The organism is Candidatus Rickettsiella viridis (genome assembly GCF_003966755.1).
Taxonomy (GTDB): domain Bacteria; phylum Pseudomonadota; class Gammaproteobacteria; order Diplorickettsiales; family Diplorickettsiaceae; genus Rickettsiella_B; species Rickettsiella_B viridis.
In genome coordinates, this window is record NZ_AP018005.1 from 1,211,104 (window position 1) to 1,268,774 (window position 57,671).

The following is a 57,671-nucleotide window of genomic DNA, read 5'->3' on the forward strand; positions in this document are numbered from 1 at the left end:
GACCTCCTGTTGTTGTGGGTGCTACTTCGGTAGTACTACAGCCTTGGCAGGAAACTATTCAAGCCGTTGGTAGCTTATCGGCTAGCCAAGGGATAGTGATTAAGCCCGAAACCAGTGGCCGTATTACCGCTATTTATTTCCAATCCGGAGAAAATGTTAAAGCAGGTGATCCACTGCTGCAACTTAACCCGGCAATGCTACAAGCAAAACTTGATGCCGCCAAAGCTCAAACTGACTTGAGTGCCGCTGACTATGCCCGAGCCTCTACCCTTTACAAACAAAAAGTATTCGCAAAAGCCGACATGGATAAAGTCTTAGCCAGCTATCGTGCCAATCAAGCCCAGCAGGCCCAAGCCCAAGCAGCACTTGATCAAACACTTATTCGAGCGCCTTTTAGTGGTCGAATCGGTCTGCGTTTAGTGAATCAAGGTGATTACATCGATCCCAGTAAAGCGATTGCTAATTTAGATGCCATCGATCCATTACGTGTTGATTTTAAAATTCCGGGAACGGATGCCAGTAAAGTAACCGTAGGAACAACAGTGATCATCCATAGTGATGCTTATCCTAAGCAAACTTTTCTAGCATCCGTCTATGCGGTTGATTCGCAAATAGATGCAGATACTCGAAGCTTGGGTGTACGTGCAAGTCTTAGTAATAGCAAACAACAATTATTACCCGGCGCTTTTGTGAATGTCTCTCTGCAAGTCGCTCAGCCACAATCATTAACCACCGTCCCTGAAACAGCTGTTAATAACGATGAAACGGGTAGTTATGTCTACCGCATCATTGATCATAAAGCCGTTAAAACACCGGTCACAGTTGCTTTTCAGCGTGATGGAAAAATTGCGTTAAGCACCGGATTAAAAGAAGGCGAACAGATTATTAGCGTAGGTGGTTTTAAGGTGCTCGATAAAGCACCGGTCATTGTGGGGGGGTAATTGTCGTGAAATTCACTGAACTTTTCATTCGCAAACCGGTACTTAGTCTTGTTGTCAGTTTACTGATCCTCTTAGTCGGTATTAAATCCTTTTTCTTATTACCAGTTAGCCAATACCCTTTAATTTCTCCCTCGGTTATTACCGTAAGCACCAGCTATCCGGGTGCGCCTTCTGAATTGATGGAAGGCTTTGTCAGCACACCTCTAGAAAATGCCCTGGGCGGCATTCAAGGTATTGATGTTATACATTCAAAAAGCAAACAAGGCAGCAGCCAAGTCACCTTACAATTTAAGCTAGGGTATGATCTGACTAAAGCCATGTCCGATGTCAGTAATGCTGTCGCCTCAGTGCGTAAACAATTGCCTAAAGCGGTACTGGATCCAGTTATTGACACCAAAGATCCCAACGCCGATCCCACACTTTTTATCTCCTTTTCCAGTAAAACAATGGTACCGGCTGCCATTTCTGATTATTTAAGTCGCGTTATACAGCCACAACTGCAAAACATACCGGGCGTCAGCCAAGCACAGATATTTAGTAGTAATACGTATGCGATGCGATTGTGGCTAGATCCACAAAAAATGGCCGCACATCATGTTACTGCTACGGATATTACCAACGCTTTAGCGCAAAATAATGTTCAAGCAGCACCCGGTAATTTACACACACCTTGGGAAACCATTAAGATTGATGCCAACACCGATATGACCTCGGCTGAACAATTTAATAATCTCGTTATTCAAAATAAAAATAATTATCTCGTCCGTCTCTCTGATGTAGGGCATGCTGTATTAGGCGTACAATCCGATCAAATGGATGCCGCTGTTAAAGGTAATCACCAAGCCATCATCATGGGGATTATTCCACTTTCTACCGCCAATCCACTCACCGTTGCAAACGCGGTAAAAGCCTTATTACCACAATTACAAGACAATATACCTAACGATATCAAAATTCATATTGTATGGGACTCTTCAAAATTTATTGCTGAATCCGTACACGACGTTAAACGCACCTTTTTTGAAGCCTGTCTTTTTGTATTCATTGTTATTTTCCTATTCTTAGGTACTTTACGCGCCACACTAATCCCTTTAATTACAATTCCTTTATCTATTTTTGGCGTGTGCACAGCCATGTTAATTTTAGGTTATACACTCAACACATTAACCTTATTAGCCTGGATTTTAGCGATTGGTTTAGTCGTCGATGACGCGATTGTGGTATTAGAAAATATTCATCGACATATTGAGCAAGGGCTTTCTCCTTTTAAAGCCTCAATTGTTGGTGCAAAAGAAATCGGCTTTGCTATCATCGCTATGACCCTAACCTTAGCGGCCGTCTATGCACCTATTGGCTTTATCAATGATATGACCGGTATATTGTTTAGAGAATTTGCCTTTACCTTAGCTGCCTCCGTTATTATCTCCGGCTTTGTCGCTTTAACATTATCACCCATGATGTGCTCCAAACTACTGAGTCATTCAGCAAAACCATGGGCATTTATGGTGAAAATTGAAGCGCTGTTAAATCGCTTAACGCATGCGTATAAAAAAGCCTTAACTGTGATGTTAATGCGCCGCAAACTAATATTAAGCTTAGCCGCTATCATCTATGTCGCTTGTTTTGCTTTATTTAAAAACTTACCCTCCGAATTAGCGCCGGCCGAAGATCAGGGTGTTATCATTACCTCCGCAACCGGTCCCACTTCAGCTAACTTACCGTATATGAAAAAATATATGGCGCAGGTTGAAGCTATTTACAAAACCATACCCGAAGTTGCGACCTACATCACCATAACGGGAATGCCTACACTTAACGGTGGGTTATCTTTTTTAATCCTTAAACCTTGGAATGAACGTAATACATCTAGCCAAACGATTATACAATCATTATTTAAACGCTTTTGGGCCATTCCCGGCATACAAGCGTTTCCTTTCAATCCACCGGCGTTACCAGGTTCAACAGGACATGCGCCATTAAACATTGTTCTTAAAAGCACTGACAGTTATCTTTCGCTCAATCAACTGGCTAAAAAATTACAAGTGGCTGTCGCACAAGATAATCCGCGTATTTTAGGACTGCAATCCAATTTAAATATGGATATGAAACAAGTCGATATCCATATTAATAAAGATAAAGCGATTGCATCGGGCATTTCGATGAGTGACATTGCCAATAGTTTAAATATTCTTATTGGTGAACCACAAAGCAGTGTTTTTAATTGGAATGGACGTAGCTATCAAGTTATTCCTCAGCTTTACCGTAACTACATGAGCGCGAGTGAACAACTTAAAGAGCTCTATGTACGTAGCCAAAATCAAAAATTAATTCCTTTAGCTAACTTTGTTAGTTTACAGTCCTCCGTATCCGCACAGAGCCTCAATCATTTTCAACAACTGCGTGCCGTCACACTCAGTGGAAATTTAGCGCCAGGTTATACCGTGGGTGAAGCAGTTAATTACTTAGAACATTTAAGTAAAAAAGTTTTACCTAAAACCGTACAAATCGATTTTGATGGTGAAACACGCCAGTTTATGCAAGCTGGAAATAGTATGGAACAAACCTTCTTGTTTGCACTGGTCTTTATCTTTTTAGTGCTTGCGGCACAATTTGAAAGCTTTAGGGCGCCGTTTATTATTTTACTCACGGTTCCTCTCTCATTAACCGGTGCTTTACTGGCGCTTCACCTTACTGGAGGCACCTTAAATATCTACACCCAAATTGGACTAGTGACACTCATTGGTTTAATTACCAAACACGGTATTTTAATTGTTGAATTCGCCAACCAATTAAAAAAGAAATCAACGCTTTTGCTGAATGACGCTGTAATAGAAGCCGCCTCCTTACGTTTACGCCCTATCCTCATGACCACTGCGGCAATGTTATTAGCGGCGGTTCCTCTGGCCTTAGCGAAAGGCGTGGGCGCTCATGCGAGAAACCAGCTAGGCTGGGTTATCTTGGGCGGTATGTCTATAGGAACTTTCTTTACCTTATTTATTCTTCCTGTCATGTATACTTTAGTGTATGCGAAGAAATCGTCGGTTGTTTCAACAACTGATAGCATAGCTGAAGAAAAACAAGAATCGCTTGATCATACGCAATAACTCCGCCAATATTAAAGTTAATCGCTAGGCATTACGTGTAACGTGCCCACCCGTCATTGCGAGCGCGAAGCGCGCGGCAATCTAGCGAAAAGGCTAGTTTTTCCTGGATGGCCACGGCTGTCACTTCGTTCCAGCCTCGCCATGACGGTTAAAAAGTTATACAGGAACAACTATATACTTTTATCTTATTCAGGCCTTAACCCTCATGAACACATTACAACTGCTCATTGAAGATGCTTATAAAAAAATAAACCAAATTAATTCTGAAAATATAGATCCAGTCATAAAAAAGGGCATTTTAGAAGCAATAGAATTATTGGATAAAGGAACACTACGTGTTGCTGAAAAAAAAGACGGTCATTGGGTAGTGCACCAATGGTTAAAACAAGCTATTTTATTATCCTTTCGGATTTTTTCTAATCAAATATTTGATGCAGGCTATACGCAGTATTTTGATAAAATACCCTTAAAATACGCCAATAAAGATTATCAATACTTGCAGAATCAGCAAGTGCGAATCGTACCCAATAGTTGTGTGCGCCAAGGGGCTTTTATAGGTAAAAACACCATTCTCATGCCCTCCTTTGTCAACATCGGTGCTTATGTGGATGAAGGCAGCATGGTGGATACCTGGGCAACCGTCGGCTCCTGTGCACAAATTGGCAAAAATGTACATCTTTCGGGTGGCGTGGGTATTGGCGGTGTCTTAGAACCACTGCAAGCAAATCCAACTATTATCGAAGATAATTGTTTTATTGGTGCACGCTCAGAAATTGTCGAAGGCGTTATCGTCGAAGAAAACAGTGTTATTGGGATGGGCGTTTTCATAGGCCAAAGTACACCGATTTATAACCGGGCAAACAATGAAATAAGTTATGGTCGTGTTCCCAGTGGATCCGTCATCGTCGCAGGCAGTTTAGCGTCTAAAACAGGACATTGTCATCTTAATTGTGCAGTCATTGTGAAACAAATTGATAAAAAAACACGAGAAAAAACCGCCATTAATGAATTATTAAGGGACTCATGATAAATAAGCAGATATCTCAACTGGACATACCGCTCAAACGATACTTTTGGTTGATTATGTTTTTACAACTCTTGCTATGGAGTTTATTGCCGGTTTTTATTCGACATTCTACGACACATGACATCATAGAGGCACTTACCTGGGGACGTCAGTTTGAATGGGGATACGAGAAAAATCCCTTTTTAGTCGGTATTCTAGCGCATCTAGGTGGGTTATTCGGCAACAATGGTTTTGGTATTTATCTTATTCAACAATTATTTATTCTTTTAGGTGTATGGTCCACTAAGCAATTAACATTTGAACTTAGCCATAACAGAAATTATGCCTTTATTAGCGCCACGGCATTGCTGCTCTATTTTTTTTATAATTTCGAAGTTCAGCTTAATAACGATAATTATATTTTACAAGGATTATTGCCATTTTCTGCATTATGTTTTTATCGAGGCATAAAAAATAATGATCTGAAACAGTGGTTTTTTTCTGCAGCTAGTTTAGCTTTAGCCACCTTAGCAAAATACAGTGCTGTTCTTTTTCTTCCGTTGTATGTTTTATATCTATTGTTTTCTAAACAAGGCAAAAAATATTTATTTTCTAGCAAACCTTACCTTGCTTTCTTACTATACGGCTTGATGCTTTTACCTCATCTTATCTGGCTTAATCATCAAAGCTTTCACCCCCTGCATTATGCATTCTTAGAAAGAGGTAAATTACAGCAATTAACTCACTTAGAATATCTATTTTATAATTCATCTTCCTTATTATCTATTTTCTTAGAAATGCTTCCCGGATTATTGGCCATATTATTCGCTATCGAATATAAAACCGGTTCTACTGCTAAATTACTTGATTCGGATGGCCGGTTCTTTAGCTGTTTAATCGGCTTAGGACCCATCATCCTGCTATTCATCCTAGCCAGTGTATTAGGTTTTTTGATACGCACAGAATGGTTCATGCCATTTTTAAGTTTTTTAGGAACTGTTTTTTTTGTTATTTTTCAACCGTCAATTTCAAAACGTTCCATCACTCGATATATCGTATTTCTGATTACACTGATGTTAACAACGGGTTTTATTTACATTATTATTTCAAAAAAAAGAACAGCAATTTATTACCCCGGGCCAGAAATAGCCAATGTTGCTACGCAATTATGGCATGCCCAGTATAAAACAAAACTAGCTTATGTTGCAGGTAGCCGCTACACAGCGGGTTATATTGCTTTTTACTCACCGGATAAACCACAGGTGTGGGTTGACTGGGATAACAAAAAATCACCTTGGGTCGATCTAAATACACTACATTGCAAAGGTGGATTATTTGTTCTTGAAAGCTCTAATGATAAAGCGCATAAAAAAAATGATTTCTCACCTATAATACGTCAGCAATTTCCAATGCTTCTCGATGTTCCTGTACAATATTTTCAATGGCACCGAAACCCTACTAATAAACCACCTCTAGAAGTACGCTTTGCGCTTCTTGCACCTAATAAAGCTTACTGTCATTCAATAAATTACTAATAGACCCATGAAAAATAAACAGATACCTTCCCGGAAAGTGCAGCTCGACCGATATTTTTGGTTAATTATGTTTTTGCAACTTTTTCTATGGAGCTTTTTGCCGGTCTTTATTCGACATGCAGTTGGTAACGACTTAATTGAGGCACTCACCTGGGGCCATCAATTCCAATGGGGTTATGATAAAAATCCATTTCTACCTGGTATACTCGCACACCTAGGTGGAATATTTGGCTTCAATGGTTTTGGAATTTACTTCATTCAACAATTATTTATTCTGTTGGGTGTTTGGTCAGTAAGAGCACTGACGTTTGAGCTTACTAATAATTCTGCTTATGCCTTTATTGCTGCCGTTGCCTTATTACTTTGTAGCGCTTACAACATTGATGTACAGATATATAATGATAACTACATTTTACAAGGATTATTGCCACTCTGCGCATTATTTTCCTATCGCGGTGTAAAAAATAATGACTTGAAATACTGGCTTTTTTCCGCGGCTATCTTAGGTTTAGCCACCTTAGCAAAATACAGTGCTATTCTTCTTTTACCACTTTATGCGCTTTATCTTTTACTTTGCTCTGAACGTAAAAAACATTATTTTTCCGCAAAACCCTACTTAACATTACTGCTCTACGCTTTAATACTATTACCCAACCTTATTTGGCTTTATCAGCAAGATTTTAATGCCATCAGTTATGCATTTTTAGCCAGAGGGTTACTCAATCAATTAAGCTATTTACAGTACTTAAATAATAATTTAGATTTTTTATTAAACTTTTTAATCATTATTCTTCCTAGCTTGTTTGCTTTATTAGTGGTTATAGAATATAAAAAAAACGCAAATAACATTTATCCACCATCATCTATTACATTTGATGCTTATTTATATAGCTTTTTAATGGGCTTAGGGCCGATTATTTTAATTTTCATACTGGCTAGTTTACTGAGTTTTTCTCTGCATAGAGAATGGGGCAGCACCTTCATCAGTTTTTTAGGCAGCGCTTTCTTTGTCTTTTTCAAACCAAGGATCTCGCAACGCTCTATTAATCGATTTACGATATTTATAGTCACGGTGATGTTAAGTTTTGGACTTGGTTATCTTATTGTTTCTTTAAAGAATGATACCGGCGCTTACCCCGGCCCAGAAATAGCCAAAGCCGCTACTCAAGTATGGCATGAGCATTATGCCAAAAAACTCCCTTATGTTGCCGGCGATCGCTATACTGCAGGCTATATCGGTTATTATTCAGCCGATAAACCGCAAGTTTGGATGGAATGGAATTCCAGTACCTCGCCGTGGATTGATAAGAAAAAATTACGTTGCGAAGGCGCTCTATTTATTATAGAAAGCGGACACACTGTGCAGCATTTTTTTAAGGGAACACAATTTCCAACCTTTGTACGCAATCAATTTCCAAACTTGGTTCAACTCCCTGAAAGATCATTTGCTTGGTACCGTAATCACACACAACAAAACCCTATTAAGGTCCATTTTGCATTGCTTCCGCTAGATAAAAATTATTGTCAGTAATATTAAGAAAACGACCAAGGCCAGCAAAGGAAATAAGGCTTTAATTTAATGGTGTCGAAGGCGGGACTCGAACCCGCACAGCTTGCGCCACCACCCCCTCAAGATGGCGTGTCTACCAGTTCCACCACTTCGACAATCAAATAATATACTCTTCGCACTAGAATTTTCGGCTGTTTTCCCGCTCAATTCGCAATCCTCATGTATTCTCTTATACACTACGGTTGCTCATCCTCGCGGCGCCTTGCCAAAAATCCCATTGCTGTGAGTATATAAACTTCATGAACTAGAATTTCCTGCTGTTGTTTGAGTTTGAATAGGCTCTTCCTGACTAGGAAGTGTGCCAGTATTAGCCTGCGCAGGTAATTGCTGTGCTAAACTTGCTAATTTTTGTATAGGATCCTGTTTAACTCGATGTCCAGCTACATAACCTAATGAAAGGCTGCTGACAAAAAATAGTAATGCACATAATCCGGTTAATTTAAATAAAAAAGAACTGGAGCCTTGACTACCAAACACGGTAGACGAAGCACCACTTCCGAAATTAGCACCCATTTCTGCGCCTTTACCTTGCTGCAATAAGACCAAAGTAACCAGTGCAATGGAAACGAGTACATGAAATAAAACTAAGAGTTGCTGTAACATAATGTTAGATTATAAACAGATAACCAAGTAAAAAATCAGTTGGTTATAGAAACACAATCCCCGTAAATCTGCAAAAAATCATGCGCATGCAAAGATGCGCCGCCAATCAAACCACCATCAATATCAGGCATCTGAAACAATGCCTTCGCATTGTCTGGTTTAACGCTGCCACCATACAGGATAGGTAATTTTTGTGCAAGATCAGAATAATGTAGGGCAATATGCTGACGCAAAAACTGGTGTACCTTCTGAGCCTGCTCAGCGCTTGCAGAAACCCCCGTTCCTATCGCCCATACTGGCTCATAAGCCAGTATCCCTTGCTGAAATACACTCTCGCCTAATGCCATGGCCTTGTCTAGTTGGCGCTGTAATACCGCCTCGGTCTGTTCAGACTGGCGCTGCTTAAGCGTTTCGCCAATACAAAGAATCGGTGTCAACCCCGATTCAGTGGCTAACTTAAACTTTTTGGCAATGAGATCATCTGTTTCCCCATAGTAGGTGCGACGTTCTGAATGGCCAAGTAGCACATATCGACAACCAAACTCTCGCAACATGGCGGCTGATATTTCACCTGTATAAGCGCCTTCTCGCTCGGCTGCCATATTCTGCGCTGCCCATGCAATTTGGCTCCCTTCTAATAAAGTCTGTGTCTCAGCCAAAAAAACATAAGGTGGGCAAACAATCCTATTTACATTAACAGAAGGGGGTACCGAGGAAGACTTTAATGTCGTTAATAGCGCCTTTACAGAAGCCTTACTACCATACATCTTCCAATTGCCTATAATAAATTTTTTGCGCATAGGAAGGTCACATGCTCCATTTTGATGAGTGTACTAAAATAATATTAACTTTTTAGCGAGTATACCGATCGTTGCTGAAAATACGAAGCACGAATAAAAAATTTATTATTCTCTCTTTTAAATGGATTAACTCCCTAATTTTACACAACGTTCAAGCGCAACATTTTCTCTGCAATAGCTACAGTTTTTAGCGGATCTTTTATAAAAGCAGATACGCTGCTCCTTAGCCCGCTGTTAAAAAAACTAATAGACATTGCAGTTTGTTTTTTTAAGGCTTGTGCTCTATTTTTGAGTACCTGTAATTCTGAACATTGCTGCGGTACGGAAGCAGAATTCCGTCGCATCGTTGGTGTTTCCTCTGCTTGACAAGCACTAACTTTATTCATGCTATTCGTTACACCATTAGGCTGGATGATTTTAAATTCAGCCTTTCCAAACTCCATTGTTTTAACATTATCTTTTGATGCTTTATAAAAAGAAAAAAAACTCAATGCAATAAAACTGCTTATTGCAATAGGCGCTGTAATAAATACCGGAAGAAAAATTGAACCAACAACTCCAGTACCTATTGCAGTAATCATTGCAAAAATAGTTCCTATAATCCAATCTATTAAGAAAGAATCAAAGTGGCTATTTTCAATTTTATTATTATGAACTTGAATTGGTTGAGCTCGCTGTTGCTCAGCTTCTGTTTTTAGATACAAAGTAAGATTATCGTTGTTGGCATCGCTATGAAAAGTATGGCGATATACCTTTTCTATTCCATTTTCCCTATCAATAAAATAACTCATTCCTGCCTTTATGTCTAAATCTACTCCTATACTAGAAAGATCTTGTATAACTTTAGCCGGATCAAGTCGCGGCTTATCATTTTCCTGCGCTTCTTTAATTTGTTTTCTTAGCATTTGTGTTTGACTACGAAAAAGTTTTGCGAACTCCTCTCCTACAGACGTGGCCGCCTTTTCATAAATAATAATAAATCGCTCTTTTTCAATTTTTATAGTATCTCCCTCTAAATCGCTTATATGTGGTACAAAAGCTCGTGTAAATCTGCTTTTATGCCGGCCGGAGTTAGCAGATCCCATGATTCTTAAGCGTTCACCGGTTGGTTTTAAAAATTCAATACGATCATATTTTGCATTTTTAAAAGGAATTAAAAGAGGTGTACCACTTGTATTAAGTCTATTGCGCTCTAACCAATTTCTAGCTGATTCTTTAGATTCAAAAGGGACAAGCAACACAACTTTGCTACAAAAAGAGGGCGGAAAATATTTATTTCTACGGCTAGACATAAATAACCTATTTAATTTTTATTATTATTTTTCAATAAATAATATTAATAAAAAACAAATTTTTTAGCAAATAAAAATAAAAATAAAATTTACTTAATATGATTATTTTTATTCCAATGTAATTTAGTACGTAGCGTTTCAAAATAATTATAATCGCGCGGATGAATCAAGCGTAATGCTTTTGAATTTTTTTGAATATGAATATCAGCTCCAATCGGTACAGAAATCCGTGCTCGACCATCACAACTTAATGAAGGCGGGGATAAACTATGCGTGTGAATATGAATATCAATCTGACTATCTGCACTGACCACGATCGGTCTGGCACTTAAGGTGTGCGGAAACATAGGCACTAAAACAATCGCATTCAATTGTGGATGTAAAATCGCCCCGCCTCCTGATAAGGAATAGGCGGTCGAACCGGTAGGCGTAGAAACAATCAAACCATCGGCCTGTTGTACACAGACAAATTGATCGTCAATCGTAATAGAAAACTCGATCATGCGCGCCACATTGCCAGGCATCAATACCACTTCATTTAATGCAATACCAGCCCGTGTTTTATTGTCGTCTAATGCAATGGTTGCATTTAATAAAAAGCGTTTTTCTTCGTGATAATCTCCCGCCAATACCTCGCCAATTTTATTTTCTAGATCTTGCGGGTGAACATCCGTAAGAAAACCTAAACGACCTCGATTAATACCTAAGACAGGAATACCATGCTGTACGGCACTATGCGCAGCATTAATTAAACTACCATCACCACCCACTACAATCAGCAAATCGACCTTCTTTTTATCCAGATCTGACTTAGAAAAGCAAATACACTTACGCCCCGACAAGGATTTTGCTGTTTCTTCCTCCACCAGCACCTGAAGTTTCTTTGCTTGCAAATAATCGAGCACTGCGTTTAGAGTATCGCTGACATCCCGCATGCCTTGCCTGCCGATTAAGCCGATGGTAGAAAATTTTTTGGACATAGTATGAGTTACCTATAATAAGTACGCGCTATCCTGGGCAAATAATGCCATCTAGTCAAACAAATTGGCAAAACATGACACTATAAGCCGATGTTTAGCTGCGACTTGAGCTTGAATCTTGTAACCACAGCCTCCATAATTTACATCTAATTATAGGATATTGTATCTGCGATTGAATTTAGGCATTCATAATTTAATCGTTGTCCTTCTTAAAATAATGGGAGACTTATTATAATGAGTAAAAACGAGAGCTCTAAAAAAACAACCTGGGAAAAATTAAATACTGAGGCCGCTCAAGAAACGACCGAGCAAGAATCAGCCACTAAAGAGGAAAACAATACTCAAAAAGCAGACGCCTCTACCCAGAAATTAACCCATCCTGCCTATGAAGCACTGGAAGAGCAGCTTGCCAAAACCGAAGCCCAGCTAGAACAGCATAAAAGCACCTTAATCTATCAGCGTGCTGAAATGGAAAATATAAAGCGCCGCTCCCAACAGGATATAGAAAAGGCCCATAAATTTTCCTTAGAAAAATTCATTAGAGATCTACTCCCCGTTAAAGACAACCTCGAAAGAGCCCTTGAGCTCACCCAGGGAACCAATAATGATACCTTAAAGGGTATAGAATTAACCCTACAGGCGTTTCAAAAGGTATTAGAAAGCAATGGTGTAAAAACTATTGCGCCCGCTGCTGGCGATGCATTTGATCCCGATTACCACCAAGCCATGTCCATACAAGAAACCAGCGAGCAAAAGCCTGATACTATTCTTTTAAACCTACAAAAAGGCTATTTGCTTCAAGAAAGGCTAATACGCCCTGCTGCAGTCATCGTGGCAAAGGCACCCACTGAGAAAAATTCATAACAAGCTTTAGCGACACCTTGAAAAGACAATCATTAAACCCAATTTTAGAGGTGTTGTTAGTCTATAAGCTAACAGACCGTTTTTTTTAAAATTTATAAAAGAGCTATTTTACGCGGAGAACACTATGGCAAGTGCAAAAATAATCGGCATCGACCTCGGTACCACCAATTCGTGTGTTGCCATTATGGAAGGTGGGAAACCCAAGGTAATAGAAAACAAAGAAGGGCGACGAACAACGCCTTCCGTAGTCAGCTATGACAGCAATGAAATCAAAGTCGGTGATGTAGCAAAACGACAATCTGTCACTAAGCCAACCGATACCATCTATGCGGTAAAACGTTTGATCGGCCGTCGCTTTGAAGATGAGGCTGTTCAAAAAGACATTAAGATGGTTCCCTACAAAATTATTAAGGCCGAAAACGGCGATGCTTGGGTAGAAGCAGGCAGCAAGAAATTATCCGCTCAACAAGTCTCCGCTCAGATCTTAATGAAACTAAAAAGTGATGCGGAAGCCTACTTAGGCCATGAGGTCACTGAAGCAGTGATCACTGTACCGGCTTATTTCAATGATTCGCAACGTCAAGCAACCAAAGATGCCGGACGTATTGCAGGACTTGAAGTTAAACGTATTATCAATGAACCGACTGCTGCTGCCTTAGCCTATGGTTTAGACAAAAAGCGTGGTGATTCCACCGTTGCTGTCTACGATCTAGGGGGCGGTACGTTTGATATTTCTATCATTGAAATCGCTGAAGTCGATGGCGAACATCAGTTTGAAGTATTAGCTACCAATGGTGATACCTTCCTGGGCGGTGAAGACTTTGATCTACGTGTTATTAATTATCTCGCGGATGAATTCAAAAAAGATCAAGGCATTGATTTACATAATGATCCATTAGCGTTACAACGACTCAAAGAAGCGGCTGAAAAAGCTAAAATTGAACTTTCTTCTGCTCAAGAAACCGAAATTAATCTGCCCTATATCACAGCGGATAGTAGTGGTCCAAAACATCTGCACATTAAACTAACGCGTGCAAAATTAGAGTCATTAGTAGAAGACTTAATTGAGCGTACGGTAAAACCTTGTGAAATAGCACTTAAGGATGCAAAAATTTCTAAGGATAAAATCACCCAAGTCATCTTAGTGGGTGGACAGACACGTATGCCTAAAGTACAAGAAGTGGTTAAAAACTTCTTTGGCAAAGAGGCGCGCCATGATGTGAATCCCGATGAAGCCGTTGCTATTGGTGCCGCTATTCAAGGTGGTGTATTAGCCGGTGATGTTAAGGACGTTTTATTATTGGATGTCACCCCTCTCTCTTTAGGAATAGAAACCCTAGGCGGTGTGATGACAAAACTCATCGAAAAAAATACCACCATTCCAACCAAAGCGAGTCAAACCTTTTCTACAGCAGATGACAACCAAACAGCTGTTACTATTCACGTATTACAAGGTGAACGGGAAATGGCTTCTGCCAATAAATCATTAGGACGTTTTGACTTAGCCGAAATTCCAGCTGCACCACGCGGTACACCGCAAATCGAAGTAACTTTTGATATTGATGCAAACGGTATTCTTAATGTATCTGCGAAAAACAAAACCACTGGCAAAGAGCAAAAAATTGTCATTAAAGCCGCCAGCGGTTTATCTGAAGCAGAAATTCAGCAAATGGTAAAAGATGCTGAAACACATGCAGATGAAGATCGTAAGTTTCATGAGCTCATACAAGTTCGTAATCAAGCCGACAGCTTAATCCATGGCACCAGCAAAGCACTTAAAGAAGCGGGTGACAAAATTACTGTTGATGAAAAAACACAATTAGAAACAGCCATTGAAGAACTCAAACAATCGCTTAAAGGCAGTGATAAGGAAGCAATGGAAACAAAGCTTAAAGCCTTAACCGATGTATCGGGAAAAATGGCCGATCGTCTCTATGCCCAACCTGGTGCTGATGCAGGAAACACAGCCCAATCAACAGACTCTACTCAAGCAACCGATAATAAGGGAGCCGACGATATTCAGGATGCGGTATTTGAGGAAGTAAAGGGTAAAGACCAAGATAAAAAGGACAAAGATAAAGAATAATTTGTTATTCATGGCTAATGAACAATCATTCGTTAGCCATTTAAAACACTCTATTCCACTAACATTTTTTAAAATCCATTTTTATACTCACAGCAATGGGATTTTCGGCAAGGCGCCGCGAAAGTGAAGCAACCTTCGTTCCTACAACATACATGAGGATTGCGAACTGAGCGGCAACACAGCCGAAAATTCTAGTGCGGAGATTATACACAGGGATTTTTCTTTACTTGGCTCACTGATTATGGCGAAACAGGATTATTATAAAGTATTAGACGTTCCTCGAAATGCGAGTGATAGCGAATTAAAAAAGGCTTATCGCAAACTTGCGATGAAATATCATCCCGATCGGAATAAATCGGACAAAACAGCCGAGGAAAAGTTTAAAGAAGCAAAAGAAGCTTATGAAGTCTTATCCGACTCACGTAAACGTGCTGCCTATGATCAATTTGGCCATGCCGGTCTCGAAGGAGGCATGGGTGGTGGCTCCGCAGGTGGCTCACGCGGTTTTAATTTCAGTGACGTCTTTGGCGACATGGGTGATGTCTTTGGTGATATTTTTGGCGGCCGTGGACAACAAGGACCCCAGCGTGCGCAACGTGGCGCGGATCTGCGTTATACCTTAGAACTCGATTTAGAATCTGCCATTCATGGTACGACCGTAGAAATTCGTATTCCTCGTGTCGTTGCTTGCCGAAGCTGTGCCGGCACCGGTGCACGTAAAGGAACCCAACCGATTACCTGTAAAACCTGTGCGGGTGAAGGACAAGTACGCATTCAACAGGGCTTTTTCACGATTCAACAAACCTGCCCTGAGTGTCATGGTCATGGCCAAATCATAAAAGACCCCTGCCCGGATTGTCGTGGCCAAGGCCAAGTACAAGAATCTAAAACCTTATCCGTCAAAATCCCTGCGGGTATTGATGAAGGCAATCGAATCCGTTTAAGCGGAGAAGGTGAAGGTGGGTTGCATGGTGCGCCCGCGGGTGATCTGTATGTACAAATTCACCTAAAACCGCATCCACTCTTTAAACGCGAAGGTAACCATTTATATTGTGACGTTCCTATCAGCTTTACCTTAGCCATATTAGGCGGTGAAATTGAAGTACCTACATTAACCGGTATTGTGAAACTACATATTCCCGCCGAAACCCAGAGTGGAAAAATTTTACGTTTACGTGGCAAAGGTGTTCCGGGACGGCCTGCAGTAACGGGTGATTTACTATGTCGTGTTTTTGTAGAAACACCGGTTAATTTAAGCAAGCAACAAAAAGAACTACTCACAAACCTTGAGAAAGAATTACAAACGGGAAATCACTACCCTAAAGCACGCCAATGGTTTGAAAGTGTTAAAAAATTCTTTACCCAGAAAAGCTAAGCTCGAAAAAATCATTTAAAACGGGTATGATCATCTTATGATGTTTATACACATAAAAATACGGATTTGAAAACTCAGAGAAAAAAATCATGAAGAAAGTTCCAATGACAACCGCCGGCGCTAAAAGTTTAGAGCACGAACTACAAGAGTTAAAAACCATCAAACGTCCACAAGTCATTGATGCTATTGCAGAAGCACGTGCTCACGGTGATCTCAAAGAAAATGCGGAATATCACGCGGCAAAAGAATCACAAAGTTTTATTGAAGGAAGAATTGCTGAAATCGAAAGTAAATTAGCTACTGCAGAAATCATTGATGTCACTACAAAGCCGAACCATGGCAAAGTTATCTTTGGCGCAACCGTTCAGCTTATTAATACTAAAACAGATGAAACAGTTTCTTACCAGATCGTTGGTGAAGACGAAGCGAATATCAAACTCGGTAAAATTTCAGTGGCCTCACCTATCGCAAGGGCTTTAATAGGCAAAGAAGAAGGTGATACCGTTGATGTACAAACACCAGCCGGTCTACTGAATTTAGAGATTGATAAAGTAGAATATATCTAAACTCTATAATTTAAAGATGATCTCAAAGATTCGCTTTGAGTACTTAAGTAATTATCCAATTCAATCCACAGATTATGACTCGTCACACGGCGCTCTAGAACTAACGGGCTAACCGCGCCAACTAAATTAAAAAAGCAATTAAACACAGACCAATGTCTATGTTGCTTGATGATTTCTTTTTCATCTCTAATAATGCGTTTAATTTCAACAATCTGCGCTGTAGACAAAGATCCTTTACCCATCCCTCTAGAACGACATGCACTAGCAATCGCTTCAAGAGCAGTGGACTTATTTTTAGCTATTTGAGAATGCTTTTTATCTAATACTTTGCTGTATTCTTCAATTTTAGAGAGCAGTAATTCTTCTGTAGATACTAACCCACTCACATCATTGAAGTACTCCCCTATCTTCTCAACCCCCATCCCTGTCTTCGCAGAACAAACAATATACGGAACATTAATAGCATTAAATTCCGGGATATACGCTTGAGAAAGCTTAGAATTTTCATCATCGCTTTTATTGAAAACAATCAGCTGTAAACAATTGGAAATAGAAACTTCGGCGTTAATTTCTCTATTAAATTCCTGAAATATTCTTTTATTTTCTTCCACGTCTTTAGTGGAATCTAATACGTAAATAACAATTGATGCTTGTTCGCGCAAGAGTTGTTTGTAAAAGGATTTTCTTAAATGCTCAAAGCGAACCGCTCCTGATAAATCCCACATATGGAATTTTATTGGCTTTTTCCTAAGAAGAAAAAAATCTACACCCGTAGTAGGCGCATAATTAAAGGGGAATTCTTTGCCGACTAAACGATTCATTAAAGCCGTTTTACCAGCCTCTACATTACCTACAATAATAACGCTTATAATTTTATTATCTACACTAAGCATATTCAGTTGCATTCTAAGGGAAATACAAAAATATCATAACCAAATTAGCTTAAAGTTTTATTAAAAATACTAGATTTGGTTAAACTGTACAGCCGCTTTAGAAGAAGGCAATGCTATCGATGTACAAACGCCTACCGATCTACTTAACTTAGAAATTGATAAAGTAGAATATATATAATAGAGTAAAGCATTCCCCAATAAAAATAGTTCGTTTTGTTTATAAATTAAACAAAAATACCCCCTAAATGGACCATTGATCTAATTTCTGCTTCCCCATGAATTTATTCTAAAGGAGTTAGCTGAATGAATATAAAACCTTATGTTTTATTATCTGCTTTTGCATGCACCACTTTTGCCTCCATGCTACACGCAGAAGGAACTACCAGCTTTCACTCAATGAAACCTCGCTTCTATTTTGATGTTGGTTTGGGCCATGCTTTCGATTCTCAATTGAACCCAAATAGCCATGTAGAAAACGCTGAGTTAGATAATACTGAGTCTGAGGTTTTGTCCATGTTCCCAAGAAGTCGTCCCTTACCCAGCAATTTCACACTAGAAGCCGGTTTTTTATGGTCTCAACTTTATCAAGCGGATTCAAATTATTTCCCCTTTATTAGCTTAGGATTACACTATCAATATGCTAATCTTGAGAATAAAAAAACACTCATGGAATTTGATATTTCAGATGATCAGTATACCCTAGCGGAAAGCTCAAACTACGAGTTTTTACAAAATAGTTTGCTAGCGAATTTAAAAGTGGATATCTATCGCTGGGGTCGTATCATGCCCTATGTCAATTTAGGCCTTGGTGCTTCTTGGAATCAAGCCAAACAACAAGAACCTTACGTTTTTGATGTGCTACCAGGCGAACCTATAGTACTTACATCCCCGAATTCACGTAATACGAGTTTTAGTTATGGTGTAGGTGCAGGACTGGACTTTTTAGTGTCTGAAAATTTTTGGTTAAGTTTGGGCTATAACTATAATAATTTTGGTCGAGTAAAAATTGATCCATTTGAAACAACACATGAGGACATACTTAGCTTTAGCCAGCCTTTTAACTTAAGAAATTTAACGACACAAACTGTCCAACTTACCGGACGTTACGTGTTTGGCTAGTATAGATATAGATTTTACTATTTCACTTCTCTTTAAAATCAAACATACGCTAAGCTAGCGCATGTTTGATGCTATCGTCCTGTGCTCAACCCCTACGTCACTATTTTCAGTAACCGAAGCAAGCTTAGCGCTAACATTCTTTATTTTATTAACCAAGACTTTGATTTCATCAAGCTTCTTTTCTTTTGAACTTTTGCTAAAAAAACTAAATTCAAATTTATTACCCTTCACAGCCGTATAGCATCCACAGGCTATCGCGATAGGTATTCCTAGGGGCAGAACAATGATCATGATTATCACGACCAAACTAGCGACTATATCAAGCAATCTCCAGGCAAAAGATAGTGGCGGTATTTGCGAACGTATCTGCTCAATGGATTGCATAGATTGTTTATAAAAATCTTCTGGCTCTATTGTTCCAGCTTGCATCTGTTGGGTAAGCTCGATTAATTGTTTCACCTCTATGGTTTTTTCTTTATCAAAAAGAGGCGGGTTTAAATAGGTGATTATCTGGGTGCAGTAATAGTTCAATTTATCAGAGATATTTGGATGCGATTCAACACCCTCTGTTAACATGCACGAAATATTTTTTACACGGGTATTCACTAAAGTCCCTGGCCTTACTGGCAATCAAATTTTTTCTAACTAAACCGCAACAGCCGCTTTAATAGCGGGATGATATTTGTAATCACTCAATACAAAATCTTCAAAGCGATAATCAAAAATAGAATCGGGTTTACGCTGTATTACGAGTTTTGGCAAACAAAGTGGTTGTCGCGATAGCTGTAATTGCACTTGTTCACGATGGTTATTATAAATATGGCAATCGCCGCCCGTCCAAACAAATTCACCCACTTTTAAGCCACACTGCTGTGCAATCATATGTGTTAACAACGCGTAAGAAGCGATATTAAAGGGTACACCCAAAAAGGCATCGGCACTGCGCTGATAAAGCTGGCAGGAAAGCCGTGCGTTTGCTACATAAAATTGAAACAGTAAATGACAAGGTGGAAGCGCCATTTGATCTAAATCACCAACATTCCAAGCGCTTACAATTAAACGCCGCGAATCTGGGTTGGTCTTTATCTGCTGTATTAACTGACTTATTTGATCAATGCTTTTATTATCGGCGGTTTGCCAACTGCGCCATTGCTTAGCATACACAGGACCCAAGTTTCCTAACTCATCAGCCCATTCATCCCAAATAGTCACACCCTGTTCATTCAAATAACGAATGTTGGTATCGCCACGTAAGAACCACAATAATTCGTAAATAATACTTTTTAGGTGCACTTTTTTAGTCGTTACTAATGGAAAACCTTGCGCCAAATCAAAGCGCATTTGATACCCGAAACTACTGAGAGTGCCTGTACCCGTTCGATCGGTCTTGGACACACCGCATTCAAGAATATGCGTCAAAAAATTAAGATAGGTTTGCATAAGATAATGGCTATTAAAAGCCCGGCCCCCTTAGAAGTAATTAAGTTAATCTGCTGCGTCGCATTTCATAAAATACCGTTAATTTAAAGAAATACCGTATGTTTATCCAAATTCATGTTAATATACGCTTAAGGTTAATAATATATTATTGCGAAAATGATTTGAGGTATTTAATTATGGCATATGATATTTTTAAACTCCTAAATATTACTCCTAACTGACGGTTTCAAGAAAGTTCGTCAAGAATACCGAAATCGAATTCGAACGCTTCATCCTGATAAGACAAAAGGGGCAGATACTTCTGGACAAACCCAAACATTAAATGCCGCTTATGGAGAAGTTAACTCACCGGAAAAATTAAGCCGATATTATTCAAATTATAATTCTAAAAATTTTGAGGATGAAGGAACTACAAACACGGCTCATTCTGAGTGTAATGCATTTCCAGAAGAAAATGAAGAAAATACATTTGAATCCTCCAATAGTTCAGCAAACTATTCAGAGCACGATAAAAATACCCCCGATATCGGAGAAAAGCAGGAAACTGAAAATACTGGAAGTTCTACCCAACCTACAAAAAATTTTCATGCCAACGACTTTTTTTTTCTAATCTTTTTTTCTCCAATAATGCAATTATTAGCTGCTATCGTTTATTGTCTAGAGACACCGAGAAATGATAACCACCCTTATTATGGTCGATTTTTCACAATGAATGAAGATAAATACTCGCCTACTGCTGAAGCTGATAGTTGTAAAATAAAAACTAACTCATTTGTCTCCTAACGACACTACTTAAATCGCGACGCAGTTGCTTTGCTGGCAGAAAGTCCCCTTCCGGCAAACAGTATTGGATAACTAAAACGACCAGAACGTACCCTGGTCGTGGTATCCTTGATTGATCTGCCTTGAGATATCCTATTTAAGCATTTGAATCAAAAAAATTAAGATAGTTTGCATAAGCTGATGGCTCTTAAAAGCCCCGCTCCTGGGTATGGCGGTTAAGCTACGTTGTTGCATCCCATTTTATAGGGTACCATCGCAATATTTCTAGTATTTATTAAAATTCTTATGTGTATTAATCTGTTTGGGGCTGGTTATGTTGGACTGGTCACTGCCGCTTGTCTAGCCGAACACGGTAATCAGGTCCTCTGTATCGATATCGATCAGGAAAAAGTCAAACGCTTGAAACAAGGTGAGTGCCCTATTCACGAGCCAGATCTGCCTGCCTTATTACAAAAAAATTTAGAGGCAGGTCGATTGAATTTCAGCCATGATCCAGAGGAAGGCGTTCATCATGGCTTTTATCAATTCATTACTGTCGGTACTCCGCAAGATGAAGATGGTTCAGCTGATTTAAGCCATGTCTTAGAGGTTGCCCACACCATTGGTGCTTCACTGGCTGAACCTCGTCTTATTATTAATAAGTCCACTGTTCCTGTAGGCACAGCTGATAAAGTAAGCGCTGTTATTCAAAAACAACTCAGTAAACGAAAGCTTTCTATTGCTTTTGATGTAGCCTCTAATCCAGAATTTTTGCGAGAAGGCGCGGCCGTTAATGACTTCATGCGCTCGGATCGCATTATCATTGGTACCGATAGTATCGATGCAGAAAGTCATTTACGTCAATTGTATAAACCTTTCAATCGCAATAATGATCGTTTGATCGCGATGGATATTCGTTCTGCGGAACTCACGAAGTATGCGGCGAATGCTTTTTTAGCAACCAAAATTAGTTTTATTAATGAAATAAGCCGCTTGGCAGAACGCTTAAATGCTGATATTGAACAGATACGCATCGGTATCGGTTCCGATCCGCGCATTGGCTATCATTTCATTAACCCCGGAGCGGGCTATGGGGGCTCCTGCTTTCCTAAAGATGTACTGGCTTTAGAAGCCACCGCAAAAAGCGTTCACTATACGCCACAACTTATTAATGCCGTGCATAAAGTCAATGACGCGCAAAAACGTGTTTTATTTGAAAAAATAACACATCATTTTAATAATAAGTTAAGCGGTAAAACGATTGCTTTGTGGGGACTTTCCTTCAAACCCAATACGGATGACATGCGCGAAGCGCCCAGCCGTGTATTAATTGATGCCGCACTTAAGGCAGGCATGAAGATACAAGCCTATGATCCGGTTGCAATGCCAGAAGCACAACGTCTTTATAAAACAAAACCAAACTTTAGCTGCTGCGAAAGCCCAGAAGCGGCGCTAGTGAATGCGGATATACTGGTTATCGTCACAGAATGGAATCTATTTTTTAATCCGGACTTTGAGAATATCAAACAACAATTAAAAGAACCCACTATTTTTGACGGTAGAAATCTCTATGATCCACATTACTTAAAGCAATTAGGCTTCACTTATTACGGCATTGGTCGTGGGGAAACATTCAATCCATGAAAAAAATTAGTAAAGCTATTTTTCCCGTCGCAGGATTAGGTACGCGCTTTTTGCCCGCTACTAAAGCAAGCCCAAAAGAAATGTTACCGATTGTTGATAAACCATTGATTCAATATGCGGTAGAAGAAGCAATTGCAGCAGGTATTACTGAATTGATTTTTGTGACCAGTAGCAGTAAACATGCGATTGAGGATCATTTTGACTCAAACTATGAACTAGAAGCCAAGCTTGCAGAAGCAGGTAAAGATGAGTTATTACAGATCGTTAAAAATATATTGCCTAAAGGGGTCAGCTGTATTTACCTACGCCAACCAGATACCTTAGGTTTAGGTCATGCTATCCTTTGCGCGCAACCGCTGATTGATAATGAACCTTTCGCTATTCTACTTGCGGATGATTTAATTGATTCCTCAGTGTCATGTTTAAAGCAAATGCTAACGGTGTACCAAGAAAAGCAACACTCAGTGATTGCTGTACAAGCCATCAATCCCGAAGCAAGTGATCAATACGGCATTATTGGTTATAAAGCTAAAGAAAATAGGCTAAGCCTCCTTGATAAGATTGTAGAAAAACCCAGCATTAAACAAGCGCCTTCCAATTTAGCGGTAGTGGGACGTTATATTCTGACCTCTGCTATTTTCCCTTATCTAGCGAAAACACCGCCGGGCAAAGGTGGCGAAATTCAACTAACGGATGCTATTGCATCCTTATTAGCCAACGAACCATTGTATGCGTGGGAGTTTGAAGGAACACGTTATGATTGTGGAAGTAAATTAGGCTATCTACAGGCAACTATTGCCTACGCTCTAAAACACCCTGAAACTAAAACCGCTTTTGGAAATTATCTGAAAAACTTTAAGTAATATATTGTCATTGCGAGTGCAAAGCACGCGGCAATCTAGACATATTTCCTGGATTGCCGCGTGCTTTGCACTCGCAATGACGAAAATACTACAGGCCAAAAAAAACGGGATAAGTGGTAGATACCGCTATCCCGTTTTACATCCTTATTGATTTTTTGCTAACCGTATAGTTTTCTTAGGAGCAGTTTTCTGTTTAGGCGTTTGCTGTAAAGCAAGCTTATCTCCAGAAGGCAATGCCGCTAACTGTTTCCTATATAAGGCTATCCTATCTATAGGTAAAGCAAACTGGCCTTGAGTTAAGGCAGCTGTACTGCTCTTAACACCCGGGTTGAGCTGTTGAAGCTCTGACAAGTTCATACCCGCTAACTTAGCAGCGTGCGCTAAACTCATCCCCGTTCTACCTACGTTAACCAATTCAAGGTAAGGCTTGGCACTAATAGGCGGTAAAGTCACACCATATTTTGCTGGATCTTTAACAATCGCAGCGAGCGCCAACAAACGCGGAATATATGAACGCGTCTCTAAAGCCAATGGCAGCGCCCAGAAATGGGTATTTCTATCATGCTGCGTATTGTGACGTATCGCATTCTGCACATTACCTTCACCTGTGTCATAAGCTGCAATAGCTAACAACCAGTCTCCACCAAAGAAACTCTTTAGATAAGTTAAATAATCTAAAGCCGCATTGGTTGAGCTAGAAAGGTCACGACGACCGTCAAAGCCTTTATCCTGATGGACACCATAAGCACGCGCTGTAGCTGACATTAACTGCCACATACCCGCTGCGCCTGAGGAAGCGTTGGTAGCCGACGGATTATAACCACTTTCAATAATAGGCAATAATACCAATTCGGTCGGCAAGTTACGCTTAGTAACCTGCGAATAAACATAACCCATATAAGGAGCAGCACGGCTAACTGCATCATTCAGATAAGCCGGGTTTTTAACAAACCATCGAATCTGTTCCTGTACGGCAGGCTGATGTTCTTCACTTGACGTTAACTGTAAGTGAGCTCGAATAGGATCCCATAAGGTTCCTTTTTGAACTGCACTAAAAAGCGCCTTAGCATCATGCGGAGCTAAACTTCCCCCTGTAGGGGCTGTTTTAACAACCTTGCTAGCGCTATTTCCGTCAGTTGTCGCGGTTCCACTCAAAGGAGGGAACTGAACACAAGCCGTAATACCTACTGCAAAAACAAGCAATAGGGTGAGTAATAATGTATAAATTTTGAGCGTTTTATAAGTCATAATAGGATGTTACGGGAGCGACCTACAGAGATCAAGCCAATAGGCTTACATATAGCAAAGAAATGCGCCTATATGTAAGTAAAATACCTATCTTTTAAAGGGTTTTTACTCTAGGCAAAAGTGGTTGAAAACAGATGATTTTAGGGTTAAAAATGGGGCCACCTACCTGTGATTTGGCCTGTTCTCAGACAAGCTCTGTCTCAGCCGCCATCTCAAAAAACCCAAAAATGACGACTTTTCGTGTCAGTCCTGCTTGTGCCATAATAAGGGGTTAATCTGGCTCTCATCGTGTACGAAATGACTATCATTTTCTACTTGGGAAAAAACCTTGAATTACGACAATGCGCTCAAACTCGAAAATAAGCGGTTAAGTCGCTTATTGATTAATTATCCAGGCCGGCATTTACTACTGCTGAGCAACCACGTTTTATCAAGTCTTGCCGCTAGCCCTATTCCACACAAAATCCGTATCAGCGAAACTCCGGCATCCACTTCTGACGACACCCTCGATTGTGCTTTTTTACAAAGTAACTACGCTGATTTGCCGTTTGCTAGCGACAGCATTAACCTCATCATTTTACCCCACACTTTAGAGCGTGATAAAAATGCAAAACATATCCTCAGTGAGGCCTGGCGAGTATTAACACCGAATGGCCATTTAATTCTCTTAGGTATTAACCCAACAAGCTTATGGGGTCTTTATAAACTTTTTTCATATAAGCCTCCACCTTGGAACGGTTATTTTTATACGATTCCCACTATTTGTCAGTGGGTTCAACATTTAGGCGGACAAATTTGTCACACAGAAAGTTTCTTTTTTCGTCCCCCTCTCACCAGCCGATCCGGAACCTGGTTATTTGATAAGTTATTTTGGTTAGAACAAATATCGCCGTGGTTATTTCCTTATCTGGGAGGAATTTATTTAATTATCGCTCAAAAACATATACGACAACTTAGCCGCTTGAGTCTTGCCTGGCAATTTCCACCGGTATTAACCAACAAGGCCTTAGCCTCTAACGTACGAGGAGCTCACTGTGCCTACACCGCCTAAAATAGAAATCTTTACTGACGGTGCTTGCCGAGGAAATCCTGGTCCAGGTGCTTGGGCCGTATTGCTACGTTATCGAGAAAAAGAAAAAATGTTATCTGGCACAGAACTCAATACAACCAATAACCGTATGGAACTCATGGCGGCTATTCAAGCGTTAATAGCATTAAAGAAACCCTGCCAGATCGTATTAAGCACCGATTCGCAGTATGTAAAAAAAGGTATAACGGAATGGTTAGCACAATGGAAACGCCGCGCTTGGAAAACGGCCAATAAAACACCAGTCAAGAACTGCGATTTATGGAAACAGTTAGATGAGCAAGCGGCGCGACATACTATCCAATGGGAATGGGTTAAGGGCCATAGCGGTCATCCTGAAAATGATAGGGTCGATAACTTAGCCAATGAGGCTTTAGACGAGCTACTCAAATAAGTAACTACAACCCCCGAATTCGTCGTCCCGCTACTTGATAGCGGGACCCACAAATATCACCCCTAAATACAACTTTCTACTTTTCCTGGATACCGCGGTCAATCACCAGTCAAGCCAGAGGACGGCGGCCGCGGTACGACGCTTGGTTTTGTCTGCTTCTATGTAATAAAAGGAGTAGTCAGGTTGGATCAAGTAATAAGGCGCGTCTATAAGCTAAGGGTGCTTTAACTTCATCCTCAAACTCTACATATTCCCAAGCAGCTTCATTCTCTAATAAACGACGCAACAATAAGTTATTTAAGGCATGGCCTGATTTATAGCCACTAAAAGAACCAATAAGACTGTAGCCAAGTAAATACAAATCACCTACCGCGTCGAGGATTTTATGCCGAACAAATTCATCTTCATAACGCAAACCATCTTCATTCAGTACTCTATATTCATCTACCACCACAGCATTATCTAAGCTTCCGCCTAAAGCCAAACGTACTTCACGTAACTTTTCATAATCCGCCATGAAACCAAAAGTACGTGCACGACTCACTTCTTTAATATAAGAAGTCTTTGAAAAATCGATACTTGCCTTTTGACTACGATTTTGAAAAAGTGGATGGTTAAAATCAATTTCGAAAGAAATTTTGAAACCATCAAATGGCTCGAAAGAAGCCCATTTATCACCATCCGTCACTTTGATAGGTCGCTTAATACGAATAAACCGCTTTGCAGCGCTCTGTTCTTCAATACCTGCTGACTGAATAAGAAAAATAAACGGCCCTGCACTGCCATCCATAATAGGGATTTCTGAGGCAGTAATATCAACGTAGGCATTATCAATACCTAACCCTGCCATCGCTGACATCAGATGTTCAATTGTTGCAACACGAACACCATTTTTGACTAAAGTCGTTTGTAAGGTGGTATCACCTACATGTTCAGCACGCGCTTGTACTTCGACAATCGGGTTAAAATCAATTCGACGAAAAACGATACCGGTATTAATAGGCGCTGGCCGTAAAGTTAAAATAGCCGTCTCACCACTATGTAGGGTAATCCCAGCCGCTTTAATCACATTTTTTAAGGTACGCTGTTTTAAAGCACGCGCCATTTTCGCAGCAACACCATTGGCGGTGCGTTGTTTTATAGGACGCGAAACTTTTGTTGAATTATGTTTTCTTTGACTGTACACCCTTAAGAAACCTCTTCTTGTCTACGTAAAAAAGCCGGAATATCAAGATACTCTATATCAGCCGCATTTGAATCCACTACAGGCTTAGCTGTCGCTGTTACACCCTGCTTGCGCAATACCGTGGGCCGTTCAAGTTGGTGATAATCTAAAGAGCCATCGGCTGCTCTTGCTAAACTGGCACTTCCTACTGGATTGGAATAAACCGCTCCAAGACCAGTCACCACAATAGTAACCCGTAATTCATCACTCATCTCAGGATCAATCACTGTTCCGACTACCACCGTTGCACCTTCTGAAGTAAACCCTTTGATCACTTCGCCCACTTCTTCGAATTCACCAATAGATAAATCAGGCCCTGCCGTGATATTCACTAATACACCACGCGCACCCGCTAAATCGATATCATCTAATAAAGGACTGGCAATCGCTGCTTCTGCAGCCAAACGTGCCCTGTCTTCACCGGAACCAATTCCTGTGCCCATCATGGCCATACCCATTTCTGACATCACAGTACGAACGTCGGCAAAGTCGACATTAATTAAACCTGGACGAGTAATTAGCGCTGCAATACCTTTAACGGCGCCGAATAATACATCATTTACCGCCTTAAATGCATCTAAAAGGCTAACATTTTTTCCTAAAACGTTCATTAGCTTGTTATTAGGTATGGTAATTAAGGAATCAACATACTGGCTTAGCTGTTTTATACCCTCTTCGGCTAAATGCAACCGCTTCCTGCCTTCAAAAATGAATGGCTTGGTTACTACAGCAACCGTTAAAATGCGCATTTGCTTAGCAATCTCTGCAACGACAGGCGCTGCGCCTGTCCCAGTACCACCACCCATACCCGCCGTAATAAAAACCATATCGGCGCCTTCCAAGGCTGCTCGAATACGTTCTCTATCTGCTTCAGCAGCTTGGCGCCCTATATCTGGATTCGCACCTGCTCCCAGACCTTTAGTAATTTGCTGCCCCAGTTGCAATAAACATTTTGCCGATGAATTCTTCAGTGCCTGTGCATCGGTGTTAGCACAGATAAACTCAACACCCTCAATGTCTTGGGCCAACATATGTTCAAGCGCATTTCCACCACCCCCGCCAACACCAATCACTTTTATAACGGCATTTTGCAACGGGGTATCAACCAAACCATATAGGGAACTCATGAGTTAACTCCTCGAATTTAGGTAATATTATTTATACTCTTAGCCATTGAACTTTTGGTGGTGTTGCCGCTCAACTCACAATCCTCATGTATGTTAAATATACTCCGGTTGCTTTGTTTTCGCGGCGCCTAGCCAAAAATCCAATGGCTGCGAGTATAGGATTAAAAATTTTCACGTAACCAGTTTTTCATACGTGTTATCTTTCCACGCAATAGCGCTTGGTTTGGTTTACGTTGCTCACACTGCTGTTGGTAGCCATAGAGTAATAAACCTGTACCTGTCGCATACATTCCATTTGTCATCACTTCCGTATTTCCATTGATATATTGCGGATTACCTAACCTAACGGGCAATTTGAAAATTTTCTCAGCCAATTCAACGCATCCGCTGACATTGGATGCCCCACCCGTCAATACAACGCCTGCAGCAAGAAACTCTTCAAAACCACTACGGTGCAATTCTGTTTTTACTAAATGAAAAAGTTCTTCATAACGAGGGCCCACAACCTCAGCTAATGCACGCTTAGAAAGTGTTTTACCTGGACGATCACCAACGCCTGACACTTCAACTAATTCGTCTGAACTCGCTAACTCTGCTAAGGCACAGGCATATTTTCTTTTGATCTGCTCAGCACTTTGTGTGGGTGTTCTTAAAGCAACCGCAATATCATTGGTCACTTGATCACCGGCAATGGGTATAACCGAAGTAAAACGAATAGCACCTTCGGTAAAAATAGCAATATCGGTTGTTCCGCCACCAATATTTATCAAACAGACACCCAATTCTTTTTCATCTTCTGTCAATACAGATTGACTAGACGCTAATTGCTCTAAAATAATTTCAGATACTTCTAAACCACAACGCTGAATACATTTAATAATATTTTGTGCCGCACTCACAGCACCAGTCACCATATGTACTTTGGCTTCCAGTCTAACACCTGACATGCCGATGGGTTCACGAATGCCTTCTTGACTGTCAATGATAAATTCTTGCGGTAAAATATGCAGTATTTTTTGATCCGCAGGAATAGCAACCGCTCTTGCCGCATCAATCACCCGGTCAACATCCGCATGGGTTACTTCTTGATTTTGTATCGCTACGATACCATGTGAATTTAAACTACGAATGTGATTACCCGCAATACCGGTATATACACTGCGCACTGGGCAACCTGCCATTGCTTCAGCTTCAGCGACTGCTTGTTGAATAGAATCAACGGTCGCATCAATATTAACAACCACACCTCGCTTTAATCCTAATGATGGATAAACACCCAATCCTATTACTTCAATTCCGTCTGGCGTTACCTCACCTACTAAGGCATTGACCTTAGAAGTACCGATATCTAAACCTACAATCAAATTTTTAGTCGGTTTTTTTGCCATAATCTCTTTACCTTCAATCAATTAAATAACTTAGTGCCAATAATCTGTTCGCTAAATCCATTATCTACCTATCTTTATATTAAGCTACCCGCTTTTTAAACTTTACTGCCATACCATGTGCATAACGAAGATCCACGTAATCTATCATAGATACTTTGCTCTCAATAACATCAGGATAAACATCGACAAAACGTTTTAGCTGTACATCAGGTTCTGTACGACTTAGATAAAGTGCTAAACCATTATTTAAACGTAAATACCAATATTGCTGATCAACTAATTTTAGTAGCTTTATTTTTAATGATAAATTCGAAATAAACGGCTGCATCGCTTCATAAGCTTGTAATAGATATTTTTGATTAGCTAAGGGGCCAACAAACACTGGAAGATCTAACGACGCTGTATTCACTTGCCCTGCACTAAACACATTGCCTTGCTCATCAAGCAAATCATGATTACCTATCAATGCCACAGGTATTCTTGTTGTGAAATTCACGGCGACGGTATCGGGCCAAAAACGTTTTATGGTTACCGCAGCTATCCACGATTCTTGTAACAATCTATCTTTTAACCGACGGCTATCTAAACGTAAGAAACCTTTCTGCGTAAAAGGGAGAATAATTTGTTGTAAGCTATCACGCTTAACATGATTCAGATCACCGCTAATTTTAATATGCTTCACAGGAAAAAAGGTAGGATCACCGCATTTTTGCCACACTAATATTCCACTCAGTAGAATAAGTAGCGTCAGCGAAAACCTAAAAAACCAACGCCTAAGAACGTGAAAAGAACGAGAATGGATTCTGGGTTTATTGCGTTGCCTTTGAAACTGTTGGCTTTCAATGACCTTTCCATCTTTAAGCATCACATAACCGTTTGAAGTACAGAACAAAAAAGGATGATAATCTATCCCTTGTGTTTCCGCCAGTTTTGCTGCTACTTAACGTAAAAAGCTGTTTTTTGCATAATCGCAATTAATATTGCATAACGACACTTTCATCACCCAAAAGTTGCCGTAGCATCGTTAAAAGATCATCAGAAGGTTTGACCGTCCATTCATCCCCTAAGCAGAGCTGTAGTCGTGAATGTAGCACAGGATGATGGTATTCAATCACGGTAGCGCAAAGTCCTGGACAAAAAATGCTCATCTTTTCTTTCAAGCTCTCAAGTTGACCGGGTTTAATTAAAGGCTTAGAAAGTTTTATCAGCAAGCGTTTAGCATAAATTTCACGTGCTTCGCTTATATCTAATATTTTCTTTGCTAAGACACGAATATTACCGGTTAATTCATCCTGTTGACTTTCCCCTTCAATAATTAACAACTTATCTTTATTCAGTTTATCTCTATAGGTGGCATAAGTATCGCTAAACAAGGTCACTTCTAAGCGACCACTCGCATCTTCTACATTTAAAATCGCCATACGATCACCGCGCTTGGTCCATAATGATCGAATATTAAGCACCCAGCCCGCGATCGTCAGTGAATGTCCGGCTTTTAAAGAACATTCATATAAATTTGAAGTAATAAAATAGCTTAATTCTTGCGCATAATCTTCTAAAGGGTGACCGCTCAAATAAAAACCTAAGACTTCTTTTTCAGCTTGTAAACGCTGTAACGTTGGCCAATCTGCTTGCTGTGTTATTTCCTGCTCCGTTGAGACCATGGCAAGACCAAAAAAATCTTGTTGTCCTGAAGCGATAGCTGATAATTGCTGCTCCGCTGCTAATAAAGCCGCTTCTAAACTGCCTTGCAGCGTAGCGCGATTAAAACCAAAACTATCCAAACTACCAGAATAAATAAGCGCTTCTAAACCTCGACGATTTAATTTATGTAGATCCGCACGATGACATAGATCAAATAAATTCTTAAAAGGTTGTTCCTTGCGCTTTTTTATTAACATATCGATAACGGCACTACCCAAACCCTTAAGCGCGCCCAAACCATAACGAAGCTCACCTTTTTCAGTCACAGTAAATTTATAGTAACTGGTATTGATATCCGGTGGCAGCACCTTTAACTTCATTAAGCGACACTCTTCTAAAAAAAACACAACTTTTTCAGTGTGTTCCATATCAGAAGATAAAACAGCCGCCATAAACTCCGCAGGATAATGTGCCTTAAGCCAAGCAGTCTGATAAGAAACCAGTGCATAGGCGGCTGAATGTGATTTATTGAATCCGTAATCTGCAAACTTTTCCATCAAATCAAAAATTTGATTTGCTAAATCAGTAGCAACACCGTTTTCTTGTGCCCCTTGTGTAAAAATAGCACGTTGTTTTGCCATCTCTTCTGATTTCTTTTTACCCATCGCGCGACGTAATAAATCAGCCGCGCCTAAAGTAAACCCGGCTAATACTTGAGCAATCTGCATGACTTGCTCTTGATAAAGAATAATGCCGTAAGTAGGACGTAAAATAGGTTCTAAACAAGGATGCGGGTATTCCACTTTAGCTTTGCCCTGTTTACGATTAATAAAATCGTCCACCATCCCTGACTGCAAAGGTCCGGGACGAAACAACGCTAACAAGGCAATAATATCTTCAAAGGTATCAGGCTGTAATCGCTTTACGAGGTCACGCATACCCCGTGATTCTAATTGAAACACCGCCGCCGTTTTATAGGCTTTTAATAAAGCAAAGGTCTTGGGATCATCCAGTGGAATGGCTGTTATATCCAATATACTCTTCGCACTTGGATTTTCGGCTGTGTTCCCGCTCGGTTCGCAATCCTCATGTATGTCATATACACTGGGGGTGCTCTCCTTCACGGCGCCTTGCCGAAAATCCCATTGCTGTGAGTATAGTGCGTTATTTTTGGATTTTTTTAAATTAATTGATTGCACAGCCCAGTCAATAATCGTCAACGTACGTAGTCCAAGAAAATCGAACTTAACAAGACCCACTTTTTCAATATCGTCTTTATCAAATTGGGTCAGGCAATGTTCTGAGCCTGCTTCACAATAAAGGGGGGAAAAATCAGTCAGCTTAGAAGGCGCGATCACAACGCCCCCCGCATGCTTGCCCACGTTACGTACTAAACCCTCTAATTTTTTAGCCAGATCAATTAATACTTTAATCTCATCTTCATTATCATAGCGCTGCTTAAGCTGTTCCTCTTGAATAAGCGCTTTCTCTAAGGTAATTCCTAACTCAAAAGGAATTAATTTGGCAAGTTTATCGACCACCCCATAGGGATAACCCAGAACACGCCCTACATCTCTGACGACCGCACGTGCCGCCATACTACCGTAGGTAATAATCTGTGATACTGATTCGCGCCCATAGCGCTCTGTTACGTAATCGATAACCCGATCACGTCCTTCCATACAGAAATCAATATCAAAATCTGGCATAGAAATACGTTCTGGATTTAAAAAACGTTCGAAAAGTAAACCGTATTGCAGTGGTTCTAAATCAGTAATTTGTAAAGCATAGGCCACTAATGAACCTGCACCCGAACCTCTCCCTGGTCCTACGGGAATACCCTGTTCCTTTGCCCAACGAATAAAATCAGCCACGATAAGAAAATAACCGGCAAACCCCATACTGTTAATAACTTCAAGTTCCGTCTGTAGTCTATCGAAAAAAATCGTTTTGCGATCCGTAGAAGTTTCAGCGACTTCTTCTATTGTTGAAGAAGGTAAAGAGTCAGACGAATCCCGGATAAAATCTGAACTCATTTTTTCTAAACGCATTAACAATCCCTTTTTAGCTTCTGCTATTAAGAAACTTTCGGGTGTCATTCCCTGAGGAATAGGAAAATTAGGTAAAAAACTCCTGCCAAACGTTAATTCTAGATTGCAACGTTTAGCAATCTCGACTGAATTAAGCAGCGCTGATGGAATATCAGTAAACAAATGTTGCATTTCTTCACTAGAGCGGAGAAATTGCTGTTCGGTATAGACTTTAGGACGCTTGGGATCATTTAAGATATACCCACTATTAATACAAACGCGCGCTTCATGCGCGTCGAAATCGGCTGCAAATAAAAATCGTACGTCATTAGTCGCTACCACCGGCGTACTGCATTCAGCAGCTAAAGCTGTTACCGCCCCGATATATTCTTCTTCATGCACGCGACCCACACGTTGTAGTTCTAAATAAAAACGATTAGGAAAAAGCAATAACCATGACTGTAACAATTCCTTAGCCTGTGTCGGCTTCTCTTTGAACAAAGCTTGACCGATATCACCTTCGCTACCACCTGACAAAGCAATTAAACCGGTTGTGTATTGGTTGAACCAACTTCGTTGCAAAATCGGCTTATCGCCTTGCCCTTCTACATAGGAACGGGATATTAAGTGGATCAAATTTTGATAACCTTGCTGATTCTGACACAATAAAATCAATCGGAATGGCTGTGCAGGAAATTGACTATTTTCTATCCAACATTCAGCTCCTATGATAGGTTTAATCCCTGCCTTGATGGCGGCTTGGTAAAATTTAATCGTCGCAAATAGATTCGATTGATCGGTTATTGCAATCGCTGGCTGAGCCAATGCCACAGCTCTAGCAATCAGCTCATCAATACGAAGCAAACCATCGCTCAAAGAATATTCCGTATGAAGGTGCAGATGAATAAAGGGAGATGGCATAGCGATGTTAGCAAAGTAGTAAAAGATTAATCATGTCGTCATTGCGAGCACCGTAGGCGCGTGGCAATCCAGTAAAGAATACCATTTTTTTAATGAGTTAATTATACTCTCGCTGTTATTTTGCAAGGAAGCATGATGTTAACTGATACAGACCAAAATCCAAAGACACATATTGATAGTATTACTAAGCGATATGTTGAAAATCCCTTAAGCCAAACACTGGCTAATTTATCCAATACAGTTATCGAAACCGCCTTAAGTGGCCAAAGTAAATTTCTATTTGAAATATTGCAAAACGCGGATGATGCTATTTGCGAGCAACAAACATCCGTTAAAATTAAGTTTAGCTTATATCATAATTATCTTATTATTCGGCACAATGGCAAAGGATTTGATTATAATGACATTGAAAGAATATGTGATTACGCTTCTCAAATTGAGGAGGTAAAAGCCACTGATCTAAACAAAACAGGTTATAAAGGACTAGGATTTAAAGCCTTATTTAATGTATCGAACTGCATCATACTCTATTCTAACGGTTATTCATTCCGCTTTGATAAGACACACTGGCAAGCTTCTGACCTTATTCCCTGGCAAATTATCCCAATTTGGTGCGACGATGAGCAACTTCCTTTTCATGAAAGCTACGATTATCAGCATAAGTACGTTAATTTTGTTCTAAAGCTGACAGACGCAGCGGCTGTAAAACAACAACTCAAGGCAATGATACAGCAACCCGAAGCATTACTCTTTTTACGTCAAATTAATCAATTGAATATTAATATAGAGGGAGAAAAACATCACTTAGAAAGAGTAATAACGGCACACGAGAAATTTCAACGCGTCGATTTTTATATCAATGAAAAAATAGCAAGTAGTTGGTTATTAAAACAATATGTTCAAGCAGTGGCAAAAAATGTAAAGGAATTAACACGGAGCGCTAGTCGTTTTATATACCCCGATAAAATACAAAAATCAGACTATGCTCCTTTTACGTTTGCACTAAAAATGGATGAAAAAGCAACACAAATCTATCCTGTGCACGGTCTATGTTATAGCACCTTACCCACGCAATTGAATTTAACACTGCCCTATCACAGTAATAGTTTTTTTATTCTGAACCTAGATAGAACACAGTTACATGAAAATGAATGGAATAGTTTTTTAATAACACAATTGGGTTATTTACACTTAAAATTACTCAGTGACTTAGCGATGCTACCTTCATTAAAAAATGATGTCATAGAACTCTTTACACGCGGAATAACGCATCCCTATAGGGCTTTTCAAAAGGCTTTTTTAGATGGCTTCAATCAAACTAAAAATGAAATAGCTTGGTTGCCCGCTTATGAGTCTTCTTCAAGATTACTTAAATTGGGAGAAGCGCAGGTTGACGGCACAGAGTTTTTCAAACGCTTTCCATGCATTAAAAACAAAAAAATTACGCCTTATCTGATCGATTACCCGATACGAAACCAGAAAAAATTATCTGAATCTGAAGCTTGCCGATTTACTTATGCAATATTGTTAACTGATTTCCCTAGGCTATATTATCCTCAACTAGACCAAACTGCTTATAAAGATTTCATTAGTTTTCTCTTTACACAATTACAGCAGCATACTATAAAAAAATTAAGTATTTTTTTTGCAAATAAACCTTTTTTAAAAAGCAAACAAGGCAGTTTATTAACCTTACAAGACGCTTATTTAGAAGAAACACCTATACCAAATGTTCTAGAGTTAAATTCCATCAATAAAGATTATATACCTGAAAATGAACATTTAAAAAAATGGCTATGTGACTTAGGCGCTACCGCCTTAGCAGAACCTATTGCCGTCATTCGACACACTATATTCCAATGGATAGATAACAATAGTATCGCTAATAAAATAAATAGTGAAAATCATATTCAGATCATTAAATATCTCGCTAAAGCTATTCAGGATTTAACAACCACAGAAACAGAAAAACTAAAGAAAAAACTTCCTATTTTCACAAAGGCTAAGCAATTTAGAAGAGCAGAGTTTTGTTATCTTCCTGATCTCTCTGTACCCACTACTGGGCTAGAAGATATCATTAGTAATGCAGAATGGATTTCTCCTGATTATAACTTAACGTTTTTAAAGCATTTTTTTATTCATATTGGTGTACATGAAAAAATAAATGCACTGGATGTTCTACGTAAAAGTATTTTTAAGTGGATTGAGCATGGAAATATCAACACAAAAATAACATACGAAAATCATAGTGCTATTATTGAATATATTGCGCAACATTACCTTTCTATACTACCTCATTTAAAGGATTCTGAAAAAAAAGCATTGCGCAAAATACCTATTTTAACCTGCGCTAATACTTTTAAGCCGGTTGAATCCTGTTATTTAGCCTCTGCTATACCACAGGTTAAGGGCTTAGACTCAGTCATTTTACCCAATGAATTAATTTCTACCGCGTACCGCTCCGAAATTATTGAAAAACTCTTAAAAAATATTGGTCTCAATTCATCATTGTCGCCTACTGCTGTCATACGCCGAAGCATTATAAACTGGATTGAACACGGGGAAATAAACCATAAAATAACACCAGCTAATCATAAAGCTATTATTGAATATCTAGCCAAGTATGCTATCGGCTTAAAAAAAACTGAAATTAAGCAACTTAGAAAACTACCCTTACTAAACCAAAACAACCACTTTATAACTGCTGAAACGTGCTATTGGCCTAACAACGATAAAAAAATTCCTGGCTTGGATGTGGTTATTGACACAGATGAAATACTTTCTTCAAACTATAATGCCGAGGAAATTAAAAATTTCTTTAACAAAATAGGTGTTCGCAAAATACGTTTTATTGATATTTATGAGAAATATACTCAGCACCTGACAAACGCTGATAATTTACAATATTTTTTTACTAAGCTCATAAAATATTGGGATAATCATAAAAAGGATAACAGTAACCACTTACTAAAACATGTGAAAAAACATTTGCAATCTTCTTGCTATTTATTAGCCAATGATGAAAAAGAACATGCTATCAATAATCTATATTCGGCAAAATTTAAAGCACTCTCTGATATAGCGCCAGAAATTATTCCGCTTTTAAATTATACTAGTGCATTACCTACGGATTTAGAAGAGTATCTAGGTATAAAAAATGAATTAGCGTTAAGTGATATAAGTCAATTACTTTCAATCATCAAGCAAAAACCTAGCTTAGCGACAAGTTCTATTTTTAAGCGCTTGTTAGAACAACTCAAGCTAAAAGACTGTAACGAAATCAAATCTTACGCACTTAGTTTATTGGCTGAAGATAATACACTGCAGCCTGCCAGTAACCTCTATTATTTTGAAGAAAAAGAAGCTGATCGGCTTAAAGATGCACCGTATTATCTGAAACGAATTCGTGGTCTATCACACGAAGAAACGCTTGAGTTAGCGCAATTATGTGGTGTTAATATTATCTCATTTACACATTATCTTCGTACCCAACCCGAACAATCTGCATTGATCTACGATGCGAGTTTAAAGGATTTTTTCCTAGCCAGATTACCCTTTATCGCACTTCAAGAAGCAAAGGAGCTAAATACATCGCCTGAGCTTATTCTGCAAGCACTTTATCAAAAAATAAGCACTATACAGCACTATCAATGCGAAGAAATCATTCAATGCTACCCTTTCAAAGAAATATCAGTACCACATTATTTTAAAAAATTAAGCTTGTATATCACTGGCAATTGGATGGAAAGAAAAAATAAGTTCAAAGTTTATGATCATTTAAAAAAACAATTGCAACTTAGCCAAGATATTAGGGAAATAATGGATATTGATCCCAGTAAAATCGATGACAGAGAAGCATGGTTTGAAGAAGAAAAAATAGACCCACAAACATTTCAGCACCTATGTCAGAGCTTAGAACTACTTCAATCCGGTGAAATAATAGCCTCCCATATCGTTCAGGAAACAATTTTTTCTTCGGCGGATACTGCTTCTGAAAATGAATCATCTGAAAGCGATGAAGGTGAAGAAGCAAAGGCAACTACCTCAGCCACATCATCTTTAGTAACACCCATAATAAAGAGGAGTACCTACTTTTCAAGTCCGCAAAAATGGACAAGCGGCAGCTATGCTTCAAACCCTAATCGCCATACTGGCTACTCTTCTTTTTTCCAAGCGACAGAAGAACAGCAAAAGTTAGGCCACGCAGGTGAAAAATATGTTTTTCAAGCCTTACAAAATTATTATAAAAATAAATACCCCGACGCAACTTTTAATCTAGATGAAAATAAGGGAAAATTTAAGCTACATACACCTAAAGATCGACAAATAACCATTACTTGGCTAAATAAAAACAAAGAAAGCGGTAAACCTTATGATCTGGTGCTAAGGAAAAACCATCAAACTAAACGGTATATAGAAGTAAAATCTACTGCTAGTACGGATAAATATGCATTTGAAATAACGCACCATGAATTTATAAAAATGCTACACGTATTTGAGACAAAAACAGCGCAACCTAAAGAAAAATACAGCATTTATCGTGTCTTTAATGCAAACACTCCCTCTAACGCACGTATTGAAAAGTTTAATAACCCCGCCGCTCTTTTATTAAAGGACGGCACCTTTAAAATAGCAGCCTGCATGCTTGACAGTGGAAATGCAGCGAGTAAGCTAATAAAGCTAAGCAATTTATAAAAAGCGTATAATTTACTGTATAAACTAATAATAGAACCCTAATGCCTGAATTACCTGAAGTAGAAACTACGCTACGCGGCATACAACCTTTTATTGAAAACCAAACTATTCAGAAGGTTATCGTTCGTCGGCCGTGCTTGCGCTGGCCTATTCCTAAAACTAATTTGCAACAGTTAATAGGTTATCGTATCAATCAACTTCAGAGACGTGGCAAATACCTTTTATTATGCACTGATTTAGGCACCGTCATTTTACATCTTGGCATGTCGGGACGATTACAGGTACTTAACAAGCCTGTAAAAGCCGATAAGCATGACCATATCGATATCCTCTTTAACAACAATTGCCTACTGCGCTTTACTGATCCTCGTCGTTTTGGTGCGCTCTTGTGGACAAATAATAATCCACAAGAGCATCCCTTACTTAAAAATTTAGGTGTAGAACCACTAACACGTCATTTTAACCATCACTATTTACATACACAGCTGAAACACAAAAAGATCGCGATTAAAGCCGCCTTGATGGATCAACATATCGTCGTAGGTGTAGGTAATATTTACTGTACTGAAGCTTTATTTATGGCTGGCATACACCCCACACTACCTGCAAAAAATGTATCGTCTCTGCAATTAAAACAACTTGTTGTTGCCATTAAAAACATTTTACGACGTGCGATTAAAAAAGGCGGTAGCAGTATAAAAGATTTTTTAAATAGCCTGGGAAAGCCAGGCTATTTCAGTCAAGAATTACAAGTTTATGGTAGAGCAGATTTACCTTGTTTACAGTGCCAATCAATTTTACAGATGATCACCATTGCACAACGTAGCACCATTTATTGTAGTCGCTGCCAACCCATTCCAGCATAAAAACTCGCTTCACCCCTTACTGTTTTTCCAATAAAGAGCTACTCGAGCTTTCTACCATGCTCACTAATTCGCGCACAACCACAGAAAACATCATGAGTTTCAGTTCACTGGTGCCACGCAAGTCCGCTAACAGCCGCTGCCAACGACGCAGGAATAGAGGATTATCATTCTCCCATCGCTCTAAACAAACACTATTATCACCTTGCTCGACCACACACTGCAAAATAGCCACAGTTAAGCGACGCTGCTGTACATCTAAGTCATCTAATAATGCAACCCTGCCCAAGGTATCCCACAATGTTTCAATGGCTTGCTTCGCAATTTGTGCTCGCAACCAAGTAAACTCAAATCTATCGTTTATCATAAAATAAAGTTCAGAAACATTATTCAGTGGCAAATTATTTTTTTGTGCCGCTTCAACAATATCAAGTAAGGCATATTCATGCTCAACGCTAGCAATACGTTTTGCTGCCATTTCAGGTACACCGGTATCCTGTAACCCTTGTACACTCTTTTCCCATTGTTCTTTTTCTTCGCCAATCAACAATTGAGGTAACTTTTCTTGCAAAGAAATAATCGGTGCTCTAAATCGGCTAACCATCCCTAAGATATCGCTGAGTTGATCTTTATAATTATAGATAAACCAACGTGTTGCACGTCGCATTAAGCGGTTGATTTGTCGCATTATCGTATAACGTATTTCAGGTGCGGCGGTATCATCTAAATTTTCTACCTGATTAACCAACTCTGGATAAGAAAATATTTGATGTGCAATAGCATAAGCACGCGCAATGGAAGCAATATCTGCACCACTTTCTGCTTTTACACGAAAAACAAAGGTAACGCCCATGTCATTGACCATCGCATTACTAATTTTAGTTGCAATGATTTCACGGCGTAAACTATGGCGTTGCATAAACTCAGAAAAACGACCGCGTAATAGTTTTGGAAAAGCAGACTCAAGTATCCGAATTAAATAATCTTCATCTAAGCTATGCTGCTCTAATAACTCCGCTTTAACCAAAATTTTGGTATAGGCTAATAAGACAGCAATTTCCGGACTGGTTAAGCCTTTTCCTAAGGCCTTACGTTCTAGTAAGCCTTTTTCATCTGGCAAGAACTCTAAGCTTCTATCTAACTTACCATCGCGTTCTAATTCTTCTATATAACGCCGATGTAATTCTAACTCTTGTGGCGCATGTGCAACGGCTAAACTAATCGTTCGTGTTTGACAGAAATTATCGTACAAAACTAATTTAGCAATCTCATCGGTCATTTCCATCAATAAATAATTACGCTGCGCGACGGTCATATCACCGGCTGTTACAACGGCATTTAATAAGATCTTACAATTAACTTCGTGATCAGAACAATCAACACCCGCTGAATTATCAATAAAATCAGAGTAGATCAAACCACCCGTTTGAGCGTATTCAATCCGTCCTAATTGGGTTAAACCAAGATTTCCGCCTTCCGCAACAATACGACAACGCAATTCATTGCCATTGAGACGTAAGCTATCATTGGTGCGATCACCGACATCGACGTTTCGTTCAGTGGATGCCTTAACATAGGTACCGATACCACCATTCCACAATAAATCGACTTTGGCTTTTAAAATAGCTCGAATCAAACTATCTGGTGTTATAAAGTCTCTATTAATATCTAATAACTGTTTTATTTCCGCTGATAAAGGAATAGATTTTTGTGAACAACTAAAAACCCCACCACCTTTTGAAATTAAAGATGCTTTATAGTCTTGCCAACTAGAACGAGGTAAATTGAATAAACGTTGGCGCTCTACAAAACTTTTTTCTGGATTTGGATTGGGATCAATGAAGATATGCATATGGTTAAATGCCGCCACCAGTTTAATATGCCGCGACAACAACATTCCATTTCCAAATACATCGCCTGACATATCACCAACACCGACCACGGTAAAATCATCTTTGTCGGGATTTAAGCCCAATGCTCTACAGTGACGTTTAACAGATTCCCAAGCACCTCGCGCTGTAATACCCATTTTCTTATGGTCATAACCCACGCTACCACCTGAAGCGAAAGCATCACCTAACCAAAAGTTATATTCGGCGGCAATGGCATTAGCAATATCTGAAAAACTAGCGGTTCCTTTATCGGCAGCCACCACTAAATAAGGATCCTCTTCATCATAACGCACCACATCCTGAGGAGGAATCAGTACACCATTTTGCAAATTATCGGTTAAATCTAATAAACCACGCATAAATGTTTGATAACAAACAATCACTTCGTTCATGATCGCTTCACGATCACCACCTTCAGGTAATCGCTTGCAAACAAATCCACCTTTAGCGCCGGCTGGAACGATCACAGCGTTCTTAACCTGCTGCGCTTTCATCAGGCCTAATACTTCAGTACGAAAATCTTCACGACGATCCGACCAACGAATACCCCCACGCGCTACTTTGGCCGCACGTAAATGCACCGCTTCAACACGGGGTGAATAAACAAACACTTCATACATAGGTCGAGGCAATGGAAGCTCACTAATTCGAACTGGATCTAACTTAAACGCAAGCCAACTTTTGGGTTTGCCATTCGGTTCTCTTTGGAAATAATTAGTACGTAAAGTCGCTCGCATCACTTCAAATAAATGACGCAAAATACGATCTTCATCCAAACTCACCACCGCATCTAATGCGGTTTGCAAACTCTTTTCTAAGCTTGCAATAAAATTTCCTACATCACTGTCTCCCTGACGCCGAGGATCAAAATAATATTTAAATAACTTAACTAAAATTCTAGCGATGTCTGCATTGCGTGATACCACGCTTTCTACATACGTTTGGCTAAACGGCACACCAATTTGACGTAAATATTTAGTGTAAGCCCTTAGAATAGAAACCTCACGCCAGGTTAATTGGCCGGCGAGGATTAAACGATTAAATCCATCATTTTCTACCTCACCAAACCAAATTCTACGGAAAGCTTCCTGAAAAATTTCTTTGACTTGAGAAACATTGACCGAATCAATCTGAACCGGCTTGACACCAAAATCATTAATCCAAACCCGCTGACCATTTTCTAAAGTAATTTCTTGTGGCCATTCATCGATAACACGTAAGCCCATATTTTCTAAAACAGGTAGTGCATCCGATAAAATAATAGGTTTACCGACTTGAAATAGCTTAAAACGTAAAGGCACTGCCGTTGCATCCTTAGGATGATAAAAGTTCATCTCTAATGGACGTTCGGGCGAAATTCTTTCTATATGTTCAATATCATGCACAGCCGTAGCTGGCGGAAAAGTATCTCTATAACCACTAGGAAAGGCATAGCTATATTTCTGAATTAAATGTAACCCGTGCTCTTCACCATAATACTCAATTAAGGCTTGGCGTAATTCTTCTCGCCAAGAGCGCGCCACTTCGATGAGTTGCATTTCTATTTTTTTAACATCATAGGTTAATTCTTTTTTAGGATCCGTTCTAATTAAGAAATGTACCCGCGCCAGGTTTGAGTCACCAAACAAGGTAGAAAACCCAATTTCTATTCCAGAAAACTCACGTACCAGAATTTTTTCCATTTCTTTCTGAAGTTCGGTATTTAATTTTTCCTTGGGCATATAAACCAAACAAGAAATAAAACGTCTATAAGTATCTTGACGTACAAATAAGCGCAGCGCACGTTGTTCTTGTATATGCAAAATACCTAAGGCCAAGCGAGTCAATTCATCGGTGCTGGCTTGAAATAAATCGTCTCGCGGTAAACTCGATAAGATATCCAGTAAAGCTTTACCTGCATGCCCTTTTAAAGGGAGATTAGAGTTTTGTAAAACGACTTGGATTTTACTGCGTAACAATGGAATATAACGCGGATCACTATGATAAACCGTTGAGGTATAAAGTCCGATAAAACGACGTTCACCAATTAACTCGCCCTGCTCATTAAATCGCTTCACCCCAATATAATCCGCATAAACAGGTCGATGAACTCTGGCTTTGGTATTGGTTTTAGAAATAACCAGGACTTGCGGAGAAAAAGCTAAGCGCCGTGCTTCCGGCGGTAACTCTGTCAATGATTTTTCTTCTTTGCTTTGGCTTTCATCTCGCAACACACCCAAGCCAGATGATTTGATCATACGCAACGCTTTATGATCTTTACTTAATTCATAATCACGGCAACCTAAAAAGGTAAAATGATCGCTTAGCAACCAAGCTAAAAAGTCTTTTGATTCAGCAACATCGCCCCGATCAGAAAGAGAAGAATTTTCCTCTAACTCCTGTAAACATTCATTCATTTTAGCGCACATGGCAGGCCAATCGTTTACAACCCGATTAACCTGCGCAAGCACTTTTTCAAGCTTATGCGCCAGTTTTTTAAGGATCTCTTGATTAGAGATTTTATCAATCTCCATATAAATTAATGCTTCAACTTGCATATCAGGCAAAGCTGCATCATTTTCTAAAATCTCAACAATTTCTCCCTGAACATTACGCCGTAATTTTATGTCGCCTAGATTGATGGTAAAAAATATACTGAAACCTTGTCTATTAATCTCCATACGAGTCGAGTCGACTAAAAACGGTTTGTCAGCTGTAATTAACTGCACGACTGAATTTTTAGTTTCCCAGTTTTCTTTTTCAATGCTGGGATTGCACACATGAATTTTGTCTTGGCCAGGCAAACGCTTATAAGCTAATTTCCAATGTGCTACCACGGCGGCGGCTAAATTTTCTATAGAGCGACTTTTGAGCGTCTCTAGATCAGAGTGCGCGTAGTATTGTTGTATAAAGGTAGTAAAAAGCGGGATCTGCTCTTTGGCTACTTTTTGTTTAGCCAATGTTGAAATTTCTTTCAGGACGTCGCGATAAGCACGGTCAGTAAGGTTATTCATATGCATCTAAAATAAATATACTCTTCGCATGAGTATGAGTCAGACCCCATAGTCACATGGGCGGGGTTATCCTAACTCCTACTACTCCTGTAATAACCAATAGACACACGATGGGGGGTATATGTAGACTATTGTAATACGCCCTCTATGAAAAACCAATGCGCGAGTTTCTTTTTTTATGTCGAATAGTGATCCAGTAGAAATCGATAAATTCTCTACGCTAGCTGAAGAATGGTGGGACCCTACGGGCCCTTGCAAGCCTTTGCATGCCATTAACCCTATACGCTTACAGTTTATAGAAACCCACCTATCTCTGCCGGATCAGAAAATTATCGACATTGGCTGCGGTGGCGGACTATTAACGGAAGGGCTAGCTTATAAGGGCGCCCAGGCCACCGGAATTGATAAAAGCGAGCCGCTCATAGCGGTTGCCAAGCAACATGCCCAAGAAAATGCGCTCGACATTAACTATCTAGCCGACGACGTAGAAAGCTTGGCAAATAAGCAAAAGGGTTATTTCGACAGCGCTTGCTGCATGGAATTACTCGAACATGTACCCGATCCCCTGTCATTGATCCAAGCTTGCAGTGATCTAGTCAAACCGAATGGCTGGTTATTTTTTTCTACCCTTAATCGCAATCCTTATGCTTATTTAACCGCGATCATTGGCGCTGAATACGTATTAAAACTGTTAGCTAAAGGAACGCATGAATACAAAAAATTTATTCGTCCGTCAGAGCTTGCCATGGCCTCACGCAAAGCGGGCCTAAGCTTAAAAAAATTACAGGGTATTCATTATAATCCGCTCATCCCTCGCGTTACGCTAAGCGATGATCTGCGCGTCAATTATATTGCCGCTTTTCAAAAGCAAATTTAATATGTCTGTAAAATCACACAGCCACGAAAAAATTGATGCGGTACTATTTGATTTAGACGGCACCTTATTAGATACCGCTTCTGATTTAGCCGCCACATTGAATGCACTGTTACTAGCTCAACAACTTCCACCACTACCCTTATCAGCTATTCGTCCGATGATTTCCGAAGGCGCGGCTGGTTTATTAAAATTGGGCTTTAATCTCAGCGAAAAAGATCCTAAGTTTCCTCGTTTACGTCAGCAATTTATCGAATACTACAGCCAACACAGTTGCGAACAAACCCAATTATTCGCGGGTGTTGATACACTTATTGATCACCTAGAAACAAATCATGTTGCATGGGGAATTGTTACTAATAAATCAGAAGCATTAACCATGCCTTTAATCGAGCATTTTCCTTTACTCAAAAAAGCAAAATGTATTGTGGGCGGCGATACGCTAAGCCATAGCAAACCCCACCCTAAACCGTTATTACACGCCTGCGAGTGTATTAAATCCACACCCAAACACTGTGTTTATATCGGTGATGCAAAACGAGATATTGACGCCGCCAACGCAGCCGGTATGCGTAGTTTAATTGCGTTATATGGCTATATTCCTAATCAAGCAGAACTTAACTCATGGCACGCAACCGCTATGATCAACACACCACTTGAACTGATTGATTGGTTAAAACAATCAAATAAAACAAATCATTAACGTTTCAAATTTTGCTATACTGAAACCTTATTTGTTAAGTAAGAAGGCCGCATTGTGAAACCTACCCATCACTTAGATCCTACCTTGCGTGTTAAAACCCGACCGAATGATGCAAATAAATCGGGCGATATTTTTGGCGGTTGGTTAATGTCACAAATCGATATCGCAGGCGCTATTGCCGCGGCTCGCCGATCAAAAGGCCCTGTTGTTACGCGTTCTGTTAAAGAGTTAAACTTTTTACAACCTTTATTTATTTATGACATCGCCAGTTTTTATACCGAAGTCATACAAGTCGGTAACACATCTATGACGGTTAAGGTGGAAGTCTACGCGGAACGTTATAAAGAAGGTGAAACGGAATTTGATGAAATAAAAGTATCGGACGCTATCCTGGTTTATGTTGCCGTTTCAAAACCAGGAGAAAAACGTTTAATCCCCAAAAGTTAAGCTAGTTCGGGTTTGTCCGTAGTCGCCTCTGCATTCGCATTCGCATTCGGTAGCGTAATATTTAATTCTAAAATAGAGCAATTACCGGCACGCTCTAACTCTACTTTAACTTGGTCTTGATCGATATCTACGTACTTCGCAATCACTTCCACTAATTCACGCTGTAGCTTAGGCAAAAAATCGACATCGCTGTCTGTACCCGTTCTACGTTCATGAGAAACAATAATCTGTAAACGCTCTTTCGCAAGTGATGCGGTGTTTTTTGTGCGATTACGAAATAGACGGTCTAATAAGGTCATGTCGCTACCTCCTCACGACCAAAGAGACGACGTAGTAAACCTTTTTTTTCTGCTTTAACAAATTTAAAAGGCACTTCTTCGCCCAATAAACGGGAAACCGCATCGACATAAGCTTGATGCGCATCGCTCTCGCCATTTAAAGTCACTGGCACACCGGAGTTTGATGCACGCAATACGGCTTGTGATTCAGGAATAACACTTAACAAAGGAATAGAAAGGATATCTAATACATCATCTACGCTTAACATATCGCCTTTTTCAACGCGCGTTAATGAATAACGTGTCAACAATAAATGTTGCTTAATAGGTTCTAAACCTAACTCCGCACGTCGTGACTTACTATCCAGAATACCTAACATCCTATCTGAATCACGCACGGAGGAAATCTCAGGATTACTAACCACAATTGCTCTATCCGCAAAATACATTGCTAAGGTGGCACCACGTTCTATACCGGCCGGAGAATCACAAATAATATAATCAAATTCTTTTTTAAGTTCTTCTAATATATTTTCTACGCCTTCTTTGCTTAACGCATCTTTATCACGCGTCTGCGAAGCCGGTAACACAAAAAGATTTTCAAGTCGTTTGTCTTTAATCAATGCTTGTTTGATATTTGCTTCGCCACGAATCACATTCACAAAATCAAACACGACGCGACGTTCACATCCCATAATCAAATCGAGATTTCGTAATCCAATATCAAAATCAATCACCACCGTTTTAAAACCACGAAACGCGAGGCCTGCAGCGATGGCTGCACTACTCGTCGTTTTACCCACGCCACCTTTTCCAGATGTAATAACAATAATTTCAGCCAATGCAATTGCTCCCCTCGCTATAACAGCAAGTTAAGTAAAATAATAAACAGTCTTTTTACTCTTCGCACTTGAGTTTTTGTCTACGTTCCCGCTCAACTCGCCATCGTCATGTATGTTGTATACACTCCGATGACTCGTGTTCGCGGCGCCTTGCCAAAAATTCAATTGCTGTGAGTATCTTCAGATCTTTAGTAGGAATTTTTGATATTGTCTAGTAGGTATTTACCCTATATATTGATACGCTACAAAAAAATATACCTATATATGATGATATTACTGGATTTCCAGGCGAAGTGGAAGTTATCCGCCATTAAAAATATACGTTTACTTTTTGCACAAAATATCTCATTTACTTAGCGCTTATGTTAAACGCGGCACAATTTGAACCTGCTTATATTTTACACACAAAACCTTATCGTGATTCCAGTTTATTAGTCGACGCATTTACCGCATCGCAAGGACGTATCAGTCTTATTGCGAAAGCTGCACGCGGCATGCGCAGTAAAAATTCGCGCTTTAAAGGTTTGTTACAAGCCTTTGTTCCCTTATCAATCTCTTGGCGAGGAAAAACAGAACTACTCAATTTATTAAATGCAGAACCCAGTGGACTTTTTTTACCACCATTACACGGTAAACTTTTAATCTGTGGGCTTTATCTCAACGAATTACTCATGCGCTTACTTTATCGTTACGATCCTCACCCTGCACTTTTTCAAGCCTATCAAACCGCATTAACGATGTTGCCACAAAATCCTAACGTCGTATTACGTGTATTTGAAAAACAATTACTCGCCGAATTAGGCTATGCGCTCCATTTAAATCAAGACAATCAAACCCAACAACCCATTTTAGCGGATCAACATTACCAATTTATCCCTAGCCAAGGATTGTTTATTTGTTTAAATACATCGGTTACTAACAAACTATTTCTTTTTTCCGGTGCATCTCTGTTAGCTATTTATCATGAACAGTGGAACACTCCAGATCAATTGTTCGATGCTAAACGTTTGTTTAGGCTTGCGTTACACCATTTGCTAGAAGGAAAAAGCATTCGAAGCCGTGAATTACTGCTGAACTCTGCTTGATGATTTATTTCACCCACTATTTTCCTTACTCATATGAAGAGGCAAACATTGACGGAAAAGGGGTGGACAATTATATTAGCCTAAAAAACAGTCCTACGTTTTATCTTAAAAAAGGACTTATACTGAAGGGTCTATTATGAAAATTACACATTATTTTTTATTATCATTATTCAGTTTTATCACATTAACTGGCTGCGCACCTTGTTTGTCACCCAATGTCTATGACACCGCCAATGCAGGACAAATACATCGTGTCGCTCAAGGTGTTGTTGTCAGTAGTCGCATCGTCCGCGTCTCTGATAGTGGAACAGGCGTGGGTGTCGGTACCGTCACAGGTGGTGCTTTAGGCGCTATTGCTGCTTCACAAATAGGTCAGGGAAGCGGCAGTTTAGCGGCTGGTATCGGTGGTGCTCTTTTAGGTGGAATAGCCGGTAGCCATGCTCAACAAGGGCTAAGCAGCCAAAACGGTATTGAATATGTTATTAGGCTACATAACAAATCCTTAATCTCTATTGTACAAGGGCTGAGACCGAGCTTTAATCGCGGTCAACATGTACTGGTACAATATGGTGCAGGCGGTCGTTCACGCGTCATCGCGGATCCCGCTTATTATGCTAATTAATAGTTGTGTTTAGTAAAAAAGGGAGCACTGCCTCCCTTTTTTTTAGACTCACAGCAATGGGATTTTCGGCAAGGCGCTGCGAGAATGAAGCAACCGGAATGTAATACAACATACATGAGGATTGCGAATCGAGCGCGAACGCCGCCGAAGATTCAAGTGCGAAGCGTATATTAGGAGAGTCTGATGCCAAACCAGCTTAACAAACGGAACCTGTTTGCTACTTTATTATTAGGGTTTTCATCAGGTTTACCGCTCGCCTTAACCGCAAGCACCTTACAAGCGTGGTTTACGGTAACCGGCGCCAGTATTCTAGCCATTGGCAGCCTCGGTTTGATTGGTCAACCGTATGTTTATAAATTTCTGTGGGCACCTTTGCTAGATCGTTGGATACCCCCTCTATTAGGGCGTAGACGCGGGTGGCTGATTATCACTCAATTCGCTTTATTACTTGCCATCGCCGGCATGATCTTAGCGGATCCGCAAACAAGTCCCTCGTTATTAGTCAGTCTCGCCTTCCTGGTTGCCTTTCTTTCTGCTTCGCAAGATATCGCAATTGACGCCTATAGAACCGACGTACTTAAACCTAATGAACGTGGATTAGGGGCTACGTTAACGAGCTGGGGCTACAAAATAGGTATGCTGGTTTCAAGTGCCTTGGCATTGGTATTAGCAGATAAATTTGGGTGGCGTCCCATGTATTTAATCATGGCTGGCCTGATGAGCATTGGTCTTTTTGCTAGCTGGTTTGGTGAAAACCCCATCGAACAACAAAGCACGCTTCCATCTAGTGTACATGCGGCTGTGGTTGAACCTTTTAAAGAATTCCTCAACAGAAAGTCAGCTTGGCTCATTTTACTCTTCATTATACTTTATAAACTAGGTGATGCGCTGAGCGTATCGTTAACAACGCCTTTTTTAATTCGCGGCTTGGGTTTTTCATTAACCACTGTTGCCTTTGTTAACAAAGGGATTGGCTTTGTTGCCACCATGTTAGGGCTGTTAGCCGGTGGACTATTAATGACACGTATACGCTTATTTACGGCGTTATTTTACTTTGGCATTTTACAAGCGGGCGCTATTTTAGCGTTATTACAACTCGCTTTAGTTGGCCATCATTATGGCTTCTTGGTATTTGCTATTTTTACCGATAACTTCTGCAATGCCATGGCAGGTATTGCTTTCCTCGCTTTTATTATGAGCTTGTGTGACCATCGTTATACTGCCACCCAGTTTGCATTATTTTCAGCATTAGCAAGCGTTGGACGTGTTTTTATTGGCCCCCTTGCGGGCTTGATTGTGACCTATTTTAGCTGGCCAATATTTTTTATCTTATCATTAGCCGCCTGTTTACCCGGATTAAGTCTACTGTGGTACTTGCGTCATAGCGTTAGCAATAATCATGCTATCTCTGCAGAAAAAGTGTCTTAAGCATTTAGTAGCATAATGCCTTCTATCTCCACGCGAGCTCCTTTGGGCAACGCTGAAACTTCAATGGTACTTCTTGCCGGATAAGGTGCTGAAAAATATTCAGCCATGACGCTATTCACCACCGGAAAATCCGTTAAATCACTTAGAAAAATAGTTAGTTTTACACATTGATTCAACTCACCACCTGCCGCTAAAGCAACCGCCGCTAAATTCTTAAATACCTGTCGGGTTTGCGCCTCAATGTCACCCGCAAGGAAAACCCCTTTTGTATCTAATGCGATTTGGCCGGATAGATAAACAGTATCACCGACTCGAACCGCTTGAGAATAAGCACCGATGGGCTGAGGTGCCTCGTTGGTCTGTATCATTTGCTTATTATTCATAATAATGCCTTCAAATATCTATAATACTTACGCGTCATTGCGAGCCCCGCACCTATCCTAAAACATTTCATAACAGAAATTACCGTTACAATGACATACTTTCTGTGAAGATAGGTGCGGGGCATGGCAATCCAGTAAAACTATGATAACAGAAGATGTTTTCTCTCGCTTTAACCCCCTTGAATTCCCTCCATTTGCGCCCCATATATAAGGATGTTGGTGAGCAGTTGTACTGTTTACCAAACATCATTATGATTGGCCTCTTAATTTAATAGGGGTTAGTTATATATCCTCGTTGTGATAGTAATAATTCTTAAGGAGACATCTGAATGAGTGAAGTATTAGAAAAACCGTTAGTCGAAATGATTACACCGCTACAAGACCGTATTGTCGTTAAACGAGCCGTTGAAGAGGAAAAATCAAAAGGCGGGATCGTTATTCCCGATACAGCTAAAGAAAAACCTGTTAGAGGCGTTGTTGTCGCTATAGGTCCAGGTAAACGTCTTGAGTCAGGCGAAATCCAGCCTTTATCCGTTAAACTCGACGATGAAATCCTGTTTGGCAAGTATGCAGGTACCGAAGTCAAACTTGAAAATCAAGACTATATTGTTATGCGTGAAGATGACGTCATGGCAATCATGAAGAAATAATCAATTTTAATTTTATTTTTCAGAGGAATTAAATAAATGGCTGCAAAAGTTTTACAATTTGGTGTAGAAGCGCGTGCTTCTATTCTACGTGGTGTCGACATATTATCTGAAGCTGTTAAGGTAACCTTGGGTCCTAAAGGTCGCAACGTTATTTTAGACAAAAGCTTTGGTGCTCCTACCATTACAAAAGACGGTGTTTCAGTCGCAAAAGAAATTGAACTGAAAGACAAATTTGAAAACATGGGCGCACAAATGGTTAAAGAAGTAGCTTCCCATACGTCTGATGAAGCTGGTGATGGTACTACGACCGCAACTGTTTTAGCACAAGCTATTTTACGCGAAGGTATGAAGGCCGTTGCCGCTGGCATGAATCCTATGGATCTGAAACGCGGTATTGATACCGCGGTTACTTCAGTTGTCACTGAACTTAAGAAACTTTCTACACCATGTTCTGATAATAAGGCGAGTGCGCAAGTCGGTACTGTTTCAGCGAATGGTGATGAGGCTATCGGTTCTATCATTGCAGACGCAATGGAAAAAGTAGGTAAAGAAGGTGTTATCACGGTAGAAGATGGTTCCGGTTTAGAAAATGAACTGGATACCGTTGAAGGTATGCAATTTGATCGTGGTTACTTATCTCCGTACTTCATTAATAATCAACAAAGCATGAGCTGCGAATTAGAAAACCCTTACATCTTATTAGTTGATAAGAAGATTTCTAATATCCGTGAAATGCTGGGTATTCTTGAAGGTGTTGCAAAAGCCGGCCGTTCCTTATTAATTATTGCTGAAGATGTAGAAGGCGAAGCCTTAGCTACTTTAGTAGTTAATACCATTCGCGGTATTGTTAAGGTTTGTGCGGTTAAAGCACCTGGTTTCGGTGACCGTCGTAAAGAAATGTTACAAGATATCGCTATCCTCAGTAAAGCAAACGTGATTGCTGAAGAAGTAGGGTTAAATCTTGAAAAAGCAACTATAGAGGACTTAGGTTCTGCAAAACGTGTTGTTATCACTAAAGACAATGCAACTATCATTGATGGTCAAGGCGAAAAAGGCAAAATTAAAGATCGTATTGCCGAAATCAAAATACAAATCGAAAAAACCAGTTCTGATTATGACCGTGAAAAGCTACAAGAGCGTTTAGCTAAATTATCGGGCGGTGTTGCAGTGATTAAAGTAGGTGCAGCAACTGAAACCGAAATGAAAGAAAAGAAAGCGCGTGTAGAAGATGCTCTTCATGCAACCCGTGCAGCGGTTGAAGAAGGCGTGGTTCCTGGTGGTGGTGTTGCTTTAATCCGCACACTCAGTACCCTTGTTAACTTAAAAGGTAGCAATACCGATCAAGACATGGGTATTCGTATTGTACGCAACGCACTTGAAGCGCCTTTACGTCAGATTGTTACTAACGCTGGTTCTGAACCCGCTGTTATTGTCGACAAAATCACTTCTGGCCAAGGTAACTTTGGTTACAATGCAGCCACCGGTGAATACGGCGACATGCTAAAAATGGGTATCTTAGATCCAACGAAAGTAACCCGTACTGCACTACAAAATGCAGCTTCTATTGCTAGTCTAATGATCACAACCGAATGTATGGTTGCTGAACTTCCTAAGAAGGAAGAAGGCAGCGGTATGCCGGCTGGTGGAATGGATGGCATGGGTGGTATGGGCGGAATGATGTAAGAAAAATTCCGGTTCAGCTACCTAAAAAACCCCGCTTGAAGCGGGGTTTTTTATTGCCACAAAAGCTAACAACTCGTCCAATTAAAAATCTATTACCGTACTGGTTATAGTTAGAACAATTAACTTTATTGTAATATTTATATATTCTACATGCTTAAATTTTCGGCTGTATTCTCGTTTGGCCCATAACCCTAATGTAGCTGAAAATCTAATTGCTATGAATAATATCCAACTCCTTTGCTTTCAAGAATAGAGATAATGCCTAATAATATAAATGAGAGATATCGCATAGCAAACTCCACAGTTTTGAGGATGCTTAGCAGTAAAGTATTTCAAGATTATATTAATGTATACGCTGAAGAAGAAGGTTGCTTATCTGTTTCGGTCTTAGAAGAAAGAATTCCTCTGCATTGTGACCTTGGCGCAATTCATAGTGCTTTTGAACAACTTCAACAAAGTGGTCAGAACCCAACTGAGCTCCTAACTAGGCTCGGTAATTACATTCAATCAGAACCCGATGTGCCTCCGTACTTGGAACCGGTTCTGATTATTTTTTTCCTACTCATCGCTACCGCAGTTACCTGCCTATCTGTGTTCTCTGCGCACACACCTCCTTCGAATAATGATACCGTAGACGATAGCACAACTCTCGCCGTAGATAGTGCCATTGGGGTTATCCCCATTGTTCTAGTTTTGTCCTTCTCTGTAGGCTATGCAATCTGGCGACTGAGTTCATGCTTACTAGAATTTTTACAGCTACCAAAAACACCCACAGAAACGGAAAGTCTGAATGATCTAAAACGATTTATGGCCACAAGAGAAGAAAACACCACACAAACGGAAACTGGTTTTAACCATTCTAGTCTATTTTCAATCAACCGAGCGGGTCCGAGTAGGGAGCCTACGGATAAACAAGCATCGCAGTCGTATCAGTCAATCTCAAGGCTATGAAAATGGCATAACACGGTAAGCAGTGGGATTCTGTTTAATTTATGCGCAATTCATATCATTTCTTTTTTTCAGTCCAGCACTCTTCTACAATTAATCGGTAAGCCTATAAAAGATTCAGGAGCTCCTTATGTTTAAACGAGTGTTACTCTTTTTAGCCACCAATATTTTAATCATTATTACAATTTCTATCATTACAAATTTACTTGGATTACATAGTTACCTTACTTCGCAAGGAATTGACTATCGATCGCTTGCTATTTTTTGTGCCATTTGGGGTACAGCCGGTGCATTCATTTCACTTTTTATGTCTAAATTTATTGCTAAAAAAAGCATGGGGGTCAATGTCATCGATCCTAATGCAACAAAAACTGAAGAAGAACAAAACATTTTGGAGATTGTTCATGGTTTAGCACGTAAAGCCGGCTTAAAAACCTTGCCTGAAGTCGGCATTTATCAATCACCTGAGCTTAACGCTTTTGCGACAGGACCGACTAAAAATAATTCATTAGTCGCGGTTTCAAGTGGTTTATTACAACGAATGAATCGAGAGGAAATTGAGGGTGTATTAGGCCATGAGATCTCTCACGTAACGAATGGCGATATGGTCACCATGACGTTAATTCAAGGTATTGTTAATGCGTTCGCGCTATTTCTATCACGCCTTGTTGCCTATGTCATTTCAGCAGGAACAACAGCAAACCAAAACACTGATCAACAACCCGTGGCAGGCTCAGGTGGACCTATGTTCTATATGTTAACGACTGTATTTGATGTACTCTTTACACTATTTGGTAGCATTTTAGTCGCTGCTTTTTCCCGTTATCGAGAGTATCGTGCAGATAGAGGCGGTGCTAATTTATCGGGACGTGAAAGAATGATTTCTGCCTTACAAGCCTTGCAACGAAATATGCAGCCCGAAGATACACGCGCCCCTTCTTTATCTACTTTAAAAATTTCCCACAAAAGCATTGGATTTCGTGCTTTATTTTCGAGCCACCCACCGCTTGAATTACGCATTGCTCGTTTACAGAAAACAAAATAATATTATGTTAAAATTGATAAGCAATACCTAATGTAATTTGGTAACTTTTGTTTTCAATTCCTGCTACATCACCACCGAGGTATAAACTACTTCTGTTCTCATTATTAGTCATTTGCGCAGCTCCTCTCCCCTGAGTATATTTATTCCATATCCCTTCACTAAAAAATTTCAGCTGCGGCGTCATATAATAAGCAATATTTGCACTAACTGAATAATATTCAGAATTGTGTGTTTTTTCTCTAAAGCTTAATTGGCGACGATAATGCTCATCATGATCTTTAGCTAAAACCCATGGGCTATATTTTAATAAAGTATTAAACTCCCAATTATTATATTTATATTGAATTTTACTACCTATATAAGGAACACTGAATTCTTGTTTATAATCAATTCCTGGCGTTAATGGAAAATTGCCTTCAGCAGCCTGGCAATTATTTCCACCTTCATTAATACATTGCCGCCTATAATCATAATAGCCGCCTATTGTGGTCCAATGAAACTGCGCTTGCTGATATCCTATAACACCAGCTACTTTAAAACTGTTATTTTTCAGCAACCAAATATAAGAATTAATATTAAACTCATTTGCATAATTAAGTGGGGTTTTTGGACTATAGCTCCAGCGTGTCCAATGCGTTTGCTTCGGATTTTCCCAATCAAAATCATTCATCGTTGAATTTCTTGGCCCTAAAGTCATCCATCCATTTGCTTCGAATGTTAACCAAGCGCTAACATCCCAAGAAATACTGCCTTTAATAATGGGTGTATTTTTAATTTCCCAATCAAGTTGACTAAGTTTTCGACCATCTTCTCCATAAACATACTCATTAGCTCGGCCCGCCAACCAACCCAATGCAACATTTAACGATAAATTATCGGAAAATAAATTTTCATCTTGATAGGATGGTGATGCATTAGAAACAGTAGACCAGAATGCAGCCGCTATTGTTAGAAATAGTGTAATTAATTTAATATATTTTTATTTTTTTATTAATTTAAAAGTCAAGCGAAAATTAATATATATAAAATAAAATTTTATTCAACTACCGCATTTGTTTTTAATTTCATATTTTCTTTAGCGTATTGCATCAATCCGCCACGAAAAGGCGCAAAGCCTGTACCAAAAACCATCCCAGCATCCAGTAAATCAATATCTTCAACCACATGTTCCTGTAAACATTTCTTTGCTTCTTCTATCATCGGATCAATCATGCGATCAATTAAATTCTCTGCTACTTTGTAATCATCTGGAATCTTTTCTTTAATTGCTTGCCCTTTTTTATTGTAACGATAAAACCCTTGTTTGGTTTTTTTTCCTAAACGTTTGCTCGCCACCATTTTTTCTAAACCTTCTGGCAAGGGCGTTTGTAACGCTTGATGCAGAATTTTTGCCACCGCCAAACAAATATCTAAACCCACTGTGTCCGCTAACTCTAAAGGCCCCATTGGCATACCAAAATCCAGTGCCGCTTTATCAATCACTGGCGCAGGAATACCTTTTTCCAACAACAATACCGCATGCAATAAATAAGGCATTAATAAACGATTGACTAAAAATCCAGGTGAGCTTTTTACGGGTAATGGCAATCGATTGATTTGATGAACAAATGCTAAAGCTTTTTGAATCACTTCGGGTGCGTTTATTTTAGATTGTACGACCTCGACCAAAGGCATTTTGGCAACTGGATTAAAAAAATGTAACCCAATTAAGCGTTCGGGCTGTTTTAAACCTT

General features: G+C 39.7%; 45 protein-coding genes and 1 tRNA gene (2 of these 46 only partly in view). 26 read left to right on the plus strand and 20 right to left on the minus strand.

What is annotated here, in order from left to right; translation table 11 throughout:
• From DMP02_RS05525 to DMP02_RS05545, 5 genes are all read left to right on the plus strand, one after another.
• On the plus strand, positions 1-941 hold the 3' portion of the coding sequence (locus tag DMP02_RS05525) for an efflux RND transporter periplasmic adaptor subunit (RefSeq protein ID WP_126323132.1). Its footprint begins 91 nt before the window's first position; the window shows 941 of its 1,032 coding nt (coding positions 92-1,032); its start codon lies off the left edge, out of view; it ends in the stop codon at positions 939-941.
• Between the two features lie 5 nt (positions 942-946).
• Positions 947-4,045, plus strand: a complete 3,099-nt coding sequence (locus DMP02_RS05530; protein WP_172593989.1) for an efflux RND transporter permease subunit — start codon at positions 947-949, stop codon at positions 4,043-4,045.
• Positions 4,046-4,250: 205 nt separating this feature from the next.
• The gene (gene dapD / locus DMP02_RS05535) at positions 4,251-5,072 is read left to right on the plus strand and encodes a 2,3,4,5-tetrahydropyridine-2,6-dicarboxylate N-succinyltransferase (RefSeq protein WP_126323136.1); all 822 of its coding nucleotides are present in this window, start codon (positions 4,251-4,253) and stop codon (positions 5,070-5,072) included.
• 56 nt (positions 5,073-5,128) lie between these two features.
• Complete coding sequence (locus tag DMP02_RS05540) at positions 5,129-6,586, plus strand: glycosyltransferase family 39 protein (protein ID WP_172593990.1); 1,458 nt, start codon at positions 5,129-5,131, stop codon at positions 6,584-6,586.
• A gap of 67 nt (positions 6,587-6,653) precedes the next feature.
• On the plus strand, positions 6,654-8,117 hold the full coding sequence (locus tag DMP02_RS05545) for a glycosyltransferase family 39 protein (RefSeq protein WP_172593991.1): 1,464 nt from the start codon (positions 6,654-6,656) through the stop codon (positions 8,115-8,117).
• Between the two features lie 49 nt (positions 8,118-8,166).
• On the opposite strand, the gene DMP02_RS05550 is transcribed toward DMP02_RS05545, so the two are convergent.
• From DMP02_RS05550 to DMP02_RS05570, 5 genes are all read right to left on the minus strand, one after another.
• Positions 8,167-8,251, minus strand: a tRNA-Leu gene (locus DMP02_RS05550).
• Positions 8,252-8,393: 142 nt separating this feature from the next.
• Positions 8,394-8,759 carry a preprotein translocase subunit SecG gene (gene secG / locus DMP02_RS05555; RefSeq protein WP_126323142.1) on the minus strand — a complete coding sequence of 122 codons (366 nt, stop codon included), beginning with the start codon at positions 8,757-8,759 and terminating at the stop codon, positions 8,394-8,396.
• Positions 8,760-8,794: 35 nt separating this feature from the next.
• Entirely contained in the window at positions 8,795-9,559 is a 765-nt protein-coding gene (tpiA, locus tag DMP02_RS05560; protein ID WP_126323144.1) for a triose-phosphate isomerase, read from the minus strand.
• Positions 9,560-9,699: 140 nt separating this feature from the next.
• Positions 9,700-10,797 carry a hypothetical protein gene (locus DMP02_RS05565; protein WP_126323146.1) on the minus strand — a complete coding sequence of 366 codons (1,098 nt, stop codon included), beginning with the start codon at positions 10,795-10,797 and terminating at the stop codon, positions 9,700-9,702.
• Between the two features lie 143 nt (positions 10,798-10,940).
• A complete protein-coding gene (locus tag DMP02_RS05570; protein ID WP_126323148.1) occupies positions 10,941-11,831 on the minus strand; it encodes an NAD(+) kinase in 891 nt (296 codons plus the stop codon).
• A gap of 234 nt (positions 11,832-12,065) precedes the next feature.
• Here DMP02_RS05570 and grpE point away from each other — a divergent pair, with 234 nt between their 5' ends.
• The 4 genes from grpE to greA all read left to right on the plus strand — a co-directional run bounded on the left by grpE (position 12,066) and on the right by greA (position 16,722).
• The gene (gene grpE, locus DMP02_RS05575) at positions 12,066-12,695 is read left to right on the plus strand and encodes a nucleotide exchange factor GrpE (protein WP_126323150.1); all 630 of its coding nucleotides are present in this window, start codon (positions 12,066-12,068) and stop codon (positions 12,693-12,695) included.
• A gap of 124 nt (positions 12,696-12,819) precedes the next feature.
• A complete protein-coding gene (gene dnaK / locus DMP02_RS05580) occupies positions 12,820-14,781 on the plus strand; it encodes a molecular chaperone DnaK (RefSeq protein WP_126323152.1) in 1,962 nt (653 codons plus the stop codon).
• A gap of 241 nt (positions 14,782-15,022) precedes the next feature.
• Positions 15,023-16,156: a molecular chaperone DnaJ gene (gene dnaJ / locus DMP02_RS05585; protein WP_126323154.1), complete on the plus strand. Its 1,134-nt coding sequence runs from the start codon at positions 15,023-15,025 to the stop codon at positions 16,154-16,156.
• Positions 16,157-16,245: 89 nt separating this feature from the next.
• Positions 16,246-16,722 carry a transcription elongation factor GreA gene (gene greA / locus DMP02_RS05590; protein ID WP_126323157.1) on the plus strand — a complete coding sequence of 159 codons (477 nt, stop codon included), beginning with the start codon at positions 16,246-16,248 and terminating at the stop codon, positions 16,720-16,722.
• Here greA and DMP02_RS05595 read toward each other — a convergent pair.
• Positions 16,719-17,615: a GTP-binding protein gene (locus DMP02_RS05595; protein WP_172593992.1), complete on the minus strand. Its 897-nt coding sequence runs from the start codon at positions 17,613-17,615 to the stop codon at positions 16,719-16,721. The two genes, greA and DMP02_RS05595, sit on opposite strands and share 4 nt — an antisense overlap.
• A 303-nt stretch (positions 17,616-17,918) precedes the next feature.
• Here DMP02_RS05595 and DMP02_RS05600 point away from each other — a divergent pair, with 303 nt between their 5' ends.
• Positions 17,919-18,734 (plus strand): outer membrane protein, encoded by an 816-nt coding sequence (locus tag DMP02_RS05600; RefSeq protein WP_126323160.1) that lies wholly within the window; start codon positions 17,919-17,921, stop codon positions 18,732-18,734.
• A gap of 54 nt (positions 18,735-18,788) precedes the next feature.
• Here the strand turns inward: DMP02_RS05600 and DMP02_RS05605 are convergent, their stop codons facing one another.
• Together DMP02_RS05605 and DMP02_RS05610 are read right to left on the minus strand one after the other, a co-directional pair.
• The gene (locus DMP02_RS05605) at positions 18,789-19,310 is read right to left on the minus strand and encodes a hypothetical protein (protein ID WP_126323162.1); all 522 of its coding nucleotides are present in this window, start codon (positions 19,308-19,310) and stop codon (positions 18,789-18,791) included.
• Positions 19,311-19,379: 69 nt separating this feature from the next.
• Entirely contained in the window at positions 19,380-20,174 is a 795-nt protein-coding gene (locus DMP02_RS05610) for a thymidylate synthase (protein WP_126323164.1), read from the minus strand.
• A 1,068-nt stretch (positions 20,175-21,242) separates the two neighbouring features.
• Between DMP02_RS05610 and DMP02_RS05615 the strand changes: the two genes are divergently transcribed.
• Both DMP02_RS05615 and galU read left to right on the plus strand, forming a co-directional pair.
• The gene (locus DMP02_RS05615) at positions 21,243-22,580 is read left to right on the plus strand and encodes a UDP-glucose dehydrogenase family protein (RefSeq protein WP_126323166.1); all 1,338 of its coding nucleotides are present in this window, start codon (positions 21,243-21,245) and stop codon (positions 22,578-22,580) included.
• Positions 22,577-23,443: a UTP--glucose-1-phosphate uridylyltransferase GalU gene (gene galU, locus DMP02_RS05620; RefSeq protein ID WP_126323168.1), complete on the plus strand. Its 867-nt coding sequence runs from the start codon at positions 22,577-22,579 to the stop codon at positions 23,441-23,443. The genes DMP02_RS05615 and galU overlap by 4 nt, the downstream gene beginning before the upstream one ends.
• A 144-nt stretch (positions 23,444-23,587) precedes the next feature.
• On the opposite strand, the gene DMP02_RS05625 is transcribed toward galU, so the two are convergent.
• The gene (locus tag DMP02_RS05625) at positions 23,588-24,691 is read right to left on the minus strand and encodes a transglycosylase SLT domain-containing protein (RefSeq protein WP_126323170.1); all 1,104 of its coding nucleotides are present in this window, start codon (positions 24,689-24,691) and stop codon (positions 23,588-23,590) included.
• A gap of 328 nt (positions 24,692-25,019) precedes the next feature.
• Between DMP02_RS05625 and DMP02_RS05630 the strand changes: the two genes are divergently transcribed.
• Positions 25,020-25,742, plus strand: a complete 723-nt coding sequence (locus DMP02_RS05630) for a methyltransferase domain-containing protein (protein WP_126323172.1) — start codon at positions 25,020-25,022, stop codon at positions 25,740-25,742.
• Entirely contained in the window at positions 25,726-26,172 is a 447-nt protein-coding gene (gene rnhA, locus DMP02_RS05635) for a ribonuclease HI (protein WP_126323174.1), read from the plus strand. The genes DMP02_RS05630 and rnhA overlap by 17 nt, the downstream gene beginning before the upstream one ends.
• 178 nt (positions 26,173-26,350) lie before the next feature.
• Here the strand turns inward: rnhA and lpxC are convergent, their stop codons facing one another.
• From lpxC to dnaE, 5 genes are all read right to left on the minus strand, one after another.
• Positions 26,351-27,277, minus strand: coding sequence for a UDP-3-O-acyl-N-acetylglucosamine deacetylase (gene lpxC, locus DMP02_RS05640; RefSeq protein ID WP_126323512.1), 927 nt, complete (start codon positions 27,275-27,277; stop codon positions 26,351-26,353).
• An 83-nt stretch (positions 27,278-27,360) separates the two neighbouring features.
• The gene (ftsZ, locus tag DMP02_RS05645) at positions 27,361-28,524 is read right to left on the minus strand and encodes a cell division protein FtsZ (protein ID WP_126323176.1); all 1,164 of its coding nucleotides are present in this window, start codon (positions 28,522-28,524) and stop codon (positions 27,361-27,363) included.
• A gap of 161 nt (positions 28,525-28,685) precedes the next feature.
• Positions 28,686-29,912 carry a cell division protein FtsA gene (gene ftsA / locus DMP02_RS05650; protein WP_126323178.1) on the minus strand — a complete coding sequence of 409 codons (1,227 nt, stop codon included), beginning with the start codon at positions 29,910-29,912 and terminating at the stop codon, positions 28,686-28,688.
• Positions 29,913-29,991: 79 nt separating this feature from the next.
• Positions 29,992-30,777, minus strand: a complete 786-nt coding sequence (locus DMP02_RS05655; protein WP_126323180.1) for a cell division protein FtsQ/DivIB — start codon at positions 30,775-30,777, stop codon at positions 29,992-29,994.
• A gap of 109 nt (positions 30,778-30,886) precedes the next feature.
• The gene (gene dnaE, locus DMP02_RS07395; RefSeq protein WP_232019626.1) at positions 30,887-34,507 is read right to left on the minus strand and encodes a DNA polymerase III subunit alpha; all 3,621 of its coding nucleotides are present in this window, start codon (positions 34,505-34,507) and stop codon (positions 30,887-30,889) included.
• A 132-nt stretch (positions 34,508-34,639) separates the two neighbouring features.
• On the opposite strand from dnaE, the gene DMP02_RS05670 reads away from it, so the two are divergent.
• Positions 34,640-39,202 carry a DUF3883 domain-containing protein gene (locus DMP02_RS05670; protein ID WP_126323181.1) on the plus strand — a complete coding sequence of 1,521 codons (4,563 nt, stop codon included), beginning with the start codon at positions 34,640-34,642 and terminating at the stop codon, positions 39,200-39,202.
• A gap of 41 nt (positions 39,203-39,243) precedes the next feature.
• Complete coding sequence (gene mutM / locus DMP02_RS05675) at positions 39,244-40,068, plus strand: bifunctional DNA-formamidopyrimidine glycosylase/DNA-(apurinic or apyrimidinic site) lyase (protein WP_126323183.1); 825 nt, start codon at positions 39,244-39,246, stop codon at positions 40,066-40,068.
• 16 nt (positions 40,069-40,084) lie between these two features.
• Here mutM and DMP02_RS05680 read toward each other — a convergent pair whose 3' ends face one another.
• Entirely contained in the window at positions 40,085-44,950 is a 4,866-nt protein-coding gene (locus tag DMP02_RS05680; RefSeq protein ID WP_126323186.1) for an NAD-glutamate dehydrogenase, read from the minus strand.
• A 178-nt stretch (positions 44,951-45,128) separates the two neighbouring features.
• Between DMP02_RS05680 and ubiG the strand changes: the two genes are divergently transcribed.
• From ubiG to DMP02_RS05695, 3 genes are read left to right on the plus strand one after another with little or no spacing between them, the layout of a single operon-like run.
• Complete coding sequence (gene ubiG, locus DMP02_RS05685; RefSeq protein WP_126323188.1) at positions 45,129-45,827, plus strand: bifunctional 2-polyprenyl-6-hydroxyphenol methylase/3-demethylubiquinol 3-O-methyltransferase UbiG; 699 nt, start codon at positions 45,129-45,131, stop codon at positions 45,825-45,827.
• Between the two features lies 1 nt (position 45,828).
• The gene (gene gph, locus DMP02_RS05690) at positions 45,829-46,527 is read left to right on the plus strand and encodes a phosphoglycolate phosphatase (RefSeq protein WP_172593993.1); all 699 of its coding nucleotides are present in this window, start codon (positions 45,829-45,831) and stop codon (positions 46,525-46,527) included.
• Positions 46,528-46,581: 54 nt separating this feature from the next.
• A complete protein-coding gene (locus DMP02_RS05695) occupies positions 46,582-46,974 on the plus strand; it encodes an acyl-CoA thioesterase (protein ID WP_232019627.1) in 393 nt (130 codons plus the stop codon).
• Here DMP02_RS05695 and minE read toward each other — a convergent pair.
• Positions 46,971-47,273, minus strand: coding sequence for a cell division topological specificity factor MinE (gene minE / locus DMP02_RS05700; protein WP_126323191.1), 303 nt, complete (start codon positions 47,271-47,273; stop codon positions 46,971-46,973). The two genes, DMP02_RS05695 and minE, sit on opposite strands and share 4 nt — an antisense overlap.
• Positions 47,270-48,094 (minus strand): septum site-determining protein MinD, encoded by an 825-nt coding sequence (gene minD, locus DMP02_RS05705; RefSeq protein ID WP_126323192.1) that lies wholly within the window; start codon positions 48,092-48,094, stop codon positions 47,270-47,272. The genes minE and minD overlap by 4 nt, the downstream gene beginning before the upstream one ends.
• A gap of 362 nt (positions 48,095-48,456) precedes the next feature.
• Between minD and recO the strand changes: the two genes are divergently transcribed.
• The 3 genes from recO to DMP02_RS05720 all read left to right on the plus strand — a co-directional run bounded on the left by recO (position 48,457) and on the right by DMP02_RS05720 (position 51,229).
• Entirely contained in the window at positions 48,457-49,179 is a 723-nt protein-coding gene (recO, locus tag DMP02_RS05710) for a DNA repair protein RecO (protein WP_126323193.1), read from the plus strand.
• Positions 49,180-49,315: 136 nt separating this feature from the next.
• Positions 49,316-49,801, plus strand: a complete 486-nt coding sequence (locus DMP02_RS05715) for an outer membrane lipoprotein (RefSeq protein WP_126323194.1) — start codon at positions 49,316-49,318, stop codon at positions 49,799-49,801.
• 183 nt (positions 49,802-49,984) lie between these two features.
• Positions 49,985-51,229 (plus strand): AmpG family muropeptide MFS transporter, encoded by a 1,245-nt coding sequence (locus DMP02_RS05720; RefSeq protein ID WP_126323195.1) that lies wholly within the window; start codon positions 49,985-49,987, stop codon positions 51,227-51,229.
• On the opposite strand, the gene DMP02_RS05725 is transcribed toward DMP02_RS05720, so the two are convergent.
• Positions 51,226-51,612 carry a Rid family detoxifying hydrolase gene (locus tag DMP02_RS05725; protein WP_126323196.1) on the minus strand — a complete coding sequence of 129 codons (387 nt, stop codon included), beginning with the start codon at positions 51,610-51,612 and terminating at the stop codon, positions 51,226-51,228. The two genes, DMP02_RS05720 and DMP02_RS05725, sit on opposite strands and share 4 nt — an antisense overlap.
• A gap of 329 nt (positions 51,613-51,941) precedes the next feature.
• Here DMP02_RS05725 and groES point away from each other — a divergent pair, with 329 nt between their 5' ends.
• From groES to htpX, 4 genes are all read left to right on the plus strand, one after another.
• Positions 51,942-52,262, plus strand: a complete 321-nt coding sequence (gene groES, locus DMP02_RS05730; protein WP_269471425.1) for a co-chaperone GroES — start codon at positions 51,942-51,944, stop codon at positions 52,260-52,262.
• 36 nt (positions 52,263-52,298) lie between these two features.
• Entirely contained in the window at positions 52,299-53,945 is a 1,647-nt protein-coding gene (gene groL / locus DMP02_RS05735) for a chaperonin GroEL (protein ID WP_126323197.1), read from the plus strand.
• A 312-nt stretch (positions 53,946-54,257) separates the two neighbouring features.
• Positions 54,258-54,896, plus strand: coding sequence for a hypothetical protein (locus DMP02_RS05740; RefSeq protein ID WP_126323198.1), 639 nt, complete (start codon positions 54,258-54,260; stop codon positions 54,894-54,896).
• 127 nt (positions 54,897-55,023) lie between these two features.
• Positions 55,024-55,938, plus strand: a complete 915-nt coding sequence (gene htpX / locus DMP02_RS05745) for a protease HtpX (protein WP_126323199.1) — start codon at positions 55,024-55,026, stop codon at positions 55,936-55,938.
• Positions 55,939-55,945: 7 nt separating this feature from the next.
• On the opposite strand, the gene DMP02_RS05750 is transcribed toward htpX, so the two are convergent.
• Together DMP02_RS05750 and DMP02_RS05755 are read right to left on the minus strand one after the other, a co-directional pair.
• Complete coding sequence (locus DMP02_RS05750; protein WP_126323200.1) at positions 55,946-56,911, minus strand: omptin family outer membrane protease; 966 nt, start codon at positions 56,909-56,911, stop codon at positions 55,946-55,948.
• Between the two features lie 62 nt (positions 56,912-56,973).
• On the minus strand, positions 56,974-57,671 hold the 3' end of the coding sequence (locus DMP02_RS05755; protein ID WP_232019628.1) for a 3-hydroxyacyl-CoA dehydrogenase NAD-binding domain-containing protein. It continues 1,273 nt past the right edge of the window; 698 of the gene's 1,971 nt are visible here — the last part of the coding sequence; the start codon falls outside the window, past its right edge — the gene reads right to left on this strand; it ends in the stop codon at positions 56,974-56,976.

What these genes read in the sequence shown, in the direction of transcription:
- DMP02_RS05545 (WP_172593991.1), top strand. Translation starts at nt 6,654, where the DNA reads ATGTTTTTGCAACTTTTTCTATGGAGCTTTTTGCCGGTCTTTATTCGA.
- minE (WP_126323191.1), bottom strand. Translation starts at nt 47,273, where the DNA reads ATGACCTTATTAGACCGTCTATTTCGTAATCGCACAAAAAACACCGCA.
- DMP02_RS05610 (WP_126323164.1), bottom strand. Translation starts at nt 20,174, where the DNA reads ATGCAAACCTATCTTAATTTTTTGACGCATATTCTTGAATGCGGTGTG.
- DMP02_RS05725 (WP_126323196.1), bottom strand. Translation starts at nt 51,612, where the DNA reads ATGAATAATAAGCAAATGATACAGACCAACGAGGCACCTCAGCCCATC.
- DMP02_RS05605 (WP_126323162.1), bottom strand. Translation starts at nt 19,310, where the DNA reads ATGTTAACAGAGGGTGTTGAATCGCATCCAAATATCTCTGATAAATTG.
- DMP02_RS05740 (WP_126323198.1), top strand. Translation starts at nt 54,258, where the DNA reads ATGCTTAGCAGTAAAGTATTTCAAGATTATATTAATGTATACGCTGAA.
- ftsZ (WP_126323176.1), bottom strand. Translation starts at nt 28,524, where the DNA reads ATGAGTTCCCTATATGGTTTGGTTGATACCCCGTTGCAAAATGCCGTT.
- DMP02_RS05595 (WP_172593992.1), bottom strand. Translation starts at nt 17,615, where the DNA reads ATGCTTAGTGTAGATAATAAAATTATAAGCGTTATTATTGTAGGTAAT.
- grpE (WP_126323150.1), top strand. Translation starts at nt 12,066, where the DNA reads ATGAGTAAAAACGAGAGCTCTAAAAAAACAACCTGGGAAAAATTAAAT.
- htpX (WP_126323199.1), top strand. Translation starts at nt 55,024, where the DNA reads ATGTTTAAACGAGTGTTACTCTTTTTAGCCACCAATATTTTAATCATT.
- DMP02_RS05570 (WP_126323148.1), bottom strand. Translation starts at nt 11,831, where the DNA reads ATGTCCAAAAAATTTTCTACCATCGGCTTAATCGGCAGGCAAGGCATG.
- secG (WP_126323142.1), bottom strand. Translation starts at nt 8,759, where the DNA reads ATGTTACAGCAACTCTTAGTTTTATTTCATGTACTCGTTTCCATTGCA.
- ftsA (WP_126323178.1), bottom strand. Translation starts at nt 29,912, where the DNA reads ATGGCAAAAAAACCGACTAAAAATTTGATTGTAGGTTTAGATATCGGT.
- groL (WP_126323197.1), top strand. Translation starts at nt 52,299, where the DNA reads ATGGCTGCAAAAGTTTTACAATTTGGTGTAGAAGCGCGTGCTTCTATT.
- ubiG (WP_126323188.1), top strand. Translation starts at nt 45,129, where the DNA reads ATGTCGAATAGTGATCCAGTAGAAATCGATAAATTCTCTACGCTAGCT.
- galU (WP_126323168.1), top strand. Translation starts at nt 22,577, where the DNA reads ATGAAAAAAATTAGTAAAGCTATTTTTCCCGTCGCAGGATTAGGTACG.
- gph (WP_172593993.1), top strand. Translation starts at nt 45,829, where the DNA reads ATGTCTGTAAAATCACACAGCCACGAAAAAATTGATGCGGTACTATTT.
- groES (WP_269471425.1), top strand. Translation starts at nt 51,942, where the DNA reads ATGAGTGAAGTATTAGAAAAACCGTTAGTCGAAATGATTACACCGCTA.
- mutM (WP_126323183.1), top strand. Translation starts at nt 39,244, where the DNA reads ATGCCTGAATTACCTGAAGTAGAAACTACGCTACGCGGCATACAACCT.
- DMP02_RS05625 (WP_126323170.1), bottom strand. Translation starts at nt 24,691, where the DNA reads ATGACTTATAAAACGCTCAAAATTTATACATTATTACTCACCCTATTG.
- dnaK (WP_126323152.1), top strand. Translation starts at nt 12,820, where the DNA reads ATGGCAAGTGCAAAAATAATCGGCATCGACCTCGGTACCACCAATTCG.
- tpiA (WP_126323144.1), bottom strand. Translation starts at nt 9,559, where the DNA reads ATGCGCAAAAAATTTATTATAGGCAATTGGAAGATGTATGGTAGTAAG.
- DMP02_RS05600 (WP_126323160.1), top strand. Translation starts at nt 17,919, where the DNA reads ATGAATATAAAACCTTATGTTTTATTATCTGCTTTTGCATGCACCACT.
- recO (WP_126323193.1), top strand. Translation starts at nt 48,457, where the DNA reads ATGTTAAACGCGGCACAATTTGAACCTGCTTATATTTTACACACAAAA.
- dnaJ (WP_126323154.1), top strand. Translation starts at nt 15,023, where the DNA reads ATGGCGAAACAGGATTATTATAAAGTATTAGACGTTCCTCGAAATGCG.
- dapD (WP_126323136.1), top strand. Translation starts at nt 4,251, where the DNA reads ATGAACACATTACAACTGCTCATTGAAGATGCTTATAAAAAAATAAAC.
- DMP02_RS05615 (WP_126323166.1), top strand. Translation starts at nt 21,243, where the DNA reads ATGTGTATTAATCTGTTTGGGGCTGGTTATGTTGGACTGGTCACTGCC.
- dnaE (WP_232019626.1), bottom strand. Translation starts at nt 34,507, where the DNA reads ATGCCATCTCCCTTTATTCATCTGCACCTTCATACGGAATATTCTTTG.
- DMP02_RS05680 (WP_126323186.1), bottom strand. Translation starts at nt 44,950, where the DNA reads ATGAATAACCTTACTGACCGTGCTTATCGCGACGTCCTGAAAGAAATT.
- DMP02_RS05655 (WP_126323180.1), bottom strand. Translation starts at nt 30,777, where the DNA reads ATGCTTAAAGATGGAAAGGTCATTGAAAGCCAACAGTTTCAAAGGCAA.
- lpxC (WP_126323512.1), bottom strand. Translation starts at nt 27,277, where the DNA reads ATGGCGCGTGCTTTAAAACAGCGTACCTTAAAAAATGTGATTAAAGCG.
- DMP02_RS05670 (WP_126323181.1), top strand. Translation starts at nt 34,640, where the DNA reads ATGATGTTAACTGATACAGACCAAAATCCAAAGACACATATTGATAGT.
- DMP02_RS05540 (WP_172593990.1), top strand. Translation starts at nt 5,129, where the DNA reads ATGTTTTTACAACTCTTGCTATGGAGTTTATTGCCGGTTTTTATTCGA.
- greA (WP_126323157.1), top strand. Translation starts at nt 16,246, where the DNA reads ATGAAGAAAGTTCCAATGACAACCGCCGGCGCTAAAAGTTTAGAGCAC.
- DMP02_RS05715 (WP_126323194.1), top strand. Translation starts at nt 49,316, where the DNA reads ATGAAAATTACACATTATTTTTTATTATCATTATTCAGTTTTATCACA.
- DMP02_RS05720 (WP_126323195.1), top strand. Translation starts at nt 49,985, where the DNA reads ATGCCAAACCAGCTTAACAAACGGAACCTGTTTGCTACTTTATTATTA.